50 protein-coding genes, 2 tRNA genes and 2 rRNA genes (2 of these 54 cut by a window edge) are annotated in these 55754 nt (G+C 71.0%); 28 read left to right on the top strand and 26 right to left on the bottom strand.

Annotated elements, in window-relative coordinates; genetic code table 11:
• The 3 genes from HCU73_RS11800 to HCU73_RS11810 form a co-directional block, all read left to right on the top strand.
• Positions 1-1039, top strand: a 23S ribosomal RNA gene (locus HCU73_RS11800); it begins 1790 nt to the left of the window's first position.
• A 78-nt stretch (positions 1040-1117) separates the two neighbouring features.
• A 5S ribosomal RNA gene (gene rrf, locus HCU73_RS11805) occupies positions 1118-1232 on the top strand.
• A gap of 77 nt (positions 1233-1309) precedes the next feature.
• Positions 1310-1386: transfer RNA gene (locus HCU73_RS11810), tRNA-Met, on the top strand.
• A 111-nt stretch (positions 1387-1497) separates the two neighbouring features.
• On the opposite strand, the gene HCU73_RS11815 is transcribed toward HCU73_RS11810, so the two are convergent.
• The 6 genes from HCU73_RS11815 to HCU73_RS11840 all read right to left on the bottom strand — a co-directional run bounded on the left by HCU73_RS11815 (position 1498) and on the right by HCU73_RS11840 (position 6612).
• Positions 1498-2391, bottom strand: coding sequence for a glycosyltransferase family 2 protein (locus HCU73_RS11815; RefSeq protein ID WP_168623651.1), 894 nt, complete (start codon positions 2389-2391; stop codon positions 1498-1500).
• Between the two features lie 14 nt (positions 2392-2405).
• Positions 2406-3722, bottom strand: coding sequence for a sulfatase-like hydrolase/transferase (locus HCU73_RS11820; protein ID WP_168623652.1), 1317 nt, complete (start codon positions 3720-3722; stop codon positions 2406-2408).
• Complete coding sequence (locus HCU73_RS11825) at positions 3719-4618, bottom strand: FkbM family methyltransferase (protein ID WP_168623653.1); 900 nt, start codon at positions 4616-4618, stop codon at positions 3719-3721. The genes HCU73_RS11820 and HCU73_RS11825 overlap by 4 nt, the downstream gene beginning before the upstream one ends.
• Before the next feature lie 159 nt (positions 4619-4777).
• A complete protein-coding gene (locus HCU73_RS11830; RefSeq protein WP_168623654.1) occupies positions 4778-5278 on the bottom strand; it encodes a hypothetical protein in 501 nt (166 codons plus the stop codon).
• Between the two features lie 38 nt (positions 5279-5316).
• Positions 5317-5874: an ActR/PrrA/RegA family redox response regulator transcription factor gene (locus tag HCU73_RS11835; RefSeq protein ID WP_168623655.1), complete on the bottom strand. Its 558-nt coding sequence runs from the start codon at positions 5872-5874 to the stop codon at positions 5317-5319.
• A gap of 96 nt (positions 5875-5970) precedes the next feature.
• On the bottom strand, positions 5971-6612 hold the full coding sequence (locus tag HCU73_RS11840; RefSeq protein WP_210730627.1) for an SCO family protein: 642 nt from the start codon (positions 6610-6612) through the stop codon (positions 5971-5973).
• A 111-nt stretch (positions 6613-6723) separates the two neighbouring features.
• Between HCU73_RS11840 and regB the strand changes: the two genes are divergently transcribed.
• The 9 genes from regB to HCU73_RS11885 all read left to right on the top strand — a co-directional run bounded on the left by regB (position 6724) and on the right by HCU73_RS11885 (position 19984).
• Complete coding sequence (gene regB / locus HCU73_RS11845; protein ID WP_168623657.1) at positions 6724-8130, top strand: sensor histidine kinase RegB; 1407 nt, start codon at positions 6724-6726, stop codon at positions 8128-8130.
• A gap of 94 nt (positions 8131-8224) precedes the next feature.
• Positions 8225-9841 (top strand): PAS-domain containing protein, encoded by a 1617-nt coding sequence (locus tag HCU73_RS11850; RefSeq protein ID WP_168623658.1) that lies wholly within the window; start codon positions 8225-8227, stop codon positions 9839-9841.
• A gap of 34 nt (positions 9842-9875) precedes the next feature.
• The gene (tsaE, locus tag HCU73_RS11855; protein ID WP_239025539.1) at positions 9876-10442 is read left to right on the top strand and encodes a tRNA (adenosine(37)-N6)-threonylcarbamoyltransferase complex ATPase subunit type 1 TsaE; all 567 of its coding nucleotides are present in this window, start codon (positions 9876-9878) and stop codon (positions 10440-10442) included.
• A complete protein-coding gene (locus HCU73_RS11860) occupies positions 10439-11401 on the top strand; it encodes an aminoglycoside phosphotransferase family protein (protein WP_168623660.1) in 963 nt (320 codons plus the stop codon). The genes tsaE and HCU73_RS11860 overlap by 4 nt, the downstream gene beginning before the upstream one ends.
• A complete protein-coding gene (locus HCU73_RS11865) occupies positions 11398-12084 on the top strand; it encodes a nucleotidyltransferase family protein (RefSeq protein ID WP_168623661.1) in 687 nt (228 codons plus the stop codon). The genes HCU73_RS11860 and HCU73_RS11865 overlap by 4 nt, the downstream gene beginning before the upstream one ends.
• Complete coding sequence (locus tag HCU73_RS11870) at positions 12077-15055, top strand: PD-(D/E)XK nuclease family protein (RefSeq protein WP_168623662.1); 2979 nt, start codon at positions 12077-12079, stop codon at positions 15053-15055. Before HCU73_RS11865 ends, HCU73_RS11870 begins: the two co-directional genes overlap by 8 nt.
• Positions 14998-18435 (top strand): double-strand break repair helicase AddA, encoded by a 3438-nt coding sequence (addA, locus tag HCU73_RS11875; protein WP_168623663.1) that lies wholly within the window; start codon positions 14998-15000, stop codon positions 18433-18435. The genes HCU73_RS11870 and addA overlap by 58 nt, the downstream gene beginning before the upstream one ends.
• A gap of 62 nt (positions 18436-18497) precedes the next feature.
• Positions 18498-18818 (top strand): thioredoxin, encoded by a 321-nt coding sequence (gene trxA, locus HCU73_RS11880; protein WP_168623664.1) that lies wholly within the window; start codon positions 18498-18500, stop codon positions 18816-18818.
• Positions 18819-19399: 581 nt separating this feature from the next.
• The gene (locus HCU73_RS11885; protein ID WP_338052092.1) at positions 19400-19984 is read left to right on the top strand and encodes a Hint domain-containing protein; all 585 of its coding nucleotides are present in this window, start codon (positions 19400-19402) and stop codon (positions 19982-19984) included.
• Between the two features lie 51 nt (positions 19985-20035).
• Here the strand turns inward: HCU73_RS11885 and HCU73_RS11890 are convergent, their stop codons facing one another.
• Entirely contained in the window at positions 20036-22303 is a 2268-nt protein-coding gene (locus tag HCU73_RS11890; RefSeq protein WP_168623666.1) for a transglycosylase domain-containing protein, read from the bottom strand.
• 270 nt (positions 22304-22573) lie between these two features.
• Between HCU73_RS11890 and HCU73_RS11895 the strand changes: the two genes are divergently transcribed.
• Both HCU73_RS11895 and HCU73_RS11900 read left to right on the top strand, forming a co-directional pair.
• On the top strand, positions 22574-22912 hold the full coding sequence (locus tag HCU73_RS11895) for a P-II family nitrogen regulator (protein ID WP_168623667.1): 339 nt from the start codon (positions 22574-22576) through the stop codon (positions 22910-22912).
• 32 nt (positions 22913-22944) lie between these two features.
• The gene (locus tag HCU73_RS11900; protein WP_168623668.1) at positions 22945-24276 is read left to right on the top strand and encodes an ammonium transporter; all 1332 of its coding nucleotides are present in this window, start codon (positions 22945-22947) and stop codon (positions 24274-24276) included.
• Positions 24277-24335: 59 nt separating this feature from the next.
• Here HCU73_RS11900 and trhO read toward each other — a convergent pair whose 3' ends face one another.
• A complete protein-coding gene (trhO, locus tag HCU73_RS11905) occupies positions 24336-25256 on the bottom strand; it encodes an oxygen-dependent tRNA uridine(34) hydroxylase TrhO (protein ID WP_168623669.1) in 921 nt (306 codons plus the stop codon).
• A gap of 83 nt (positions 25257-25339) precedes the next feature.
• Here trhO and pncA point away from each other — a divergent pair, with 83 nt between their 5' ends.
• Together pncA and HCU73_RS11915 are read left to right on the top strand one after the other, a co-directional pair.
• A complete protein-coding gene (gene pncA / locus HCU73_RS11910) occupies positions 25340-25945 on the top strand; it encodes a bifunctional nicotinamidase/pyrazinamidase (protein WP_168623670.1) in 606 nt (201 codons plus the stop codon).
• Positions 25938-26690, top strand: coding sequence for a DUF6782 family putative metallopeptidase (locus HCU73_RS11915; protein WP_168623671.1), 753 nt, complete (start codon positions 25938-25940; stop codon positions 26688-26690). Before pncA ends, HCU73_RS11915 begins: the two co-directional genes overlap by 8 nt.
• A 7-nt stretch (positions 26691-26697) precedes the next feature.
• On the opposite strand, the gene HCU73_RS11920 is transcribed toward HCU73_RS11915, so the two are convergent.
• The 3 genes from HCU73_RS11920 to efp form a co-directional block, all read right to left on the bottom strand.
• Complete coding sequence (locus HCU73_RS11920) at positions 26698-27735, bottom strand: YeeE/YedE family protein (RefSeq protein WP_168623672.1); 1038 nt, start codon at positions 27733-27735, stop codon at positions 26698-26700.
• 198 nt (positions 27736-27933) lie between these two features.
• Positions 27934-29142 (bottom strand): THUMP domain-containing class I SAM-dependent RNA methyltransferase, encoded by a 1209-nt coding sequence (locus tag HCU73_RS11925; RefSeq protein WP_168623673.1) that lies wholly within the window; start codon positions 29140-29142, stop codon positions 27934-27936.
• Positions 29143-29152: 10 nt separating this feature from the next.
• Positions 29153-29719: an elongation factor P gene (gene efp / locus HCU73_RS11930; protein ID WP_168623674.1), complete on the bottom strand. Its 567-nt coding sequence runs from the start codon at positions 29717-29719 to the stop codon at positions 29153-29155.
• 88 nt (positions 29720-29807) lie between these two features.
• Between efp and epmA the strand changes: the two genes are divergently transcribed.
• The 3 genes from epmA to HCU73_RS11945 all read left to right on the top strand — a co-directional run bounded on the left by epmA (position 29808) and on the right by HCU73_RS11945 (position 33622).
• A complete protein-coding gene (gene epmA, locus HCU73_RS11935; RefSeq protein ID WP_168623675.1) occupies positions 29808-30815 on the top strand; it encodes an EF-P lysine aminoacylase EpmA in 1008 nt (335 codons plus the stop codon).
• Positions 30816-30870: 55 nt separating this feature from the next.
• Positions 30871-32163, top strand: coding sequence for a nicotinate phosphoribosyltransferase (gene pncB, locus HCU73_RS11940; RefSeq protein WP_168623676.1), 1293 nt, complete (start codon positions 30871-30873; stop codon positions 32161-32163).
• 517 nt (positions 32164-32680) lie between these two features.
• On the top strand, positions 32681-33622 hold the full coding sequence (locus tag HCU73_RS11945; protein ID WP_168623677.1) for a 5'-methylthioadenosine/S-adenosylhomocysteine nucleosidase: 942 nt from the start codon (positions 32681-32683) through the stop codon (positions 33620-33622).
• Between the two features lie 246 nt (positions 33623-33868).
• On the opposite strand, the gene HCU73_RS11950 is transcribed toward HCU73_RS11945, so the two are convergent.
• Both HCU73_RS11950 and HCU73_RS11955 read right to left on the bottom strand, forming a co-directional pair.
• The gene (locus tag HCU73_RS11950; protein WP_168623678.1) at positions 33869-34465 is read right to left on the bottom strand and encodes an HD domain-containing protein; all 597 of its coding nucleotides are present in this window, start codon (positions 34463-34465) and stop codon (positions 33869-33871) included.
• 24 nt (positions 34466-34489) lie between these two features.
• Positions 34490-35197, bottom strand: coding sequence for an FkbM family methyltransferase (locus tag HCU73_RS11955; RefSeq protein WP_168623679.1), 708 nt, complete (start codon positions 35195-35197; stop codon positions 34490-34492).
• A 448-nt stretch (positions 35198-35645) separates the two neighbouring features.
• Here HCU73_RS11955 and ahcY point away from each other — a divergent pair, with 448 nt between their 5' ends.
• The 4 genes from ahcY (at position 35646) to HCU73_RS11975 (ending at position 39168) form a co-directional block, all read left to right on the top strand.
• Entirely contained in the window at positions 35646-37031 is a 1386-nt protein-coding gene (gene ahcY / locus HCU73_RS11960) for an adenosylhomocysteinase (protein WP_168623680.1), read from the top strand.
• Entirely contained in the window at positions 37031-38008 is a 978-nt protein-coding gene (locus HCU73_RS11965; protein ID WP_168623681.1) for a ketopantoate reductase family protein, read from the top strand. The genes ahcY and HCU73_RS11965 overlap by 1 nt, the downstream gene beginning before the upstream one ends.
• 125 nt (positions 38009-38133) lie before the next feature.
• Positions 38134-38706, top strand: a complete 573-nt coding sequence (locus tag HCU73_RS11970) for an HD domain-containing protein (RefSeq protein WP_210730629.1) — start codon at positions 38134-38136, stop codon at positions 38704-38706.
• A gap of 120 nt (positions 38707-38826) precedes the next feature.
• Positions 38827-39168, top strand: coding sequence for a DUF2853 family protein (locus HCU73_RS11975; RefSeq protein WP_168623683.1), 342 nt, complete (start codon positions 38827-38829; stop codon positions 39166-39168).
• Between the two features lie 283 nt (positions 39169-39451).
• Here the strand turns inward: HCU73_RS11975 and HCU73_RS11980 are convergent, their stop codons facing one another.
• The 4 genes from HCU73_RS11980 to tsaD form a co-directional block, all read right to left on the bottom strand.
• Positions 39452-39862 (bottom strand): DUF1761 domain-containing protein, encoded by a 411-nt coding sequence (locus tag HCU73_RS11980; protein WP_168623684.1) that lies wholly within the window; start codon positions 39860-39862, stop codon positions 39452-39454.
• 65 nt (positions 39863-39927) lie between these two features.
• Positions 39928-40341: an EVE domain-containing protein gene (locus tag HCU73_RS11985; protein WP_168623685.1), complete on the bottom strand. Its 414-nt coding sequence runs from the start codon at positions 40339-40341 to the stop codon at positions 39928-39930.
• Positions 40342-40346: 5 nt separating this feature from the next.
• On the bottom strand, positions 40347-41291 hold the full coding sequence (locus HCU73_RS11990) for an NAD(P)H-dependent glycerol-3-phosphate dehydrogenase (RefSeq protein WP_168623686.1): 945 nt from the start codon (positions 41289-41291) through the stop codon (positions 40347-40349).
• A complete protein-coding gene (gene tsaD, locus HCU73_RS11995) occupies positions 41288-42370 on the bottom strand; it encodes a tRNA (adenosine(37)-N6)-threonylcarbamoyltransferase complex transferase subunit TsaD (protein ID WP_168623687.1) in 1083 nt (360 codons plus the stop codon). The genes HCU73_RS11990 and tsaD overlap by 4 nt, the downstream gene beginning before the upstream one ends.
• Before the next feature lie 46 nt (positions 42371-42416).
• Here tsaD and HCU73_RS12000 point away from each other — a divergent pair, with 46 nt between their 5' ends.
• The 4 genes from HCU73_RS12000 (at position 42417) to HCU73_RS12015 (ending at position 46366) form a co-directional block, all read left to right on the top strand.
• Positions 42417-43121 (top strand): uroporphyrinogen-III synthase, encoded by a 705-nt coding sequence (locus HCU73_RS12000; RefSeq protein ID WP_210730604.1) that lies wholly within the window; start codon positions 42417-42419, stop codon positions 43119-43121.
• A 98-nt stretch (positions 43122-43219) separates the two neighbouring features.
• Positions 43220-44704: a COG4223 family protein gene (locus HCU73_RS18630; RefSeq protein ID WP_210730605.1), complete on the top strand. Its 1485-nt coding sequence runs from the start codon at positions 43220-43222 to the stop codon at positions 44702-44704.
• 14 nt (positions 44705-44718) lie between these two features.
• Positions 44719-46182, top strand: a complete 1464-nt coding sequence (locus HCU73_RS12010) for a heme biosynthesis protein HemY (RefSeq protein WP_168623688.1) — start codon at positions 44719-44721, stop codon at positions 46180-46182.
• Between the two features lie 108 nt (positions 46183-46290).
• A tRNA-Thr gene (locus HCU73_RS12015) sits at positions 46291-46366 on the top strand.
• 362 nt (positions 46367-46728) lie between these two features.
• Here HCU73_RS12015 and arfB read toward each other — a convergent pair.
• The 9 genes from arfB to dapA all read right to left on the bottom strand — a co-directional run bounded on the left by arfB (position 46729) and on the right by dapA (position 54007).
• A complete protein-coding gene (gene arfB / locus HCU73_RS12020) occupies positions 46729-47142 on the bottom strand; it encodes an alternative ribosome rescue aminoacyl-tRNA hydrolase ArfB (protein WP_239025558.1) in 414 nt (137 codons plus the stop codon).
• Between the two features lie 314 nt (positions 47143-47456).
• Positions 47457-48080 carry a queuosine precursor transporter gene (locus HCU73_RS12025; protein ID WP_168623690.1) on the bottom strand — a complete coding sequence of 208 codons (624 nt, stop codon included), beginning with the start codon at positions 48078-48080 and terminating at the stop codon, positions 47457-47459.
• Positions 48081-48162: 82 nt separating this feature from the next.
• Positions 48163-49347 (bottom strand): amino acid aminotransferase, encoded by a 1185-nt coding sequence (locus HCU73_RS12030; protein WP_168623691.1) that lies wholly within the window; start codon positions 49345-49347, stop codon positions 48163-48165.
• Between the two features lie 11 nt (positions 49348-49358).
• Positions 49359-49925 carry a GNAT family N-acetyltransferase gene (locus HCU73_RS12035; protein ID WP_168623692.1) on the bottom strand — a complete coding sequence of 189 codons (567 nt, stop codon included), beginning with the start codon at positions 49923-49925 and terminating at the stop codon, positions 49359-49361.
• The gene (gene sseA / locus HCU73_RS12040; protein ID WP_168623693.1) at positions 49922-50773 is read right to left on the bottom strand and encodes a 3-mercaptopyruvate sulfurtransferase; all 852 of its coding nucleotides are present in this window, start codon (positions 50771-50773) and stop codon (positions 49922-49924) included. Before sseA ends, HCU73_RS12035 begins: the two co-directional genes overlap by 4 nt.
• 198 nt (positions 50774-50971) lie before the next feature.
• The gene (smpB, locus tag HCU73_RS12045; RefSeq protein ID WP_168623694.1) at positions 50972-51448 is read right to left on the bottom strand and encodes an SsrA-binding protein SmpB; all 477 of its coding nucleotides are present in this window, start codon (positions 51446-51448) and stop codon (positions 50972-50974) included.
• Positions 51449-51465: 17 nt separating this feature from the next.
• Positions 51466-51954, bottom strand: coding sequence for an SAM-dependent methyltransferase (locus tag HCU73_RS12050; protein WP_168623695.1), 489 nt, complete (start codon positions 51952-51954; stop codon positions 51466-51468).
• The gene (locus HCU73_RS12055; RefSeq protein WP_168623696.1) at positions 51951-53138 is read right to left on the bottom strand and encodes an MFS transporter; all 1188 of its coding nucleotides are present in this window, start codon (positions 53136-53138) and stop codon (positions 51951-51953) included. Before HCU73_RS12055 ends, HCU73_RS12050 begins: the two co-directional genes overlap by 4 nt.
• Positions 53138-54007: a 4-hydroxy-tetrahydrodipicolinate synthase gene (dapA, locus tag HCU73_RS12060; protein WP_168623697.1), complete on the bottom strand. Its 870-nt coding sequence runs from the start codon at positions 54005-54007 to the stop codon at positions 53138-53140. Before dapA ends, HCU73_RS12055 begins: the two co-directional genes overlap by 1 nt.
• A 161-nt stretch (positions 54008-54168) precedes the next feature.
• On the opposite strand from dapA, the gene HCU73_RS12065 reads away from it, so the two are divergent.
• Positions 54169-55754, top strand: partial view of a lytic transglycosylase domain-containing protein gene (locus HCU73_RS12065; protein ID WP_168623698.1) — the 5' portion only. It continues 352 nt past the right edge of the window; 1586 of the gene's 1938 nt are visible here — the first part of the coding sequence; its start codon is at positions 54169-54171; the stop codon falls past the right edge of the window.

The following is a 55754-nucleotide window of genomic DNA, read 5'->3' on the forward strand; positions in this document are numbered from 1 at the left end:
GGTGCCGGAAGGTTAAATGGAGGGGTGCAAGCTCCGAAATGAAGCCCCGGTAAACGGCGGCCGTAACTATAACGGTCCTAAGGTAGCGAAATTCCTTGTCGGGTAAGTTCCGACCTGCACGAATGGCGTAACGACTTCCCCGCTGTCTCCAACATCAACTCAGCGAAATCGAATTGCCTGTCAAGATGCAGGCTTCCCGCGGTTAGACGGAAAGACCCCGTGCACCTTTACTACAGCTTCGCACTGGCATCAGGACTGCAATGTGCAGGATAGGTGGTAGGCTTTGAAGCAGGGACGCCAGTCTCTGTGGAGCCTCCCTTGAGATACCACCCTTTGCATTCTTGATGTCTAACCGCGGCCCGTTATCCGGGTCCGGGACCATGCGTGGCGGGTAGTTTGACTGGGGCGGTCGCCTCCTAAAGAGTAACGGAGGCGCGCGAAGGTTGGCTCAGAGCGGTCGGAAATCGCTCGTTGAGTGCAATGGCAGAAGCCAGCCTGACTGCGAGACTGACAAGTCGAGCAGAGTCGAAAGACGGCCATAGTGATCCGGTGGTCCCAAGTGGGAGGGCCATCGCTCAACGGATAAAAGGTACGCCGGGGATAACAGGCTGATGATGCCCAAGAGTCCATATCGACGGCATCGTTTGGCACCTCGATGTCGGCTCATCTCATCCTGGGGCTGGAGCAGGTCCCAAGGGTATGGCTGTTCGCCATTTAAAGAGGTACGTGAGCTGGGTTTAGAACGTCGTGAGACAGTTCGGTCCCTATCTGCCGTGGGTGTAGGATACTTGAGAGGAGTTGCCCCTAGTACGAGAGGACCGGGGTGAACGTTCCACTGGTGGACCTGTTGTTGCGCCAGCAGCAGTGCAGGGTAGCTATGAACGGAAAGGATAACCGCTGAAGGCATCTAAGCGGGAAGCCCCCCTCAAAACAAGGTATCCCTGAGGGCCGTGAAAGACCATCACGTCGATAGGCCGGAGATGTAAGCGCAGCAATGCGTTCAGTTGACCGGTACTAATTGCCCGATAGGCTTGATTTGATCCAGTGAAAGCCAGGTTTGGCTCGAACGGATCCAGAAGCGTCACTCGCTTGACTTGGACGGATGTTTCTTCCTCGGTTTGGTGGTCATAGCACGAGCAAAACACCCGGCTCCATTCCGAACCCGGCCGTTAAGTGCCGTTGCGCCGATGGTACTGCGTCTTAAGGCGTGGGAGAGTAGGTCACCGCCAAACCTAGCAAGAAACATCCATGTATCTCTCTTTCGATGACATTTACCCTCGGTCACGTTTTGAACTCGCCGAGGACTTGGCGCGGGGTGGAGCAGCCCGGTAGCTCGTCAGGCTCATAACCTGAAGGCCGCAGGTTCAAATCCTGCCCCCGCAACCAAATTCCTGAAACCCGGACCAACGTCCGGGTTTTCTGTTTTTGCCACACGCCAAGCCGCCGGAAAAAACACCAAACTCCTGTGCCAAGCCATCTGCCGCGCACGACCAACCGTCACACCAGCCCGCAGAAGCGGTCCGGGATCCGGTAGATCGTCTTGTTCTCGACCGCACCCCAGATGAACTGGTCCCTGTAGCGTTCCTTCTGGCGCAGCATCGCGGCGCGGATCGCGGGTAGCGCCACGTCCTCGGGGCCGAGCGCATGGGTGCTGCGGACCCGGTGATAGTTCGCAACCGTCTCGGTCCAGCCGTGCTGGCCCTGGTAGTCGGGGTTCGACAGCGCCGCCGCCGACACCAGCTCGGCCTGCACGTCGGACCTCTCGGTCATCCAGCCGAGGTCCGCGCTCTTCAGATGCACCAGAAACAGCGCGTCCGACAGCGTCCGGCGCCCGAGGTTGTTGCGGTGCCCGCCCGGTCCGAACACGACCGGCTCCCGCACCAGGCAGGGCTTGCTGTAGACGCGGCTGGGCAGGAAGTGCCGCCGCCGCGACAGGATCGGCGTGCCCTCCTCGATCGGGAGCGGCTCAAACTCGGGCACATGGATCATGTTGAGCGCGAAGGGCGCCACGCTGCGCGGCGCGCTGGCCGGGTCGGCGTAGCGGTCGTGCAGATGCTCCACGAGACCCGGCGCGACGTCCGGATCCACGATCACGATCTCGTCCACGTCCGCGACGATCACCCAGCTGTAGAATTCCAGCAGGCCGCTTGCGACATGGCTCATCATCTTCCAGCGCCGGCGGTCGAACTTGACCATGCCGGGGTCGCGCGGGACGTTCAGGATGTTGGCCTCAGGCGCGATCCGGCGATGCTCGGGGTCGTTGCCGTGGCTGAAGACATACAGGTGCTCGGGCCCGACCTGCGCGCCGTAGTAGTCGTACCACCGCTTGAGGAAGGGATAGTCGCCGTAGACCATCGTCATCACGGCGAGGGGCTTCCTGATGTCGTCCATCCCGCGCAGGCCCCTCAGGCGTCGATCGGAAACGACAGGCCATGCGCCGCCGCTTCGCCCTGCAACTCCGCCAGCAGGCCGGCATGGGCCGGGTGATCCCGCCCCAGGTCCTTCAGCGTCCAGGGATCGGTCCGCAGGTCGAACAGCTGCGTGCTGCCGTCCTCGTAGCGGATGATGCGGTAGGGGCCGCTGCGGATCGTGGCATTGCCGAACCGATACGAGGCCACGGGCCGCTCGGGCCGCGTGCCGCCCGCGATCAGCGACCGCAGCGACCGGCCGACGCTGTCCTCCATCGGCGGCAGGCCCAGCAGATCCAGCACCGTCGGGCCCACGTCGATCAGGCCGACGGGCTGGTCGATCACCCGCCCCACCGGCGCCTCGGGGTCGTGGATGACGAGCGGCGTGCCCACCGATTGCTCCCACAGCGTCGTCTTGTAGAAGCGCTGGCGCGCGCCCAGCAGGAACCCGTGATCGGACAGGATCACCACGATGGTGTTCCTGGCGTGGCCCGTCTCCTGCAGCGCGTCCCACACCAGCCCGAGGTGATGATCGCCATGGCTGAGCGCGGCGAAGTAGTTGCGCACGTTGTAGCGCCACTCGGTCATGTCGCCGGTTTCGAGCCACGGGGTGAAAGGCATCGTCTCGCGGGTGTAGTCGGTCTCGTCGAACCCGCCGGCCCAGCTCTCGGGCGGCTGGAAGGCGTCTAGGTCGTACATCTCCTTGAAGCGGGCGGGCGTGAAGCGCGGGCCATGCGGGCTGAAGAAGCCCAGCTCGCGATAGAACGGCGCCGCGCCGTCGTAGCCGGTCAGGAACTCGATGGCCGAGCTTGACGACTGCGCGTCGTAATACAGCGCATCGTCCTTCTCGTCGGTGGTGCCCCAGCCGCCGCGGATGCCGTGGTAGCGTTTCCGCTCGACCCCGGGCGGCAGCGACATGTCGTCGGTGAACCGCTTCTGCGCGTCGGAATAAAGCACGTTGTGGATGCGCCGCTTCAGCGGCTTGTAGCCGTGGTGGACCTTGCCCCCCGAGGAGCAGAAATAACCCCCCTCCTTCAGGCGATAGGTCCAGATCTCCCGCGGGTCGATCCGCTCGAACACGTCGTCGGCATTGCTCAGCACGCCCAGCTGGTGCGGCATCCGCCCGGTCATGAAACTGGCGCGCGACGGGCCGCACAGCGGCACCTGGCAATAGGCCGACCGGAACACCGAAGAACAGGCCATGATGCGGTCGAGGTTCGGCGTCTGCAGCACCGCGCCGAAGGCCGAGCGGTAGTTCATGAACGCGATGCAGTCGTCGAAACTGACGAGGAGGACGTTCTTGCCGTCGCTCATGCCGCGCCCTCGGTCCCCGCCGCCTCGGTCACATGGGGCAACCGGTCGAGGTAGGCGTCGACGCCCTCCCGCGGCAGGCCGCTCCGCTCGACCAGCTGGGCGAGGCAGGCGACCGTCACGTCCTGGCTGTCGAACACGGCGTCGGCGAGCAACGCCATGTGCTTCAGCTCCTCGGTCGACAGCTTGCCGAGCTCAAGCAACCCGCGCAGGAACACGACGTCGCCGTCCACCATCTGGCTGCGGAACTTGCGGCGGTGCATCCGTTCGGCCATCGGGCCGCGCAGCGAGAAGCTGTTGATCGACTTGAACTTGTGCAGGAAAAAGCCCATCGGCCGCAGCGCAAGGATCTGCGCGTCGATCAGCGGCTGGTCGACGTAGATCGGGATCGCGGCCGCCTCGGTGATCACTGCCAGCGCCCGCGTCAGCCGCCGCTGCGCCCCCTCGAACACCGCGGTCTCGCCGCCCTGGATGTCGATCTTGAGCAGCTCGAAGTCCGGCAGCTCGGCCAGGTCGTCCAGGCGGCAGGTCGCCATGGTCGTGCGTCCGACGACCTCGGCGATGTCGTGGAACCGGCCCAGCGCGTCGAAGGTGGCGCGGTTCGGCTCGAGGCTGGAACTCATGCCCGAGCTAGCGCAGATACGGAACTCCACCTCCGCCCCCGAGCCCACCGCGACCGGCAGGTAATGCTCGTGCGGACCGGCCGACGCGGACAGCTTCGCATAGGCCTCGGGGTGCGGCTCGAACCCCCAGACCTCGCACAGCCCCGCCTTGAGCAGCGCGGCGTAGGGCGGCGCCGACAGCGGGTTCGCGCCCACGTCGACCACCCGCGTCAGCCGCGCCGGCGCCAGCAGCCTGTACAGGAACCGTGCCCGCTCCGCGTCAAACCCTACTCCCAAACGCCTGCTCCCGGATGATGCGTGCCACAGCGGTCGGGTGACCGGCCGGTAGGGCGTCGCAGCCGACCACGACACGGCCCGACCGACCCGCCGACCGACGACAAGCTTGTCTGAATCCCGAGGAAGATCAAGCGTCCCGGGGCGCGGCGGGGCGGCGGCCTAGCGGAAGAAGCAGGTCGTGCCGGCCCAGAGCAGCCGGATCGACGCGTCGTCCTCGGTCAGCAGGCCGTAGATGTCGCTGCGGGCGAACTCGGTGCCCAGCGACGTCACCTGGAAGCTGACCTGCGGCATCGCCAGCCGCGGCATCCCGGCGCGGAACCCGCCGCCGACGGCGAGGTCGGGGTCGGTGTTCACCCAGCCGACGAAGGCGCCCTCCTGGAAGTTCAGCGTCAGGCCGTCCTCCCAGGACGCGGCCGTCACGGGGCCGGCGCCGCATTCGGTGTTGGTCTCGATCGCCGCGGGCCCCTCGCCCAGCAGGCGCGACACGGTGTCGATCACGCCCACCTGCGCGCGGCCGAAATCGATCCGCAGCTGGCTGACGCTGGGCTGGATGCCCTGCGCGTCGAGCTGGAGCACGGGCGGCTCCGGCTCGCTCGGGGTGGTCACGCAGGCCGACAGGGCAAGGGCCGCGCAGACGGCGGTCACGGCGCGCAGGGTCATGGGTCTCTCCCGACTCGGGGTGGCTTCGCCGGGCCCTCTTAGCGCGGGCTGCGCTTGGCGAGAATACGCTGCAGCGTCCGGCGGTGCATGTTCAGCCGCCGCGCGGTTTCGGACACGTTGCGGTCGCACAGCTCGTAGACGCGCTGGATATGCTCCCACCGCACGCGGTCGGCCGACATCGGGTTTTCCGGCGGCGGCGGCAGGTCCTCGCCGTCGGACAGGAGCGCGGCGGTGATGTCGTTGGCGTCGGCGGGTTTCGACAGGTAGTCGGTCGCGCCGATCTTGACGGCGGCGACCGCGGTGGCGATGGCGCCGTAGCCGGTCAGCACGACGACCCGGCAGTCGGGCCGCTTGGCGCGCAGGGTTTCCACCACGTCGAGGCCGTTGCCGTCCTCCAGCCGCAGGTCGACGACCGCGTAGGCGGGGGGGCGGGCGGTGGCGATGGCCTTGCCGGCGGCGACGGACAGGGCGGCCTCGACCTCGAAGCCGCGCTTTTCCATCGCCCGCTCCAGGCGCCTCAGGAAGGGCTCGTCGTCATCGACGAGCAGAAGGGACTTGTCGGGTCCGATGTCCCTGAGGGCGCGCTCCTGCGACATGCGGCATCTCCTTGCGGTCGTTCAAAGGTTGAACCTGTTTACAGGCATTCCCGTTCGCCGGTCAATTTGTCGCGCAACCGGCGCGTGTCCAGCCCGTCAGCCCGCCGCGTCGAGGAAACATTCGGTGCGTTCGGCCATCTCCTGCGGGGGGGTCTCGCGGTTGAAGAACTCCACGAAACCGTGCCCGGGCAGCACCAGGTAGGTGAAGGCCGAGTGGTCCACGAGGTAGTAGGGATCATCGCCCTCGCGATTGATGCGGTAGTACACCCGGTAGGCGCGCGCGGCGGCGTCGGTCTGCTCGGGCGTGCCGGTCAGGCCCAGCATGGCGGGGTGCACGTTGTCGGTGAAGGCGGCCATCACCTCGGGCGTGTCCCGCGTGGGATCGACCGAGATCATCACCGGCAGCACGTCGTAGCCGTCGCCCGCCAGGATATCGACCGCCTCGGCGTTGCGCACGGTATCCAGCGGGCAGACGTCGGGGCAGAAGGTGTAGCCGAAATAGACCAGCGTCGGCTGCGTGATGACGTCGGCGTCGGTCACCGTCTCGCCGGTCTCGCTGACCAGCGTGAAGGGGCCGCCGATCTGGCCCGCGCCGCCCGCGACGTTGCTCGCCCGGCACTGGCCGAAGGGATCGTCCGAGGCGGCGCGCTGCACCTGCCCCAGCCAGACGGCGACGCCGGCGCCCAGGATCAGCGTGCCGATCAGCGCGGCCGAGGCGAGGGCATAGGTGCGCGTCATCATCTGTGTCTCCCGTCGGTCCTGCGGAGGCTGACCCCTCCGATCGCGTTGATTACCTAAGCCCCGCGCCCTATCAATTCACGATCCGGCCCCTGTGACAGAAAGCCCCCCATGGCCATCGCCACCCCCGATCCGGCCCTCGACCTCGTCAGCCAGGATGCGCGCAGCGACTGGGTGCGCCTGCGCACGCTGCTGGTGCTGCGCTGGCTGGCGATCCTGGGGCAGACCATCACCGTGGTGGTCGCGGCCTTCTACCTCGGGCTGCGGGTGGAGCTGGGGCTGTGCTTCCTCGCCATCGGCGCCAGCGTCATCTCGAACCTGATCGCGATGACGATCTTCCCCGAGAACCAGCGCCTCAGCGACCGCGACGCGATGCTGACGCTCCTGTTCGACCTGTCGCAGCTCAGTTTCCTGCTGTTCCTCACCGGCGGGCTCAACAACCCCTTCGCGCTGCTGATCCTCGCGCCGGTGACGATCTCGGCCACCGCGCTGACGGTGCGATCCACCACCATCCTCGGCGTGCTGGCGGTGGCGATGATCACGCTCTTGGCGCTGTTCCACGTGCCGCTGACCACGGCCGGGGGCGAGGTGCTGCAACTGCCCGACATCTTCATCGCCGGGTTCTGGATCTCGATCACCATCGGCATCGTGTTCCTGTCGGCCTATGCCCGCCGGATCACCTCCGAGACCCATTCCATGAGCCAGGCCCTGCTGGCGACCCAGATGGCGCTGGCCCGTGAGCAGAAGCTGACCGACCTCGGCGGGGTGGTGGCCGCCGCCGCGCACGAGCTGGGCACGCCGCTCGCCACCATCAAGCTGGTGTCGACCGAGCTGGTCGAGGAGCTGTCGGACCATCCCGAGCTGGCCGAGGACGCCCGCCTGATCCGCGACCAGGCCGACCGCTGCCGCGACATCCTGCGCTCGATGGGCCGGGCCGGGAAGGACGACCTGCACATGCGCTCGGCCCCCTTCGGCGCGGTGGTGCGCGAGGCCGCCGAGCCCCACGCCGGGCGCGGCATCGACGTGCAGTACGACTTCGCCGGCGACGAGGGCGAGCCGCAGGGCCAGCCGGTGATCTGGCGCAAGCCCGAGGTGATCCACGGCCTGCGCAACCTCGTGCAGAACGCTGTCGACTTCGCGCAGGCCCGGATCTGGGTCGAGGGCAGCTGGGGCGACGGCGAGATCCGGCTGCGCATCACCGATGACGGGCCGGGCTATCCGCAGGACCTGCTGGGCCGGCTGGGCGACCCGTTCCTCAGCCGCCGCGCCCGCGCCCAGAGCCCCGACCGCCCCGGCTACGAGGGGATGGGCCTCGGCCTGTTCATCGCCAAGACCCTGCTGGAACGGTCGGGCGCGCGCGTCACCTTCTGGAACGCCTCCGACCCGTTCCTTTCGGCCGAGGACAAGAGCGGCAAGTCGGGCGCCATCGTCGAGGTGATCTGGCCGCACCAGGCCATCGGCCTACTGGAGAGCGAGGCGACCGGGCCGCTGGGGGAAAACCAGCCCATCGCCATCTGACGCCCTCCCGTGCGGCAAGAAACAGTTCACTTAACAGACTGTTAACACTTCGCGACGAAGCTGCCTTCCGGGGACAGTTGGTCAGTGCGTCGCGATGCCGGATCTTTACACCGTTGTGTTCTTCGCCGGCGTCAGCCTGTTCAGCGCGGCGCTGGGCCTGGCGCTCAGCGCCCGTCTCGAAACGCGCGCGGGGCGGCGGCGCGGGGCGGGCCCGGTCTTTGCCGACGCGCCGCGCCGCTACGAGTTCCGCGAGGGCTACCTGCTGTCCCCGGTTGACCCCAACGACGCCTTCCTGCCCGACGGCACCGACCGCAGCGCGGCCTTCGAGGCGCTGATCGAGGCGCTGCGGCCGCTCAACCCCGACCTCGCGCCGCGCATGGCCGCGCTGGCCCGGCGGGGCGAGCCGTTCCTGTTGTCCGGCAGCTTCGGCCAGGACGCGCTGACGCTCGCCGGCCGCGCCGAGGGCGACCGCCTGATCGTCACCGTCGGCCCCTCCGCCTCGGCCACCGGCCGCGAGGTGGTGGACGGCGCCGCGCTGGCCGCCCTCCGGGCCGAGGCCGAGGATCTGCGCGCCGCGCTCGACGCGGCGCCCGCCGCGATGTGGCGGCAGGGCCCCGACGGCCGCATCCTTTGGGCCAACGCCCCCTATTTCGCGCTGGTCGACCGCCTCGGCGGCGCCGGCGGGCGGGGCGTGGCGTGGCCGCCGCCTCCGCTCTTCGCCGGCCAGGTCGACCCGCTGCCCGACGCCGGCACCCTGCGCCGCTGCACCCTTTCGTCGCCCGCCGCCGGGGCCGACGCCGCGCTGTCCTTCGAGGTGGCGGGCCTGCGCCAGCCCGGCGGCGACGCGCTCTGCACCGCGCTGCCGGCCGACCGGCTCGTCGCCGCCGAAACCGCGCTGCGGAGCTTCGTGCAGACCCTGTCCAAGACCTTCGCGCAGCTGCCCATCGGGCTTGCCGTGTTCGACCGGCGGCGCGAGCTGATGCTGTTCAACCCCGCCCTTGTCGCCCTGTCGACCCTGCCGCCCGACTTCCTGTCGTCGCGGCCCACGCTGGTCGCCTTTCTCGATGCGCTGCGCGACCGGCAGCGGGCGCCCGAGCCGCGCAACTACCGCGCCTGGCGCGACGAGATCGCGCGGCTGGAGCGGGGCGCCGAGGACGGCACCTACCAGGAGCTCTGGAGCCTGCCCTCCGGCCAGAGCTTCCGCGTGATCGGCCGGCCGCATCCCGACGGCGCGCTGGCGATCATGTTCGAGGACATCACCCCCGAGATGACCCTGACCCGCCGGTTCCGCGGCGACCTCGATCTCTACCGCGCCGCGCTCGACGCGCTGCCCGAGGCGGTGGCCGTGGTCTCGGACGAGGGCCGGCTGGTCTTTGCCAACGCCGCCTGCGCCGCCCTGTGGGACCTGCCCGCGGCCGGCACCGGCGACGCGCCCCCGCTGGCGGCCCTGATCGCCGACTGGGAGGCGCGCTGCCGCCCGACCGGCCTGTGGGACGCGCTGCGCCGCGCCGCCGCCGGGACCGCCCGGCGCGCGGGCTGGTCCGGCGAGGTCTGCCTCAACGCCGGCCGCCGCCTGTCGGCCACGGTGACGCCGCTGCCGGGCGGGGCCCTGTCGCTGGTGCTCCGCGCGCCCGACGAGGCCGGGTTGCCGGCGGTCGCCTTCGCTGAACCGCAGGCGCGGTTCCGAAGCCGCCGCGCCACCGAGGACTAGCTGGCCGCCGTCCCGCGTTGCAGCGGCGCGCCGGATGGCTACACTCCGCCGGGCCATGACCGCCGTACCGCTCCCGACCGACCCCGAGCTTGCCGCCCCGCCGCCCGGCTGGGTGCCCTGCGCGCGCGCCGTCCTGCCCGACCCGGGGGCGACCGAGGCGCTGGCCCGCGCGCTGGCGCCCCGCCTCGCCCCCGGCGACACGCTGCTGCTGCAGGGCCAGCTTGGCGCCGGGAAGAGCCATTTCGCCCGCGCACTGGTGCGCGCCCTGATCGGGCCGGGGGGCGAGACGGCCGAGGTGCCCTCGCCGACCTTCACGCTGGTGCAGGTCTACGACACGCCGGCGGGCGAGGTCTGGCACGCCGACCTCTACCGCCTGTCCGACCCGCAGGAGGCGGTGGAGCTGGGCCTCGACGCCGCGATGGAGGACGCGATCTGCCTGGTGGAGTGGCCCGACCGGATCGCCCCCGACTGGCCCGCCGGCGCCGTCAGCCTGCGGCTTGCCGCCATGCCCGGCGCGCCCGACGCCCGGGCGCTGACGCTCGTCGCGCCGCCCGGCAGCGACCTCGCCACCCGCGTCGCCGCCGCGATGGAGGGGCGATGACCGACCCCGTCGCGGCCCTCCTCGACGCGTCCGGCTGGGCCGGGGCCGCCCGCGCGGCGCTGCCCGGCGACGCCTCGGCGCGCGGCTACCTGCGGCTGGCCCGTGGCGCGGAGACGGCGATCCTGATGCAGGCGCCGGTCGCCACATCGGCCGACCGCGACAGCCTCGCGGCCTTCCTGCGGGTGGGGGCGCATCTGGCGGCGCTGGGCCTGTCCGCGCCCGCCGTGATCGCGGCCGACCCCGCGCAGGGCCTTGTCCTGATGGAGGATTTCGGCGACGCCACGCTGGCGCGGCTGCTTGTCTCCGACCCCGCCACGGCCCGCGCGGGCTACGACGCCACGGCCGAGGCGCTGGACCGGCTGGCGCTGGCCCCCGTGCCCGGCTGGGCCGCGCGCCCCGACGCGGAGGGGCAGGCGGCGATGATCGGCCTGACGCTGGGCTTCCTGCCGCCGGTCCCGATGCTCGCCGACCTGCCCGCCCGTCTGGCCGAGGCGCTGGCGACCCATGCGGGCGGCCCGCCCGTGCTGGCGCTCCGTGACTGCCACGCCGACAACCTCGTCTGGCTGCCCGACCGCGCCGGGCCCACGCGCGTGGGCCTTCTCGACTACCAGGACGCGCTGGCCTTGCCGCTCGGCTACGACCTCGCCTCGCTCCTCGACGACCCGCGCCGCGACGTGCCGGACGCCTGGCGCGCCGACCTGATCGCCCGCTTCGCCACCGCCCACGGCCTCGACCGCGCGGCGTCGCGCCTCGCCACCCTGTCGCTGCTGCGCAACCTGCGCATCCTCGGCATCTTTCACCGCCTCGCCCGCGACGGCAAACCCCGCTACCGCGCCTTCCTGCCGCGAACCGCCGCCCTCGTCGCCCGCGCTGTGGCGGACCCGGCCCTTGTGGCCCTCCGCGCGCCGGTGGACGAACTCCTGCACCTGACAGGCCCCTGGGCCGAGGCCGCGGCATGACGCCCGACGTGATGATCCTCGCCGCGGGCTTCGGCACGCGGATGGGCGCGCTGACCGCCGACCGGCCGAAGCCGCTCCTGACCGTGGGCGGCCGGCCCCTGCTGGACCACGCCATCGCCGCCGCGCGGGCGGGCGGCGGGCGCATCGCCGTCAACGCCCATTACCGGGCCGACCAGATCGCGGCGCACCTAGCCGACAGCCCCGACATCCACCTGTCCATTGAGGCCCCCGCGATCCTCGACTCGGGCGGCGGGATCAAGCGCGCCCTGCCCGCGCTGCGCACCTCGCCCATCGCCACCCTCAACGCCGACGCCGTCTGGTCCGGCCCGCCGCCCCTGCCGGTCCTGGCCGCCGCCTGGGACCCCGCGCGCATGGGGGCGCTGATGCTGCTCGTGCCTCGTGACCGCGCCGTGGGGCGGCAAGGGGCGGGCGACGTGGCCCGCGCCCCCGACGGCCGCCTGGGCTGGGACCGGACCGACACCGGCCTCGTCCACACCGGCGCGCAGCTGATCGACCCGGCGCTGGTGGCCGCGCATCCGGGCGAGGTGTTTTCCCTCCGCGCGATCTGGCAGGCGCTGATCGACGAGGGGCGCCTTTTCGGCGTCCTCTACCCCGGCCGCTGGGCCGACGTGGGCCACCCCGAGGGGCTGGCGCTGGCCGAGGCGATGCTGGCCGATGGCTGACCTTTTTTCCCAAACCGCCACCCCCCGCGTCTACGCCACGCCGCTCGGCGTCGACTTCTGCGCCGCGCTCGTCGCGGGGCTCGACCGCCTGCTCGCCGGCCAGCCGCCCGAGGCCATCGCGCGGGTCGACCTCTACGTCGCCAACGCCCGGATGGAGCGGCGGCTGCGCGCCCTTTACCTCGCCCGCGGGCCGGGGTTCCTGCCGCGGCTGCGGCCCGTACAGGCGCTGGGCGACCAGGCCGACCTCGCCGGTCTGCCCGCCGCCATCCCGCCCCTGCGGCTGCGGCTGGAACTGGTCCAGCTGATCGGCCGGCTGCTGGATGCCCAGCCGAACCTCGCGCCCCGGTCCGCGCTCTACGACCTCGCCGACAGCCTCGCCGACCTGATGGGCGAGATGTTCGAGGAGGGCGTCACGCCGCAAACCATCGCCGGGCTGGACGTGGCCGACCATGCCGAGCACTGGCAAAGGTCGCAGGCCTTCCTCGACCTCGTGACCCATTACATGGGCGACGAGGCCGCCCTGACCCGCGAGGCGCGGCAGGCCCGGATCGTCGCGGCGCTGGCCCGGCAATGGGAAACCGCGCCGCCAGCGCACCCGGTGATCGTGGCGGGCTCCACCGGTTCGCGCGGGGCGACGGCGCAGCTGATGGCCGCCGTCGCGCGCCTGCCGCAGGGCGCGGTGATCCTGCCCGGGATCGACCGCGACCTGCCGCGCGAGATCTGGGAGCGTCTGCTGCAGGACCGCCACGCCGGCCTCGACGGCGAGGACCACCCGCAGTTCCGACTGGCGAAGTTCGCCCATCGCCTCGGCCTCGACCCCCACGCCATCCCCGACTGGCCCGGCGCGTCGCGGCCCCCCGGCACGCGCGGCGCGCTGGTGTCGCTGGCGCTGCGGCCCGCGCCCGTCACCGACCAGTGGCTGGCCGAGGGGCCGCGGCTGACCGGCGTGGCCGAGGCGATGGCGGGCGTGACCCTGCTGGAAGCTCCCGGCCCACAGGTGGAGGCGACCGCCATCGCGCTGCGCCTGCGGCAGGCGGTGGAGGAGGGGCGCCGCGCCGCCGTGATCTCGCCCGACCGGGTGCTGACACGGGCTGTCACCGCCGCCCTGTCGCGCTGGGGCATCCGGCCCGACGACAGCGCGGGCCAGCCCCTGTCGCTCAGCGCGCCGGGCCGGTTCCTGCGTCATGTCGCGGAGCTTGAGGCGAAGGCCGCCGACCCCGAGGCGCTGGCGGTGATCCTGAAGCACCCGCTCTGCCACAGCGGGGCGGAGCGCCGGTCGCACAACCTCCGCACCCGCGACCTCGAGCTGCAGGTTCTCCGCGCCGAGCCCGGCGTGCCGACCCGCGCGCGGCTGGTCGACTGGGCGGAGAAGCGCAAGACCGATCCCGGCGCGACGCTCTGGGTTGGCTGGCTGGCCGACCACCTGCTCGACCCGCCCGACCCCGGCCCGATCCCGATGGAGACCCGCGTCGCCCGCCACCGCGCCCGGGCCGAGGCGCTGGCGGCGGGCCCCGGTGTCGCGGGCAGCGGCGAGCTCTACGAGAAGGAACCGGGCGAGGCCGCCGCCGCGCTGATGGACGACCTCGCCGCCGAGGCGGCGGCGGGCGGCGCCATCACCGCGCTCGACTACCGCGACCTGTTCGAGGCCCTGACCCGCGACCGCGAGGTGCGGCAGGCGCTCTATCCCCATGCCGACATCCTGATCTGGGGCACGCAGGAGGCCCGCGTGCAAGGCGCCGACCTGCTGATCTGCGCGGGTCTGAACGAGGGCGCCTGGCCCGCCGCGCCGGATGCCGACCCCTGGCTCAACCGCGCGCTCAGGGCCGAGGCGGGGCTGCGCCTGCCCGACCGGGTCATCGGGCTGGCCGCGCATGATTTCCAGCAGGCCGTCGCCGCGCCCGAGGTCTGGCTGACGCGGGCGGAACGGGACGCCGAGACCGACACCGTGCCGTCGCGCTGGCTGAACCGGCTGGTGAACCTGATGGCGGGGGCAAGCGCCGACACGCAGGCCGCGCTGGCCGCCATGCGCGCCCGCGGTGCCGACTGGATCGCGCTGGCCGAGCGGCAGCTGGCGCCCGAGGCGGACGTGCCCTTCGAGCCGCGCCCCGCGCCCGCGCCCCCCGCCGCCGCGCGGCCCACGCGCCTGTCCGTCACCCAGATGGAGACGCTGATCCGCGACCCCTACGCGGTCTACGCCTCCCGCGTGCTGCGCCTGAAACGGCTCGACCCCCTCCGCACCGACCCCGACGCCCGCCTGCGCGGCACGCTCCTGCACGAGGTGATGGAGCGCTTCGTCCGCGAGACCCAGGCCGCGCTCCCCGACCGCGCCACGGCGCTGGCCCGGCTGATGGACCTGACCGACGCCGTGCTGGACGAACAGGTCCCCTTTCCGGCCGCCCGCCGCCTGTGGCGGGCCCGGATGGCGCGGGTGGCGGGGTATATCGTGGACAGCGAGGCGGAGCGCCGGGCGCTGGCCGTGCCCGAGCTGTTCGAGGCAAAGGGCACCTGGGAGGTTCCGGGCAGCGGCGTCACCCTCTCCGGCATCGCCGACCGGATCGACCGGCTGCCTGACGGGCGCGTCGCCATCTACGACTACAAGACCGGCAAGCCGCCCACCAAGGACGAGGAGCTGCATTTCAACCGCCAGCTCTGGATCGAGGCGCTGATGGCGCAGGCTGGCGCCTTCGGCCTCGCACCGGGGACGGAGGTGGCGCGCATCGCCTACATCGGGCTGGGGTCCAGCCCCGGCCCGGTGCCCCATGACCCCGACCCCGAGCGGCTGGCGCAGATCGACGCCGATCTCCGCCGCCGGCTGACCCACATGCAGGACGAGGCGCAGGGCTTCCCCTCGCGCCGGTCGGTCAGGACGACCTTCACCGCGGGCGACTTCGACCAGCTGGCCCGCCACGGCGAATGGGACGAGACGCAAGCACCCGTGATCCTGCCCGTCGGGGGGGAGGGCGAGCCGTGAACGACGCCAGCCGCGCGCAGGTCGAGGCCGCCCGGCCCGACACCTCCACCTGGCTGTCCGCCAATGCGGGCTCGGGCAAGACCCGCGTCCTGACCGACCGGGTGGCGCGGCTCCTGCTGCGCGGCGTGCGGCCCGAGCGCATCCTGTGCCTGACCTACACCAAGGCCGCGGCGATGGAGATGCAGAACCGGCTGTTCCAGCGCCTCGGCGAATGGGCGATGAAGCCCGACGCCGACCTGCGCGCCGTGCTGGCCGAGATCGGCGAGGGGGCCATCGACGCCGACGCGCTCCGCCACGCCCGCACGCTGTTCGCCCGTGCCATCGAGGCGCCGGGCGGGCTCAAGATCCAGACCATCCATTCCTTCTGCGCCGCCGTCCTGCGCCGCTTTCCGCTCGAGGCCGGCGTCAGCCCGGGCTTCACCGAGATCGACGAACGCGTGCAGGCGCGCCTGATCGCCGACCTGCTGGATGCGCTGGCCGGGGATGCGGCGGGGCAGGGGGCCATCGACGGGGTCGCGGCGCTGATGGGCGACGACGACGGGCTGATGCGGCTGGCCAAGGCGGCGGCGGGCCGGGCCGAGGCGCTGGAGGACCCGTGGGACTGGCCCGCGATCTGCGACTGGGCGGGGATCGACCCCGGCGCCACCGAGGCCGACATCGCCGCCCGCGTCCTTGTCGGCGGCGAGGCCGCGCTGGCCGCCCGCGTGCTGCCCCACCTCGACCCGGACGGCCGCAGCACCTCCAAACCCCATGCCGCGCTCCGCGACACCGACTGGGCCGCGCCGGGGCTGGCCGATCTGGAGAAGCTGGAGGACGCCTTCCTCACCGGCTCGACCGCGGCCGCGCCCTTCAGCGCCAAGATCGACGCCATCGGCAACAAGGCCGTCCGCACCGCCATCGGCGCCGACATGGACGCGCTGAACGCGCTCATGCTGCGGATCGAGGCCGCCCGCCCCCTGCGCCTCGCCTTCCTCACCGCCCGCCGCGTGCACGCGCTGCACCGCTTCGCCGCGGCCTTCCTGCCCGCCTATGCGCGGGCCAAGGCGCTGCGCGGCTGGCTCGACTTCGACGACCTGATCCGCGCCACCCGCCGCCTGCTGACCGACCGCAGCGTCGCGCAATGGGTGCTGTTCCGGCTGGATGGCGGGATCGACCACATCCTCGTGGACGAGGCGCAGGACACCAGCCCCGCGCAATGGCAGATCGTGGAGCGGCTGGCCGAGGAATTCGCCGCCGGCGAGGGCGCGCGGGCCGACACGCCGCGCACCGTCTTCGTCGTGGGCGACAAGAAACAGTCGATCTACTCCTTCCAGGGCGCCGACCCCGCGGGCTTCGACCGGATGCGCGACCACTTCGCCGCCCGCCACGCCGAGGTCGGCCTGCCCTTCCAGTCGCGCGAGCTGCTGCATTCCTTCCGCTCCTCGCCCGTGATCCTGTCGCTGGTCGATGCGGTCGCCGCCCGCGCGGGCGGCCCCGGCGTCGGTGACGCGGATGGCGTCGAACACCGCGCGTTTCACGGGGACAAGCCCGGCCGCGTCGACCTCTGGCCCGTGGTGCCGCCCGCCGAGAAGCCGCCACCCGTCGCCTGGGACGACCCGCAGGACATCCGCTCCGAGGACCACCCGACCAGCCTGCTCGCCCGCGCGATCGCCGACCGCATCGCCGCGATGCTGGCGGCCGGCGAGCCGATCCCGCACAAGGGCGGCCCCCGGCCCATCACCCCCGGCGACATCCTGATCCTCGTGCAGAGCCGCTCGCCGCTGTTCCGCAAGATCATCGCCGCGCTCAAGGAGGCCCGCCTGCCGGTGGCCGGCGTCGACCGCGCCGCCATCGCCGAGCCGCTGGCGGTCAAGGACCTGATCGCGCTCCTGCGGTTCCTCGCGCTGCCCGAGGATGACCTGTCGCTTGCCTGCGTGCTGCGCTCGCCCATCGCCGGCTGGTCCGAGGACGCGCTGTTCCGCCTCGCGCACGGTCGGGGCGGCCGTTACCTCTGGCCCGCGCTGCAGGACGCGCGCGACCGCCACCCCGAGACGGTGGCGATGCTCGAGGACCTGCGCCGGCAGGCCGATTTCCTGCGGCCCTACGACCTGCTGGAACGGGTGCTGATCCGCCACGACGCCCGCCGCCGGCTGGTCGCGCGGCTGGGCCCCGAGGCCGAGGACGGCATCGACGCGCTGCTGGCGCAGGCGCTGGCCTACGAGGCGATCGAGGTGCCCAGCCTGACCGGCTTCGTCGGCTGGCTCGAGGCCGGCGAGGTGACGGTGAAACGCGACCTCGCCCGGCCGAACGGGCAGATCCGGGTGATGACGGTGCACGGCGCCAAGGGGCTCGAGGCGCCCGTGGTGATCCTGCCCGACACCGGCGTGCGGCAGGGCCGCGGCGGCGGCGGCCCCGACCTCGTGACGCCCGAGGGCGGCCCGCTGGTCTGGGCGCGCAAGGCCGACGCGACCGACCCGGTGCTGGCCGCGCTGGAGGCCCGCGCCACCGCCGGGGCGGAGGAACGCAACCGCCTCCTCTACGTCGCCATGACGCGGGCCGAGAGCTGGCTGATCGTGGCCGCGGCCGGCAAGGTCGCCAACAAGGCCGGGGACCCCGCCGACAGCTGGTACGCCGCCATCCGCGACGGGATGGAGGCGCTGGGCGCGGCGCCCCACCTGATCCCCGAGATCCCGGGCGGCGGCCTGCGCCTGCAGGCGGGCGACTGGACCTGCCTGCCCCCCGCCGCCGCCGCCACCGACCGCTTGCCGCCGCTGCCCGGCTGGGCGCTGACCCCCGCGCCGCCCTCGCGGCGGGAGGACAAGGCCCGCACCCCTTCCGACCTCGGCGGCGCCAAGGTGATCCCGGGCGCGACCGAGGGGCTGGACGAACAGGCCGCGCTGCGGCGCGGGCGCCTCGTCCACCTGCTTCTCGAACACCTGCCCCGGGTGCCCGCCCCCGGCTGGCCCGCGGCCGCGCCCGGCATCCTGTCGCTGGAGCCCGGCGCGGTGGCCGAGGCCGAGCGCGCCGGGCTGCTGGCCGAGGCGACCCGCGTCCTGACCGCGCCCGACCTGCGGTTCCTCTTCGCCGCCGACGCGCTGGCCGAGGTGACGCTGACCGGCACGCTGGGCGGCGCGCCGATGCTGGGCGTGATCGACCGGCTGCTGGTCGGGGAGACCCGGGTGCTCGCCGTCGACTTCAAGACCAACGCCGCCGTGCCGGACCGCGCGGAGGACACGCCCGAGGGCCTGTTGCGCCAGATGGGCGCCTATGCCGCGCTGCTGGCCCCGCTCTACCCCGGCCGCCGGATCGAGACGGCGATCCTCTGGACCCGCACCGCGCGCCTCATGCCGCTGCCACACGATCTCGTGTCGGCGGCGCTGTCACGCGCAAGCGGTGCTTGACCCTGTCAGGGGTGATCCTTACCTTCCGGGTCCGATTTCATGCGCCAGGAGGGCCAGACGCCATGGCAACCGTTTCCGTTTCCGACGCCACCTTCGACGCCGAGGTGCGCAAGTCCGACATCCCCGTGGTCGTGGACTTCTGGGCCGAGTGGTGCGGCCCCTGCAAGCAGATCGGCCCCGCGCTGGAAGAGCTGTCCGAGGAATACGCCGGCCGCGTCAAGATCGTGAAGGTCAACGTGGACGAGAACCCGCAGTCGCCGATGCAGATGGGCGTCCGCGGCATCCCCGCGCTGTTCCTGTTCAAGGACGGCGAGGTGGTGTCGAACAAGATCGGCGCCGCCCCCAAGGCCGCCCTGCAGAAATGGATCGCCGAGGCGATCTGAAGCGGTTTGAGTTTCCAGATCGAAGGCGCCCCCCGGTGGGGCGCCTTTTCATTTTCGACCTGCAGGCGAAATTTGCTTTGCGTTCGGCGTTCCGTCGCCTAGCGTTTTTTCGGCACGGCAAAGCCCGCATTCCGGGAAGCTGCCGGGCCCTGCCCGAGACCTGGTATCTGGACGCCCCGCGGTGGGACTCTCCGGCCCCACGACGATGGCGGATCATCTTCCGGGTCGCCGTCTCCGACTGTGGCTCACCCAATAAGATCATCAGTGCGCCCGATTCAGGGCGGTGAAGGGAGTGACACAGAATGACGACAGCCACCTACCAATACTTGTATCTTTACAGTGGTCTCGTTCCGGGCACCGGAACTCTGAGTGGCAAACAAAACAACACTTATACCGTTACCGAGATGGACCTTCCCGACGATGGACAAACGCCCATCGGCTCGACCATTGCTTGGTCCGTCAACGGCAGCGACCAAACCCCAGGCGTATTGATTGGCGTAACGTCAGAAGGTGAACCTCTGATCCAACAATCCAGCGTTGTCTTCGTTCTATCCAATTCCAGTGTGCTCACCTCGGCCACTGTGTCAGAGAGCGCCTACGCCTACTGCTTCGCCCCCGGCACGTTCATTGGCACGCCATCGGGCGAGACCACGGTCGAAACCCTCCACATCGGCGACCTGGTCACCACTGCCGACGGCCGCGCCGTGCCGGTCAAGTGGATCGGCCACCAGACCGTGGCCAAGCTCTTCGCCGGCGAACGTGCCTGCCCCGTACGCGTCGCCAAGGGTGCGCTGGGCGAGGGCCTGCCGCATACCGATCTCGTGCTGACGGCCGATCACGCGCTGATCCTCGACGGCCTCGCCATCAATGCCGGCGCGCTGGTCAACGGCACCACGATCACGCTGGAGCCGCTCTCGGCGGTCCCCGACCGCGTGACCTACTACCACGTCGAGACCGAGGACCACGACGTGATCCTCGCCAACGGCGCGGCGGCGGAGACCTTCATCGACTACGCCGACCGCCGAGGCTTCGACAACCACGCCGAGTACATCGCCCTGTATGGCGAGGATCGCATCATCACCGAGATGCCGCTGCCCCGTATCAGCACGGCGCGGCTGGTCGCGCCCGCCCTGCGCAAGAGGCTCGCCGGAGAAGCCGCGGCCTGACCTGCACCGCCGAACACGAAAGGCGCGCCCCGGGGGCGCGCCTTTTCCGTGTCAGTTCCGCCCCAGCAGGCCGTTCAGCACCCGCATCAGGATCTGGTCGGCCTCGTCCGGGGCGGGGCCCAGCAGCGTGCCGCGCGGGGGCGGTTCGCCGCCGACGCCGGCCCCCGCGCCGGGCCCGTATTCCACCACCTGCGGCACCGGCCGCCCCTCGAGGGCGGGGTCGATCATCGGCAGGGGGCGCGGCGGGATATCCTCGTGGATGCGCTGCATCGTCTGGCGCCAGATCTCGGCGGGCAGGCCGCCGCCGGTGACGCCGGACAGGGGCGTGTTGTCGTCGTAGCCCATCCACACGCCGGCCACGTAATCGGCGGTGAAGCCGATGAACCACGCGTCGCGCTGGCTGTTCGTCGTGCCGGTCTTGCCCGCCACCGGCCGGTCGGGCAGCTGCGCGCGCTGGCCGGTGCCGCGGGCCACGGCGACCGACATCATGTAGGTCAGCTGCCGCGCCGCCTGTTCCGAGATCACCCGCTCCTGGATGCCGCTGCGCTGCTCGAACAGGGGCGCGCTGTCGCCGAGGATGCGCAGCTCCTGCACGCCGTAGGGCATCACCGCCGAGCCGCCGTTGAGGATGCCGGCATAGGCGCCCGTCATCTCGATCAGGGTCGATTCCGACGCCCCCAGCGCCAGCGCCGGTCCGGCGGCCAGGTCGCTCTCGATGCCGAACTGGGCGGCCACCGTGCGCACCGCGTCGCGGCCCACCTCCTCGGACAGGCGCACGGCGGCGGTGTTCAGCGATTGCCGCAGCGCCTCGGTCAGCGTCACCTCGCCGTAGAACTCGCCGGTGTAGTTCTCGGGCGACCACGGCCCCGAGCCGGGGATGTTGATGGTCAGCGGCGCGTCGAGGACCAGGTCGTCGAAGCGCCAGCCGAGGTCGAGCGCCGCGGCGTAGACGAAGGGCTTGAAGCTCGACCCGGTCTGCCGCATCGCCTGGGTGGCGCGGTTGAACAGGCCCGTCCCCTCGGTGTCGCGCCCCCCGACCATGGCGCGCACCGCGCCGTCGGCCGACATCACGATGATCGCCGCCTGCGCCGCGGACCCCGCGCGCACCTGCGTCTCGAACACCTCGGCCACCGCCGCCTCGGCCGCCGCCTGCATCGCGGGGTCGAAGGTGGTGCGGATGATGACGTCCTCGGTGGTCTCGCGGGTCAGGAAATCGGGGCCCGAGGCCATGATCCAGTCGGCGAAGGCGCCGCCGCGGTCCTGCCGTGCGGCGTCGGACAGGGTGGCGGGGTTGGCCTGCGCGGCGGCGGCCTCGGCCGCGGTCAGGTAGCCCTGCTCCTCCATCAGGCGCAGCACGGTGGCGGCCCGGCGCTGGGCGCGCTCGAGGTTGCGGGTGGGGGCGTAGTAGCTGGGCGCGACGAGGAGGCCGGCCAGCATCGCCGCCTGCTGCGGGTTCAGGTCGGCCGACGAGATGCCGAAGTAGCGCTGCGCCGCCGCCTCGAAGCCGCGCGCGCCGGCGCCGAGGAAGGCGCGGTTCATGTAGACCGACAGGATCTCGTCCTTGGAATAGCGCAGCTCCATCGCCAGGGCGAAGGGCACCTCCTGGATCTTGCGCCACAGCGTGGTGCGGCGGCAGTCCTGCTCGTAGTCGGCCTCGCTCTCCCAGGCCTCGGGGTCGTAGGGCACGCCCAGGCACATCAGCTTGGCCACCTGCTGCGTGATGGTCGAGCCGCCGTGACCCTCCAGCGGCCCGCGCCCCTCGCTCAGGTTGATGCGGATCGCGCCGAGGATGCCGCGGGGGCTGACGCCGAGATGCCGGTAGAAGCGCCGGTCCTCGGTGGCCACGATGGCGTTGACGAGGTGGGGGCTGACCGTGTCGGGGTCGATCGCGCCCCCGAACTGGTCGCCGCGCCAGGCAAAGACGTTGCCGTCGCGGTCGAGCATGGTCACCGACCCGCGGTAACGGGCGTCGACCACCGCCGCGAGGTCGGGCAGCTGCGCGTAGTAGTAGGCCGTGGCCGCGCCCAGCAGCACCATCACCGCGACGGTGCCCCGCCACACGAGGCCCCAGACGATCCGCCCGATCAGCCGGAAGAACGCCGCGATCCAGCCCAGCGGGCCCCGCGGCCGCGGCCGGGGCGTGCTGGTGCGGCGGCTGCGCCGTGGCGGGCGGCCCGAGCCCGAGCCCGAACCGGACCCGCCCGATCCCGTCCCGCGGCTGCGGGCGGGCTGTTTCGACGACGTGCCGCCGGAACGGCGATCAGCCACCAGGCGGGGCGCCGAGGGCGCGCCGCGGCGGCCGGTTCCCGAAGTGCTCATGGAGCGGGTCCTGCCTCATTTTTGGCGAAACATAGGCAAAAACGAGTCGCTTGTGGACCCTCTTCGCCGCGCCGCCGCATCTTTACTTTGCCCAAAATATAAGCGCAGGGGCGAAAATGCGCAAAAATAATGCAAGTTCGCCTCCCGGTTGCGGCCCGGATGCCCGCTTTCATTGCTCCTGCCCGGTTTGACGCCTGTTTTGGGCCCGTGTCGTCCGCCGCGGATCGGGTCGGGCGGACGAACCGGAACAGCAACCGGAAGGGATAAGACGTGAAACTCATCATCGCAGCGATCAAGCCGTTCAAGCTGGAGGAGGTCCGGGAAGCCCTGACCGCCATCGGCGTGCGCGGCATGATGGTGACCGAGATCAAGGGCTTCGGCTCGCAGTCCGGCCACACCGAAATCTACCGCGGCGCGGAGTATGCCGTGAACTTCGTGCCCAAGGTGAAGCTCGAGATCGTGGTCGCGGACGGCATGGCCGACCAGGTGGTCGAGACCATCCAGACCACCGCCAAGACCGACAAGATCGGCGACGGCAAGATCTTCGTCCTGGACGTGGAAAGCGCCGTGCGCGTCCGCACCGGCGAAACCAACGACGACGCGCTCTGAGCGACGGCCGGAACCCCAAGGAGAACCGACTGATGAACTCTCTCAAGTACACCGCCCTGGGCGCCGCCGCGCTGGTCGCGCTGCCGGGCCTGGCCTTCGCGCAGGAGGCGGCCGCCGCGCCGACCTTCGACGAGATCGGCCCCTACATCATGACGACCCTGCTGTTCTGCATGGCGGGTTTCCTCGTCTTCTTCATGGCCTGCGGCTTCGCGATGCTCGAGGGCGGCCTCGTCCGCTCCAAGAACGTCACCATGCAGATGACCAAGAACATCGCGCTCTACTCCTTCGCCGCGATCATGTACTGGCTCATCGGCTTCAACCTGATGTACCCGGGCGACGGCTGGATCGTCGCGGGCTGGGTCGGCCCCTTCTTCAACCAGACCGTGCTTGACCCGGTTGGCGTCGCCGCCGCGGATGCCGCGCTCGACTACGCGTCGGTCGGCTCGGACTTCTTCTTCCAGCTGGTGTTCGTCGCCGCCACCGCCTCGATCGTGTCGGGCGCGCTGGCCGAGCGGATCAAGCTGTGGCCGTTCCTGATCTTCGTCATCGTCCTGACCGGCGTCATGTACCCGATCTCGGGCTCGTGGCAGTGGGGCGGCGGCTGGCTGTCCGAGATGGGCTTCTCCGACTTCGCCGGCTCGACCATCGTGCACTCGGTCGGCGGCTGGGCCGCTCTGGCCGGCGCCATCATCCTCGGCCCCCGTCTGGGCAAGTACAAGGATGGCCGCGTGAACCCGATGCCGGGCTCGAACCTGGCGCTGGCGACCCTCGGCACCTTCATCCTGTGGCTGGGCTGGTTCGGCTTCAACGGCGGCTCGCAGCTGGCCATGGGCACCGTGGGTGACGTCTCCGACGTGTCGCGGATCTTCGCCAACACCAACATGGCCGCCGCGGCCGGCTCCGTCGCCGCGCTGATCCTGACGCAGGTGCTCTACGGCAAGGTCGACCTGACCATGGTGCTGAACGGCGCGCTGGCCGGCCTCGTGTCGATCACCGCCGAGCCGCTGGCCCCGACCCTGTTCGGCGCGCTGTGGATCGGTGCCGTCGGTGGCGTGATCGTGGTCTTCGCGGTTCCGTTCCTCGACAAGCTCAAGATCGACGACGTGGTCGGCGCCATCCCGGTGCACCTGTTCGCCGGCATCTGGGGCACCATCGCGGTCGTGTTCTACAACGACGGCGCGAGCCTCGGCACCCAGCTGGTCGGCATCGCGGCCTACGGCGCCTTCACCTTCGTCGGTGCGCTGATCGTGTGGGTGATCCTCAAGGCGGTCATGGGCATCCGGGTGTCGGAAGAGGCCGAGCTTCAGGGTCTCGACGTGGCCGAGATGGGCATGGAAGCCTACCCCGAGTTCACCAAGGGCTGATCCGTCTCCTCCCGACGGATCCTGGGAAAGGGGCGCCTCCGGGCGCCCCTTTTCACGTCTCAGCCCTCGTCCCGCGGGCCCGCCCCCACGTGCCGTTCGCCCCGCGCCTCGGCCAGCCGCACCTGCCGCTGCCGTTCCCGGAACCGCGCCCGGTCGTCCTCGGAATACTCTCCCGCGCAGCGGTGGCACTGCACGCCCTCCTCGTACTCGGGCCGCGCCTTGTCCGCCTCGTCCAGCGGCCGCCGGCACGCCCGGCAGAGCCTGTAGGGCAGGGGGGTCAGGCCGTGGCCCACCGCCACCCGTTCGTCGAAGACGAAGCAGCCGCCGTCCCACAGGCTCCGCTCCTCCGGCACCTCCTCCAGGTATTTCAGGATGCCGCCCTGCAGGTGGTAGACCTCCGCCACCCCCTGCGCCTTGAGGAAGGCCGTCGATTTTTCGCAGCGGATGCCGCCGGTGCAGAACATCGCGATGCGCTTGTTGTGGAACCGGTCCCTGTTCGCCGCCCACCAGGCCGGGAAATCGCGGAAGCTTTCCGTGCCGGGGTCCACCGCGCCGCGGAAGGTGCCGATGGCGACCTCGTAGTCGTTCCGCGTGTCGATCACCGCCACGTCCGGCGCCGCGATCAGGGCGTTCCAGTCGGCGGGCTTCACATAAGTCCCCACCAGCGCCCGCGGGTCCGTCCCCGGCACACCCATGGTCACGATCTCGCGCTTGAGCCGCACCTTCATGCGGCCGAAGGGCATCGTTGCGGCGGTGCTCTCCTTGGCCTCCAGCCCGGCACAGCCCGGCAACGCCCGCACATGCGCCAGCACCGCGTCCACGCCCGCCCGCGTCCCCGCTATGGTGCCGTTGATCCCCTCGGTCGCCAAGAGCAGCGTCCCCTTCACCCCCCGCGCCTCGCACAGCGCCAGGAGCGGCCCGCGCAGCGCGGCGGGGTCGGGGAAACTGGTGAAGCGGTAGAGCGCGGCGACGGTCAGCATGGCCGCGGCAGATACGCCGTTGCGCGCCGCCGCTCAACCCGTAGGCTGGGGCCGATCCCGACGCAGCCCAGCCGGAGGCCCCCATGCGCGACGCGACCGAAGCCCTCCTCGTCATCGACGTGCAGGTCGATTTCTGCCCCGGCGGCGCGCTGGCCGTGCCCGGCGGCGACGCCATCGTGCCGGGCATCAACGCGCTGATGGCCGGGTTCCCCGCCGTGATCCTGACGCAGGACTGGCACCCGGCCGACCACCTGAGTTTCGCCAGCCAGCACCCCGGCAAGGCGCCCATGGACATGACCGAGATGCCCTACGGCCCGCAGGTCCTCTGGCCCGACCATTGCGTGCAGGGCACGCCCGGCGCCGCCTTCCACCCCGACCTCGACACGACCCGCGCCGACCTGGTCATCCGCAAGGGCTTCCGCCGCGCCATCGACAGCTACTCGGCCTTCTTCGAGAACGACCGCACCACGCCCACGGGGCTGGAGGGCTACCTGAAGACCCGCGGCCTGACCCGCCTCACCCTCGTCGGCCTCGCCACCGATTTCTGCGTGAACTACTCCGCCGTCGACGCCGCCCGCCTCGGCTTCGAGGTGACGGTGCGGCAGGACCTCTGCCGCGCCATCGACTTCGGCGGGTCGCTGGCCGCCGCGCGGGACGGCATGGCCGCCGCCGGCGTTGCGCTTGCCTGACCCTCTCAGGCTCGTGGCCGCCGCCGCGGCCCTCGCGCTGGCCCCGGGGCCCGCGCCCGCCCAGACCTGCGCCGCGCCGCCCTACGCCGGGGTCGACGACCCGGTCCTGTCCGCCGCTCTCGCCACGCTGGCCCGCTACCCGTCCCTCGACGCCGCCCTGCGCCAGGTCGGCCCCGATCTCTGCCGCGTCGACGGGGTGTTCGGCGCGATGGGCTATTTCGAGCCGGCCGCCAACCGCGTCGTCGTCGACGCCGCCCTCGACCCCGGCCTGCAGCGCGCCGTCCTGTTCCACGAGCTGCGCCACGTCGACCAGTTCGCCCGCGGCGTCTGCCCCGACCTGTCGCTTGCCATGCAGGCCTATGCCCGCGCCACCTGGGCGCTCGAGGCCGACGCCGCCACCATCAGCCTGATCATCGCCTGGGACCTGCGCGCCGGCGGCGACCCCGCCCCGTGGGACGCGCTGGCCGCCCTGCCGCGCTATGCCGCGATGACCGACGCCTTCGCCGCGCAGATGGAGGCCGGCGCCGGCCTGCCCGACGCCGGCGCCGCGGCCTTCACAAGCTGGTATGCCAACGCCGAACGGCTGCGCGACTACTACATCGCCGGCTGCAGCACCTACCTCGACGAACAGGACCGGACCCGCCTCCTGCCGCAATACGGCGGCATCGGCGGCGCCTATTTCGCCCGGCTCTGCGTGCTGCCCGACGGCAGCGGCTACCCCTGCGCGGAGCCGCCGCTGGATTGAGCCCGGCTCACTCCGCCGGCACCACCCGCCGGCCCTGGCCTGTCCGCGACAGCACCGCGTCGGCGCCCAGGATGCCCGCCACCACGGCCGCGAAGGCGATGATCGCCGCGACGCCCAGCGTCGGCAGCCCGGCCAGCCCCGCGCCCACGGTGCAGCCACCGGCCAGCACGCCGCCCACGCCCATCAGGGCCGCGCCCGACAGGCTCCGGCCCATCTGCGCGGCGCTGTCGAAGCTCTCCCACCGGAACCGCCGCGACAGCACGGCCGCGACCAGCGCGCCGGCCAGCACGCCGCCGATCAGCCCGGCGCCGAAGCCCGGCGTCGTCACCTGCGCGGCCACGCCCCAGAACAGCGCTTCGGCGAAGGGCCCGGTAAAGGCCAGCCCCTCCAGCGCGATGGGGTCAAATTCATCGTAAAGGACGAAGCCCGTCCCGACCCAGGCCAGCGGCACCAGCGCCCCGATCGCCGCCCCCCCGAGGATCAGCCCCAGCGACGCCCGCGACCGCAGCACCACCAGCAGCGCCGCGCCCGCGATCACCGCGGCCCACAGCACCGGCGCCCCCGGCAGCGCGCCCAGCGGCACCGTCACCGACCCGAGCGCCACGCGGATGGGCGCCAGCGCGCCCTGCAGCGTCGCCTGCGCCGCCACCGCGGCCACCAGGATCGCCACCAGCGCCCGCAGGTTGCCCGAGGCCGACAGCACCGTCAGCCGCGACAGGCAGCCCCGCGCCAGCACCGTGCCCAGCCCGAACATCAGCCCGCCCGCGACGATACCCAGCACCGGCACCGCCTCGACGGTGAACCGGTGCGCCTCGAAAGATACGTAGCCAAGGGACACCGCCGCCTGCGTGCCGATCACCGCCACGGCCAGCGCCATCGCCCAGACGCCCCGGGCGCTCGCCCGCTCGGCCTCGGGCCCGACCAGCGCGCGCCGCAGGCAGAACCGCGTCAGCATCGCCAGCGCGCCGAACCCGACCCCCAGGATCAGACCCAGCCAAAGCGACGCCGCCCGCGGCGTGATCTCAAGGCCCAGCGTCTCGAACATGATGCACCCTCCGGGGCCCCCGTGACCCCAACGCGCGGGAGCTAGGGCAGTCCGCGCCGGGGTGCAAGCCCGGCCGCCGGTCTGCCCGTTCTGCGCAAGTCCACCTGGAAAAACGCCCGTTCCAAAACGCAGTCCGCGCCATGACGAAGCCGGTCCGACCGTCCCGCCGTCGCGACGCTGGTCCCTATTTCGCAGGTCTCACCCGACCCGCCCGCGCCAGAGCCAGACCTTGGTGCCGGAATGGTCCACCGGCCCGACCGGCTCCAGCGACAGCCCGGTCGCCTGCGCCAGCCCGCGGTCGCTCGTCACGATCCCGACCTGCCAGCCGGAAAACCGCTCGGCCAGCACCCGCCCCAGCGCGCCATACAGCCCGAACAGCAGTTTCCGGTCCCCGATCCGCGCCCCGTAGGGCGGGTTGGTCAGCACGATCCCGGGCGCGACCCCCTCTGGCGGCACCAGATCGCTCACCGCCTGCCGCTCGAACCGGCACAGGCCCGCCACGCCGGCCCGCTCCGCATTGCCGCGCGCCCCCCGGATCGCCCCGTCGTCCCGGTCGAACCCGAAAAACCGCGCCCCCTCATCTTTGTTTTCCAAATACTCCGGGGAGCGCGAGGGGCAGGGCCCCTCGCTCCCGCCCGCGCCACCCGAACCACCGCCCCCCAACCGCCGTAGGCCGGGCTTCAGCCCGGCATCCCCGGCATCCCCGGCACCGCCCACCATCGCCTCGAACGCAAACCCCCGCGACCGCCCGGGCACCAGCCCCGCCGCGATCTCGGCCGCCTCCAGCGGGATCGTCCCTGAGCCACACATCGGGTCGACCACGCACTGCGACCCGTCGAACCCCATGTCCCACAGGAAGGCCGCCGCCATCGTCTCGCGCAGCGGCGCCTTGCCGACGAAGGTCTTGTGCCCCCGCCGGTGCAGCGCTTCGCCCGTCGTATCCAGCGACACCGTGCACAGATCATCCTCGATCCGCACCTTCACCGCGACCGCCGCCTCCGCCGCCACCGGGATCCCCGCGGCCTCCAGCGCCCCCGCGATCCGCTCCGCCGCCGCCTTGTGGTGGTAGATCTTCGAGGCCCGGCACACCGCCTCGACCTTCACCGGCACCCCCGGCACCAGCCAGTCGCGCCACGCCACCTTGCGCGCCCGCTTGTCCAGCTGCGCCAGGTGCATCGCCCGGAACGCCGCGACCCGCCACAGCACCCTGACCGCGCAGCGCAGGGTCACGTTCGCCCGCACCGCCTCGGCCAGACCGCCCGCGACCTCGACGCCGCCCGGCACCTCGCGCACGCTGGAAAATCCCGCCCGCGCCGCCTCGGCCGCCAGCGCGCCCTCCAGCCCCGGCACCGCCACCAGAAACAGAACGCCCGGCGCCGTCACCGGGCCGGGCGCGTCATCGGCCATGGGTCAGCCCTCAGTCCTTGGCCCGCTCGACGTAGGAGGCATCCTCGGTGTTCACCACCACGCGGGTGCCCACGCCGATATGCGGCGGCACCATCACGCGCACGCCGTTGTCGGCCATCGCCGGCTTGTAGGACGACGAGGCCGTCTGCCCCTTCACCACCGGCTCGGTCTCCATGATCTCGACCGTCACCTTCTGCGGGATCTCGATGGCGATGGCGACCTCGTTGTGGATCGACAGGTAGACCGACATGCCGTCCTGCAGCCAGACCTTGTTGTCGCCCACCACGTCCTCGGTCACGGCCACCTGCTCGTAGCTCTCGGGCTCCATGAAGTGGTAGCCCTCGCCGTCGGCGTAGAGGAAGGTATAGGCCTTCTCCTCCACATGCGCGCGCTCGACGCCGTCGGTCGTCTTCCAGCGCTCGCTGACCTTGGTGCCGTTGTCGATCCGGCGCATGTCCACCTGGGTCACGGGCGTGCCCTTGCCGGGGTGGAAGTTCTCGGCCTTGAGGATGACGTAGAGAATGCCGTCGATGTCGACGACATTGCCCTTGCGCAGCTGGGACGCGATGACCTTCATGAAAGCCTCCAGAATTGACGTCGCTTGAGGGCGCGCACGCCCCGCGTTAGAGGCAGCCGTTACCGCATCCGCCGCGAAAGGGCCAGCCATGACATGGTGGGATCGTGACACCCACGCCGACCGCCGCCCGGTGCTCATGGCGCGGAACCGCATCGTCGCCGCGATCCAGCGCTGGTTCGCGGATCAGGGCTTTGTCGAGGTCGATCCGGCCTACCTTGTCGTGTCCCCCGGCAACGAGACCCACCTCCACGCCTTCGAGACCGTGGCGCTGGACGAGGCGCTGACGCCGCGCACCCGCTACCTCCACACCTCGCCCGAGTTCGCGATGAAGAAGCTGCTGGCCGCCGGCGAGACCCGCATCTTCACCCTCTCCCGCGTCTGGCGGAACCGCGAGGGCGGGCCGCGCCACGCGGTCGAGTTCACCATGCTCGAATGGTACCGCGCCGACGCGTCCTACGAGACCCTGATGGACGACTGCGCCGCGCTCCTGCGCCTCGCCGCCGAGGCCGCCGGCACCACCGAGCTGCGCCACCGCGACGTGACCTGCGACCCCTTCGCCCCGCCCCGCCGCACCACCTTGCAGGCCGAGGCACTGCGCCACGGTGTCGACCTGCTCGCCACCCTCGACGACCCCGCCGCGCTGGCCGCGCAACTCAGCGCCATCGGCATCCCCCCGGGCGCGGACGACAGCTGGTCCGACCTGTTCTCCCGCCTGCTGACCGCCCGCATCGAGCCGAACCTCGGCCCCGGCCCCGTCATCCTCGACGCCTACCCCGCCCCCGAGGCCGCGCTCGCCCGCCGCTCCCCGGCCGACCCCCGCACCGCCGAACGGTTCGAGCTCTTCGCCTGCGGCGTCGAACTGGCCAACGCCTTCGGGGAACTGATCGATGCCACCGAACAGCGCGCCCGCTTCACCGCCGACATGGACCTGAAGGAACGCCTCTACGGCACCCGCTACCCCCTCGACGAAGACCTCCTCGCGGCGCTGCCCCACATGCCCCCCGCCGCCGGCTGCGCGCTGGGCCTCGACCGGCTGGTCATGCTGGCCACCCACGCGCCCCGCCTGTCCGACGTGCAGTGGACACCCCCCGCCTAGACAAGCGCCGCCCCCCTTGCTCTAACCTCGCGCAACGAAACGCCCGGAGGAGCCGATGGTCGACATCGCCACCCGTGTCTACAACCACAAGTGGAAGATCGACCCGATCGTCCGCTCCCTCATCGACACCGATTTCTACAAGCTCCTGATGTGCCAGTCGGTGTTCCGCAACCGGCCCACCACCACCGTCACCTTCTCGCTCATCAACCGGACCACCCGCGTGCCGCTGGCACGGCTGATCGACGAGGGCGAGCTGCGCGAACAGCTCGACCACATCCGCACCCTGCGGCTGACCCGCGGGGAATCCACCTGGCTCCGCGGCAACACCTTTTACGGCAAGCGCCAGATGTTCCGCCCCGACTTCATGGAGTGGTTCGAGAACCTGCAGCTGCCGCCCTACCACCTCGACCGCGTCGGCGACCAATACGAGCTCACCTTCGAGGGCAAGTGGCCCGAGGTCATGCTGTGGGAAATCCCCGCCCTCGCGGTGCTGATGGAACTCCGCTCCCGCGCCGTGCTGCGCCACATGGGGCGGTTCGAGCTGCAGGTCCTCTATGCCCGCGCCATGACCCGCGTCTGGGAAAAGGTGGAACGCCTGCAACGGATCGACGGCCTCCGCATCGCCGATTTCGGCACCCGCCGCCGCCATTCCTTCCTCTGGCAGGACTGGTGCGTGCAGGCCATGCAGGAGGGGCTGGGCCCCGCCTTCACCGGCACCTCCAACTGCCTCATCGCCAAGAACCGCGACCTCGAGGCCATCGGCACCAACGCCCATGAACTGCCCATGGTCTACGCCGCCCTGGCCGAGACCGACGACGCGCTGGCCCGTGCCCCCTACGACGTGCTGTCGGACTGGCACGAGGAACACTCCGGCAACCTCCGCATCATCCTGCCCGACACCTACGGGACCGAGGGCTTCCTGTCCCGCGCCCCCGACTGGCTGACGCAATGGACCGGCATCCGCATCGACTCGGGCGACCCCTTCGCGGGGGCCGAGACCGCGATCCGCTGGTGGCAGTCCCGCGGCGAGGACCCGCGGGAAAAGCTGGTGATCTTCTCCGACGGGCTGGACGTGGACGTGATCGAGGCGCTGCACGCCCGCTTCTCGGGCCGCGTCCGGGTGGGCTTCGGCTGGGGGACGCTCCTGACCAACGACTTCCGCGGGCTGGTCGCGGACGACGCGCTTGCCCCGTTTTCCCTCGTCTGCAAGGCTGTCGCGGCCGAGGGCCGCCCGACGGTCAAGCTGTCGGACAACCCCGAGAAGGCGATGGGGCCCGCGTCGGAGATCGCTCGGTACAAGCGGGTGTTCGGGGTGGGGGAGCAGGAGAGGTTGGAGGTGGTGGTGTGAGGCTTGCGCGCAACAGGTCTGTTGTCTACTGAATCTGCATTGACATTGGGGATAACTCTTTTTTGACATGCGAATCAGATCATGCTAAATCATTAATAGGCGTTTTTCGGAAATTAAGTGATGGTTTCAGAAGCACCAATCTTTAAGATGCGAGGTGGGCTAGCCCATCGAGCGTCAAAACTCATAAATGGACTCTCTGAAAAATCAAGCTCTGGGTCCCTGCCGTATAATACTAGCTTCATCGTATATCTGCTTGAAGAGCCTTCACGTTCGCGGCTGAATCTGCTCTGCGGACTGGAAACTACACTCATTGAGGTTTGTCGAGAAGACTTTCGTCTTGTTGGCATGAGGAGGGGATGTTTTGAGTTATTCTTCGAACTCAATGATTTTTCGCGGGATCGTGCGATTTCCTGCAGGCAAAGAATTGAGAATTCAGAATACCTAAAGATGCGGCTAAACTACTTCAAGGTGGCTCGCGCGCATTTTTTCGGATGGACATTTAAGAACGGCTTTTGAAGTGATCGACGCCCTCATTGTATGCGCTCGGAACCAAGAAGTTTCCGAAATTTCAAAGGTCCTTCGTCAAACTGGGGAGGCGACGCGCATTAGGGCTGAGCCAAACACTAGTTTCTCCTTTGAGGTTTACCGCATCCCTTCAACCGGGCCAAGGGGGGAGGCAATCGTTGGTATCGTCAATTGCGGCGATATGGGAAATGTTCATTCAGCGATTCGAACTGCATATTTTTACAATCTATTTGTTCCATCTGTTATGGTTTTCTGTGGGATTGCTGGAAGCCTCGAGCCAAAGAAGGCAAGGCTTGGAGACGTTGTCATTCCAACGAAGGTGTACAATTACAAGCATGACAAAATATCGGACCTCAAAGGGGCTGAGCGTGACTCCGCTAGAGAAAAAGGTTTTGATGACTGCATAGAGTTCTTAGCTGATCGAACGATCAGTTTAAGGCCCAAAAGAAAAGACATTGGCATTGATGACTCGGCTTTGCAGCTTCTGACAGCTTTGCCTAGAGACGAAATCTCAGATGAGTTGGAAAGTGAAGACCTTCCACAAGAATTGATGGATGTTGAAGATCTTCGAGTAGAGCGACGCGCCCAGCTCATTAGGGAGGAAGACATTTTCTCATGGGAAATGGTTTTTAACAGCGCCGTGTATAGATCATTCCTCAAGGGAAAGAATGAACTCAATGGAGCGGTTGTCGTTGATATGGAGTCATTTGGGTTTGTATCAGCGGTGCGGGAGCTTAGAAAAGTAAATGGAATTTTGGCAGGATTTGTGGTACGAGGTGTGTCAGACTACGTTGGCTATAAGGAAGAATGTGACGCCATTGATGGAGAACGATTCAGACATATGGCTCTGCGAAATGCGGCTTTGGTAGCAATTAGAATTGTGAGGGGAATAAACTTCGAAGATATAACTGTCCAGAAACAGTCAGGTGGGTAATTCTGCTCATCGCCCCCGATTGACGAAAAAACCACCCTCCAAACTCTTCCACTTCTCCCTGCAACTTCTTGACCTTTATCCGGCGTTCAATTGACCTGCGGATCAGGCTTGTTGGCGGCCGCGGTTTCGGCGCCCTCACCAGCTTTGCCGGCCGCTCTCGAAGGTCTTGCGGTTGCTGGTTCTGTGACCGTGTATCAACCACCAACATCGCCATCGCCCAGTCTTTGGGACACCACGCCCCCCCCCTCACCCGTCACACGCCGCCATCAACGCCGCGTGGCGTGCCGTGTAGGCGTCGCGCGCCGCGACCGGCGGGCGGAGCACCAGTGTCAGGCCCTCGATCACCTCCGGCTCGGGCCGGCCGAAGAAGCGGTCGGCCTCGGCCAAGGCAAAGCCCGCCAGCTGCGTCGCCTCCAGCCAGGCCGAGACCCGGTCGGCGCGCTTGACCAGCGTCTTGATCGGCTTGGGCAGCACCGCGGGCAGGCCGAAGCGCAGGTGGATCGCCGCCGTCAGCCGCTCGTCCAGCGCCCCGTAGCCCGGCCCCACCGCCGCCTTCACCGGCGAGATCATGTCGCCGATCACGTATTCCGGCGCGTCGTGCAGCAGCGCGGCCAGCCGCCATTTCGCCGGCCAGTCCGGTTTCAGCCGGCCGCAGATCTGTTCCACCAGCAGCGAGTGCTCGGCCACCGAATAGGCGTAGTCGCCCCGCGTCTGCCCGTTCCAGCGGGCGACGAAGGCGAGGCCGTGGGCGATGTCCTCGATCTCGATGTCCACGGGCGTCGGGTCGAGCAGGTCGAGCCGGCGCCCCGACAGCATCCGCTGCCAGGCGCGGGGTGTCTTCATGGCCAAGGCGTCACCACCTCGAGATCAGGCTGTCGGGACATAGAAGCTGTTCGCCTCCAGCGCGCCGCCCAGGACGTAACCATGCTCGGGAACCATGGCCTGAAGCTGGTCGAGATACAGCGCCGCCCGCCGCGGGGTCGGCGCCTCGAGCACGATCAGGGGCGCGTTGTCCCGGATCAGGCGCGCCGCTCCGGTCAGGGCCTTCTGCTCGAAGCCTTCGATATCGAGGTGCAGGATCGAGACGCGCCGCTCGGCGGGCACGAGGTCATCGATGCGGGTGACTTCGACATCGACGTAGCCCTCGCCACCGCCCTTGGCGACAAGCCGCGAAGCCGCAGCGGCGGGAAGCTGGCGCGCATGATCGTAGATCTCCAGTGGCAGCACGCCCCTCGAATCCCCGACCGCGACATTGGCCAGCCGCACGTTGTCGAGGCCGTTCAGCGCGATCGTGTGCTGCGCGGCCGCGAAGGACAACGGATGCGGCTCGAAGCTCCACAGCACCGCCCCGTCCGCGAGGCCCGAGGCCAGCGCGGGGAAGAAGTCGCCCACGAAGGCGCCACCCGATACCACGTCGCCTGACCCGGCCTTGCGGCGCAGCAGGTTGAGGGTGCGCGGCTCATAGACCTGCCCCTTGGCGAGGACACCCGGCACGACCTTCTGTGCGAACTCGTCTGGCACGCAATAGAAGCCATGTTCGTTGCAGCAGATCGTGTGGGGAAAGCTCGGCGTCATGGTGGTTCAGGCAGGTACTTGCGGCTGGGGCATCGGCCGCCAATAGACCGCCGGGCTGGCAACGATGCAAGGTTCGACTTGGCTCCACGCTTCAGGCGTGGCTGGCCGAGGGACGGCAGGAGTTTGCCCGAATCGCCCGTCCGGGGGACACTCGCGGCCCATACATCGTGAGAAAGGGAGAGTTCCATGACCAAATCCGGCGAGTCCACCCTCGGCCCGGGCGCCGTGAAGCAGCCCGCCCCGCCGAAGAACCCCGCGCCCTCGAAGGGCGGCAAGAGCTGACCGCGCTGCCCCGGGGCGGCGACCCCGGGGCCTGCCTGCGACAGGGGCGGCGCCGCGTCCGGCGGGGCCGCCTTCGCGTCCCGGATGACCCGCCGGCATTGCCGCATCGCGGCACCAGTGCTAAGTGCCCCGGCAACAGATTTCATGCATCCGAGGACAGACGCCCGTGACCGATTACATCGTGAAGGACATCAAGCTTGCCGAGTACGGCCGCAAGGAGCTGGACATCGCCGAGACGGAGATGCCGGGCCTGATGGCGCTGCGCGAGGAGTACGGCGCGTCGAAGCCGCTCAAGGGCGCGCGGATCGTGGGCTCGCTCCACATGACGATCCAGACCGCCGTCCTGATCGAGACGCTGGCGCATCTGGGCGCCGATGTGCGCTGGGCGTCGTGCAACATCTTCTCGACCCAGGACCATGCCGCGGCCGCCATCGCCAAGGCCGGCATCCCGGTCTTCGCCGTCAAGGGCCAGACGCTGGAGGAGCACTGGGACTACCTCGACCGCTCGTTCCAGTTCCCCGAGGGGCCGAACATGATCCTCGACGACGGCGGCGACGCGACGCTGTATGTCCTGCTCGGTGCCCGCGCCGAGGCCGGGGAGGAGATCATCCCGGTCCCGCAATCCGAGGAAGAGGCCGTCATCAAGGAGCAGATCAAGCGCCGCATGGCCATGAGCCCGGGCTGGTTCACCAAGATGAAGGCGCAGATCAAGGGCGTCTCCGAGGAGACGACCACGGGCGTCCACCGCCTCTACGACCTGCAGAAGTCCGGCGGCCTGCCCTTCCCGGCGATCAACGTGAACGACAGCGTCACCAAGTCGAAGTTCGACAACAAGTACGGCTGCAAGGAATCGCTCGTCGACGGCATCCGCCGCGCGACCGACACGATGATGGCGGGCAAGGTCGCCGTGGTCTGCGGCTACGGCGACGTGGGCAAGGGCTCGGCGGCGTCGCTGCGGGGCGCGGGCGCGCGGGTCAAGGTGACCGAGGCCGACCCGATCTGCGCGCTGCAGGCGGCGATGGACGGCTACGAGGTGGTGCTGCTGGAGGATGTGGTGGATAGCGCCGACATCTTCATCACCACGACCGGCAACCGCGACGTGATCCGCATCGAGCACATGCGCGCGATGAAGGACATGGCGATCGTGGGCAACATCGGCCACTTCGACAACGAGATCCAGGTGGCGGCGCTGCGCAACCACAAGTGGACGAACATCAAGGACCAGGTGGACATGATCGAGATGCCCTCGGGCAACCGGATCATCCTGCTGTCCGAGGGGCGGCTGCTGAACCTCGGCAACGCCACCGGGCACCCGTCCTTCGTGATGTCGGCGTCCTTCACCAACCAGGTGCTGGCGCAGATCGAGCTCTGGACCCGCGGCGAGGCCTACGAGAACAAGGTCTACGTCCTGCCCAAGGTGCTGGACGAGAAGGTCGCGCGCCTGCACCTCGCCAAGATCGGCGTGAAGCTGACCCAGCTGAACAAGGAGCAGGCCGACTACATCGGCGTGCCCATGGAAGGGCCCTTCAAGCCCGAACACTACCGCTACTGATGCGGGTCATCGTCCACGGGGTCGGCGCGATCGGGGGAACCGTCGCCGCCGGCCTCCACCGGGCCGGGGTCGAGGTCGTCGGCATCGCGCGTGGCGGGATGCTGGCCGCGATGCGCGAACGCGGTCTCAGGCTGCGCGCCCCGGGGCTCGACGTGACCGTGCCGGTGCCGGTGGTGGCGCACCCCTCCGAGATCGCCTGGCGCGCGGACGACGCGGTGCTCCTGTGCATGAAGGGGCAGGACACGGCCGCCGCGCTGGAGGACCTGCGCGCGGCCGGCCTGGCCGACCAGCCGATCTTCTGCGCGCAGAACGGTGTCGCCAACGAGCGCGCGGCGCTCCGCATCTTCCCGAACGTCCACGGCGTCACCGTGATGATGCCCGCGGTCTACCTGGTGCCGGGCGAGGTGGCGGTGTTCACCGAGCCGAAGCTTGGGATCTTCGACATCGGCCGCTTTCCCGGCGGCGTCGATGACGACGACCGGCGCATGGCCGCCGCGCTGGAGGCGGGCGGCGTGGCCGCCGTGCTGCGCGAGGACGTGATGGCCTCCAAGCGCGGCAAGCTGCTCCTGAACCTCAACAACGTCCTCAAGGCCGCGCTCGGCCCCGACGCCGACACCGGCGATCTGGGCCGCGCCGCGCGGGCCGAGGCCGAGGCGGTCTACCGTGCCGCCGGCCTGTCCTGGGACGACCCCAACCGCCGCGACCCGGCCCGCGACGCCCTGATCCGGCCGGTCGACGACCTGCCCGGCGTGCCGCGGGCGGGCGGCTCGACGGTGCAGAGCCTGCTGCGCGGGGCCGACCGGGTCGAGACCGATTACCTGAACGGCGAGATCGCGCTCCTGGGCCGGCTGCACGGGGTGCCGGTGCCGGTGAACGCCGCGCTGGCCCGCATCGGCGCACGGCTGGCGCGCGAGGGGCGCAAGCCCGGCAGCACCACGCTGGCCGCGCTGACCGAGGCGGTGGCGGCGGGCGGCTGACCCCGGCGGTCGGTCCGCGACACCGGGGCGTCGCGGCGGGGCGGGACGGGCGCGTCGCGCGCCCGCAGGCTCGTCCCGCACGCCGAGGAGGGACAGCCATGAGCCGGACGGTCAGCTTCACCCAGATGAAGGACGGGACGCGGGAGGAATACGAGCTCCTCCGCGACCTCGAGAAACCCTTTCTCCGGCTCACCGCCGACCGCGTGCTGGAGGAGCTGCGCCGGCAGGAACACGTCACGCTGGAGGGCTACAAGGTCACCCGGCTGGAGCACGGGCTGCAATCGGCCACGCGGGCGGAACGCGACGGGGCCGACATCGACTGGGTTGTCGCGGCGCTGCTGCACGACATCGGCGACGGGCTCGCGCCCCAGAACCACGACCGCATGTCGGCCGAGGTGATCCGCCCCTTCGTGCGCTGGGACGTGGCCTGGGTGGTGGAACACCACGGCATTTTCCAGATGCTCTACTACGCCCACCACTACGGCTGGGACCGCAACGCGCGGGACCGGTTCCGCGACCACCCCTGCTTCGACAGCTGCGCCGCCTTCTGCGAGCGCTGGGACCAGGCGAGCTTCGACCCCGATTACGACAGCCTGCCGCTGTCGCATTTCGAGCCGATGGTGCGCGAGGTCTTCGGCCGCCCCGCCTACGCGCCCGAGGTGATCCGCGAGGGGCACGTGTCGCCGCTGGGCGCCTGAGGGCCGGGAAACCGGGCGAAATTATGTTTTGGCGTCCGCGAGGGGACCGGCTAACCTTTTCGGAACGGTTGGCCGCGGGGCCAGCCGGGACCAGTGTGACCCGAGGGAGGACAAAGAACCATGGGCAAGAGGGACGACCTGATCGCGCACTACGCCGCGGATCTGCGCAACAAGTGCGGGATGGAGCCGGACATGGCTCTGCTGACCAAGGTGACCATCGGCTGCGGGCCGGCGATCTACGATGCGGACGCCTCGACCGTGGCCGGCAGCCAGCCGGGCGAGCTGGAGACCGTCAAGAAGAACTTCCTCGTCAAGAAGCTGGGCCTGAAGGACGGGCCGGAGCTGGACGCCGCCATCGCCAAGGTGATCGAGACCTACGGCAAGTCCGAGCGCAACAAGTACCGCGCCGTGGTCTACTACATGCTGACCAAGCATTTCGGCAAGGAAAGCGTCTACGGCTGAGGCCGGGCGCCACCGCGTTCCGCAAGGGCCCGCCCGCATGGCGGGCCTTTCGCGTCCGGGGCCGGCCGTCCGGCCCGGTCCCGCCGCGGCTGCGCGCGGTTTTCGGAAAAATCGCGTCGAATGCGACGGGCATTCCCTTTGCCGCGCGCGGCGCGATGGGGTACCCCTGACCCATGCCTGACCAGGATGGACGGGCCCGACAGATCGACACGCGGGAGCGAGCGCGCGTGTGGGTGGTGGAGGGTCCCGAGGGGTCGGGGCCCTCCGGTTTTTCCCGCCGACGCTACGCTGCGCCGCCCGCGAACAGGCCCAGCACCAGCCCCATCAGCCCGCAGCCGATCACCGCGTAGCCGCCGTCGATCAGCGTCAGCCGGAAGGGCCGCATCGCGTAGGCGTTGTTGATCATGATCCAGGGCGCGATGAAGAACAGCCCCACGCCCAGCCCCGTGGTCGCCGCCGGCACCGCCCCCGCGATCCCCGCCATCACCAGCAGGTGCCGCAGCATCCCCGCGACCACCAGCATCGCCAGCGCCGACAGGAGGAAGGGCAGGGGGCTGCCCCCGCCCGCGGGCTTGCCGTCCGGCCCGACGGGCACGCCGGCCGCCTCCATCCATGTCCGCGACAAGGTCATGTACCAGACCGCCCCGAATACCCACGACGCGGCCGCCGCCGCGATCACCGCCAGAACGCCCATGGCCATGTCCCTCCCGTCGCCCTGCGGCGCAGTCTAGCACGGCCGCGGCCGCCGGGGCAGGCGGCTCAGAGCCCGCCCATCTCGCGGATCAGGCGCCATTCCGCCTCGGTCACCGGCTGCACCGACAGGCGCGAGTTCTTCACCAGAACCATGTCCGCCAGCCGCGGCTCGGCCTTGATGGCGTCCAGCGTCACCGGCCGGGGCAGGGCCTCCACCGCCTTCAGATCCACGCACTCCCAGCGCGGGTCGTCCGTGGTGCTGTCGGGATGGGCCGTGGCGATCACCTCGACGATGCCGACCACCGCCTTGTCGGTCTGCGAATGGTAGAAGAACCCCCGGTCGCCCACCGCCATCTCGCGCATGAAGTTGCGCGCCTGGTAGTTGCGGACGCCGGTCCATTCCTCGCCCTCGGCCCCCCTGGCGACCTGCTGGTCCCAGGACCAGGCATCGGGTTCGGACTTGAACAGCCAGTAACGCATGGGGGTCACTCCGGTTTCAGGGGGCGATTCAGCAGCGCGTCGGCAATGGTGGCCACGTCCGCCCGCCCGTCGGCCAGCGCCGCCACCGCGTCGGCCAGCGGCGTGTCGAGGTCGCCGCGCGCCGCGATCTCGTGGGCGGTGTGCAGGCCCTCGACGGTCACGCCGGGGCCCAGCGTCTCGCCGCGCGCCAGCGCCATGCCGAAGCGGAAGTTGCGCGATTTCTCGGACCCGCAGGTCAGGACCAGGTCGCCGAGGCCCGACAGCCCGGTCAGCGTCGCCTCCTGCGCCCCGGCGGCGCGGGCGACGCGGGCCATCTCGGCGAAGCCGCGCGCGATCAGCGCGGCGCGCGCGCTGTCGCCATAGCCTGCGCCGATCACCGCGCCGGCGGCGATGGCGACGACGTTCTTGAGCGCGCCGCCCATCTCGGCCCCGATCACGTCGGTGGTGCGGTACAGCCGCAGGTGGTGCGTCGACAGGCGGTCCTGCACCGCCGCGCCGATCCGGTCGTCGGCGCAGGCCAGCGTCAGCGCCGTGGGCAGGCCGGCGGCGATGTCGACGGCAAAGCTGGGACCGGTCAGCTGAGCGGGCGTCGCGCCCGAATGCCGGGCGATCAGGGCGGTGGGGCCAAGGCCCGTGTCGCGGTCGATGCCCTTGGCGCAGGACACCAGCGTTCCGGCCCGCAGCCGGGCCGAGGACAGGAAGGGCCCCAGGCTCTGCGTCGGCAGGGCCAGCAGGGCAAGATCCGCGGTCAGCGCGCCGAGGTCCCCGGTGACGCGCAGGCTGTCGGGAAAGCGGTGGCCGGGCAGGCGGCGGGCGTTCTCGCGCGCGGCCTCCATCGCCTCGGCCCCGTCCCGCGCCCAGAGCGTCACCGCGTGGCCCGCCCGCGCATAGGTCAGCGCCAGCGCCGTCCCGAAGGCGCCCGCGCCCAGGATGTCGATGCGTCCGGTCATGCCTTGGCGCCCTTCTTCCCCGACCCGACCAGCGGTGCGGCGGCGGTGTCGAGCGGCCAGCGCGGCCGCGCCGACAGGGTTAGGTCGTCCACCCGCCCCGCCTCCAGCGCCATCAGCCCGGCAAAGGCGATCATCGCCGCGTTGTCGGTGCACAGCGCCAGCGGCGGCGCGACGAAGGGCAGGCCGGCCTCCGCCGCGACCTGTTCCAGCCGCGCCCGCAGCGTCTTGTTCGCCGCGACGCCGCCCGCGACGGCAAAGCCCGTCAGCCCCGCCTGGCCCGCCAGCGCGCGCGCCGACTTCACCGCCAGCACGTCGGCCACCGCCGCCTGGAACCCGGCACAGAGGTCGGCGCGGTCCTGTTCCGTGATCCCGCCCTGCGCGGCGACCAGCTCGTCGCGGGCGCGCAGCACGGCGGTCTTCAGCCCCGAGAAACTCAGGTCGCAGCCCGGCCGGTCCAGCAGCGGCCGCGGCAGGTCGAACCGGGCGGGGTCGCCGCGCCGTGCCTCGGTCTCCACCGACGGGCCGCCCGGCTGCGGCAGGCCCAGCAGCCGCGCGACCTTGTCGAAGGCCTCGCCCGGCGCGTCGTCGATGGTGCCGCCGAGGCGGTGGAACGCCTCCGGCCCGTCGACCCGCAGGAACTGGCAATGCCCGCCCGAGACCAGCAGCATCAGGTAGGGAAACGCCACCCCGTCGGTCAGCACCGGGGTCAGCGCGTGGCCGGCAAGGTGGTTCACGCCCACCAGCGGCACGCCCAGCCCCATGGCCAGCCCCTTGGCCGCCATCACCCCCGACAGCACGCCGCCGATCAGGCCGGGGCCCGCCGTCACCGCGATGGCGTCGATCCCCGACAGTGGCACGCCCGCCGCCGCCAGCGCCTGTTCCACCACGTGGTCCAGCGTCTCGGCATGGGCGCGGGCCGCGATCTCGGGCACCACGCCGCCGAAGGCCGCGTGCAGATCCGCCTGCCCCGCGACCACGTTCGACAGGATCTCCGCCCGGCCGTCCGCGCCGCGCAGCACCGCCGCGCCGGTGTCGTCGCAGCTCGATTCAAGGCCGAGGAGGGTCAGGGGGGCGGGCATGGGCGCTCGTTGTCAGTCGGACCCATGGCAGGTAACACTCGCCCCGATGCCTGACAATGCCGCGCCCCTCGTGCTGCTGACCCGCCCCCGCGCCGCCTCGGCGCGCTTCGCCGGGGATCTGCGCGCCGCCCTCGGCCCGGTCGAGGTCGCCATCGCGCCGCTGATGGAGATCGTGCCGGTGGTCTCCTCCCTCGACCTCGCGGGGGTGTCGGGCCTGATCTTCACCTCCGCCGCCGGCGTCGAAACCTTCGCCGCGCTGACGACCGACCGCAGTTTGCCCGCCTGGTGCGTCGGCGACCGCACCGCCGAGGCCGCGCGCGCCGCCGGGCTGACCGCGACCTCGGCCGGGGGCGACGCCGACGCGCTGGTGGCCCTGATGGCCGGGGCACGGCCCGAGGGGCGGCTCCTGCACCTCGCGGGCGTTCACACCCGCGGCGACGTGGCGGGCCGGCTGGCCGCGGCCGGGCTCATGGCCGAGGCGCGCGCGATCTACGACCAGCAGGCGGTGGACCCGGGCCCGGACCTCGCCGCCGCGCTCGCCCATGACGGGCCGATCCTCGCGCCGCTGTTCTCGCCGCGCTCGGCGAAACTCTTCGCCCGGGCCGTCGGCGGGGCGCCCGTGACCCCCGTCGCGATGAGCCCCGCGGTGCGCGACGCGCTGCCCGAGACGCTGGCCGCGCGCGCCGTCGTGGCCCGGCACCCCGACGCGCCATCCATGCTGCGCGCCCTTGCTGCGCTGATTTCGCCCTAGCCGCGGCTTGAGGGGCATGCCACGCTGGTCTAGGCTGGCCGGGCGCATCTGTCAGGTGCGCTAGACAGTCCAGACGTGACAGATGAAGGACGGGACAGGTGGCACGGGGAAGCTCGAAAAGCTCAGGCAGCACACGCAATCGCAAGGGTGACGCGGGCCGCGACCAGCCTGAGGCCGACGTGACGGCCGAGACCGTCACCCCCGAAACCGATTCGGTCGCCGCCGCCCCGGACGACGCGCCCGCGCCGAGCGAACAGGCCGACATGCCCGCGACCGATGGCCCCTCCGGCAGCGACACGCCCATGGCCGAACCGGTCGAGATGGCCGCCGGCGCCGACACGCCGGCCGCGGGCGAAGCCGGCGACGACAGCCTTGCCGCCTCCGAGACCTCCGAAACCGCCACCGCGCCCGAGACCGCCGACAGCGCCATCGTGGACGCCGAGACCGTGCCGGTCGAAGACGCCCAACCGGCCGCCGCCGCCCCGGAACCCGCCCGCGCGCCGCGCCCGGCCCGCGGCGGCTTCGTGCCGCTGCTGCTGGGTGGGGTGGTCGCCGCCGGCATCGGCTATGGCGCCGCCTATTTCGACGTCCTGCCGACCCCCGGCGCGTCCGACGACCAGTCCGCCGCCATCGCCGCGGCGCTCGACGCCCAGAGCGCGACACTCGCCAGCCTGCAGGCCCGGGTCGAGGAGCTGGCCGCGGCCGAGCCCGTCGTGCCGGACATGCCGCAGCCGGTCGAGGTCGACCTGTCGCCGGTGCTGGACGAGATCGCGGGCCTGTCTGCGCGGCTCGACGCCGCCGCCGGCAGCCTGACCGCCCTCACCGACCGCGTGACGATCCTCGAGGAGCGCCCGGTCTTCACCGGCAACCTCGACGCCGATTCCGCCGCCGCGCTTGAGGCCGCCGCCGAGCTGGAGGCCGAGCTGGCCGCCCAGCGCGAGGCCGCAGAGGCCCGCGCCGCCGAGCTGGAGGCCGAGGCCGCCGCCGCCGCCGCCGCCGCCGAGCAGGCCGCCGCGGACGCCGCCGCCGCCATCGCCGCCGCCGAGGCCGAGGCGCAGGCCGCCGCCGCCGAGGCCGCCGCGCTGGCCGCCCGCGCCGCCGCCGAGGCCGCGCTGGGGCAGGTGCAGGTGGCGCTCGAAACCGGCGCCCCCTTCGCCGAGCCGCTGGCCGCCGTCGCCGGCGCTGCCGAGGTGCCCGCGGGGCTCGCCGCCGCCGCCGACAGCGGCGTGGCCACCCTCGAGGCGCTGCAGGAAGCCTTCCCGACCCTGGCCCGCGCGGCCCTGCCCGTCGCGCTGCAGGAAACCGCCGGCGAGGGGATGGGCGACCGCCTCGGCGCCTTCGTCATGGGCCAGATCGGCGGCCGCTCGGTCGAGCCGCGCGAGGGCGACGACCCCGACGCGGTGCTCAGCCGCGTCGAGGCCGCGGTGCGCGCGGGCGACCTGCCCACCGCGCTGACCGAGGCCGCGGCCCTGCCCGAGGGGGCGCAGGCCGTGCTGGCGCCCTGGATCGCCGATGTCGAAGCCCGCGCCGCGGCGGAGGAGGGGCTCGCCGCCCTGACCGCCGCATTGGCCACCGGTAACTGAGGGGGGACGCGCCGATGCTCTGGTCGCTTCTGAAGGTCCTGATCTTCATCGCCCTCGTCGCGGGCCTCACCTGGGGTACGGGCCTCCTGCTCGAGATGGGCGATGTCGCCCAGCTCACCGTGGCGGGCCGCGAATTCGTGCTGACGCCGCTCCTCGCCGTGTTGGGGTCGGTCGTGCTGCTGCTGGCGGTCTGGCTCCTGTTCAAGCTGGTGGGCCTGCTGGTCGCCACGCTGCGGTTCCTGAACGGTGACGAAACCGCCATCACCCGCTACTTCAACCGCCGCGCCGAGCGGAAGGGCTACGAGGCGCTGGCCGAGGGCATGATGGCGCTCGCCGCGGGCGAGGGCCGGCTGGCCATCCGCAAGGCCGAGCGCGCCGAGAAATACCTCGGCCGCCCCGAGCTGACCAAGCTGGTGGTCGCCCAGGGCGCCGAGATGGTGGGCGACACCGCGCTGGCGACCGAGACCTTCAAGGCGCTGGTGACCGACGACCGCACCCGCTTCGTCGGCGTGCGCGGCCTGATGAAGCAGAAGCTCGCCGCCGGCGACACCGAGACCGCGATGAAGCTGGCCGAAAAGGCCATGGCGATCCGGCCCCGCAACGAGGAGGTGCAGACCACGCTCCTCCAGCTGCAGGCCCGGCACGAGGACTGGTCGGGCGCGCGGGCGACGCTGGCCGCCGCGCTCAAGGCCGGCAACCTGCCCCGCGACGTGCACAAGCGGCGCGACGCCGTGCTGGCGCTGGCCCATGCCCGCGACGCCATGGCCGAGGGCAAGATCGCCGAGGCCACCCGCGACGCCGAGACCGCGCAGCGGCTGGCCCCGGGCCTCGTCCCCGCCGCCGTGATGGCCGCCCGCATCGCCATCGCCGACGGCAAGCCGAAACAGGCCGACAAGATCCTCAAGGCGGCCTGGGCCACCGACCCGCACCCCGACATCGCCGCCGCCTTCGCCGAGATCGCGCCGAAGGAGACGCCGGCCGAGCGGCTGAAACGCTTCCGCCCGCTGATCGCCAAGCACCCCGGCCACCCCGAGACCCGGCTGCTCGAGGCCGAGCTGCAGATCGCCGCCGAGGATTTCCCCGCCGCCCGCCGCGCGCTGGGGGACCTGGCCGAAACCGCGCCCACCGCGCGCTCGCTGACCATCATGGCGGCGATCGAGCGCGGCGCCGGCTCCGAGGACCGGATCGTCCGCGCCTGGCTCGCCAAGGCCGTCACCGCGCCCCGCGGGATGCAGTGGGTCTGCGGCAGCTGCGGCCATGTCCACGCCGACTGGCGCCCGGTCTGCGGCAACTGCGGCAGCTTCGACAGCCTCAGCTGGCAGGAGGTCGCCCAGAGCGACGCCGCCCTGACCGGCCCCGCGCAGATGCTGCCGCTGATCGTCGGCGCGCTGGAGGACAAGCGCCCCGACCCGCCGGCGGACGAGGCCGAGGTGGTCGAGACGACCGCCGACACCGAGCCCGCCGCGGCCCGAAATTAGGGCTAGGAAACCCCGGCGCGGCTTGCTAATAGCCCGCCGGTGCCGGTGTCGTCCCCAGGGCGTGACCGGCGCGCCGGGCCCGTCCTGCGGGCCCGGGCCGAGAAGGATGCCGGTGTAGCTCAGCTGGTAGAGCACGTCATTCGTAATGATGGGGTCGGGGGTTCGAGTCCCTTCACCGGCACCATCCTTCTCCCCGGACCCGCGCAGGTCTGCTCCCTGACGACCCACGCCCCACCGACGTCGCGCTTGCGCGGCTGTCGCGCGTCCCTGCCGGCACCAAGGGCGATGCCCGGCCGATGGTCAGTTCGTCGGGCGGCCCCAGATCGGCGATGCAGCCGGCGAATGCTGTCGGGCTCTTGTCCCCTTCACGCCTCCACCCAAACCCGCACCAGCACCCTTAGCGCGTGGTTCCAACCCACCCTGGCGTGCAAACTGCCCACCCTACCTCCGTAGGCCGGGCTTAAGCCCGGCCCCCGCCGTCTCACCCCCATCCCGCATCCATCCGGCATGGCACACCCCCGCACCCCCGCCGCCGCAGAAGCCCCCTTACTCCTCCACCTTCCCCCGCAGCGCCTTCACCTCTCCCCGCACCTTCTTGCCCTTGATCCGCCGCTCCACCGACCCGTGGGTGGGCCGCGTCGGTCGGCGCGGTTTCGGCGCGACCGTGGCGGCCAGCACCAGCTCGGCCAGACGCTCCCGCGCGATCTCCCGGTTGCGGGCCTGGCTGCGTGTCTCCTCCACGAAGATCACCACCGCCCCGTCCTTGGTCCACCGCCGCCCCGCCAGCCGCCGGAGCCGCCGCTTCACCGGCTCGGGCAGGTGCGGCGACCGCTCCGCCTCGAAGCGCAGTTCGACCGCCGTGGACACCTTGTTCACGTTCTGCCCGCCGGGGCCCGAAGAGCGCACGAACTGCTCCGTGATCTCCCAGTCCTCGAGCGTGATGGTATCGGTGATGCGCAGTCCCACGGGCGTCCCCCGGCCGGTGTCCAGTCTGTGTACAGGGTGTGTACGCGCTGTGTACCGCATGTGCGGCCCCGCGCGGACACTAAAAAGGGCCGCCCGGCGGGCGACCCTTTTCGAGAAATCAGGAGGCGGGTGTCGGTTAGGAACGTCCCACCTGGAAGGGATCTGGTCCCGAGGATTGCCTCAGGTCCGCACCTCCCAAGCTGTCCCGACGCCATTCTCCAATGCTTCTCTAGACACTGGATCACCTCCTTTCGATTGGGTTGCCGTTAATCGAAGGGTGCCACAGATTTCGTGGTTGTCAAAACTTTTCACGCAACCTGTGCCATCAATTTTCGCGTGATGACCCGGAACGGGATCAGCGCGACCACGGCGAGCGACAGCTTGACCATCCAGTCCGCCACCGCCAGCGACACCCAGAGCGGCGCCGCGGGGCCCACGCCCAGCAGCGGCAGCACCTCGCCGGCCCAGCTGACGTCGTTGCCGGGTTCGAGGAAGGCGAGCGCGCCCGAGAAGGCGATGGTGAAGAACAGCGCGGTGTCGACGGTCGACCCGATTATGCTCGACAAAACAGGCGCTTGCCACCAGCCGCGGTCACGCAGCCGGTCGAAGATGGCGACGTCCAGCAGCTGCGCGGTGAGGAAGGCGAGGCCCGAGCCGAGCGCGATCCGCAGGGTCACGAGCGGGCCGAACTCGCCCATGATCTGCGTGCCGATCAGCGAACAGGCGACGCCGACGAGAAAGCCAACGAAAACAACGCGCCGCGCGGCGGCCACGCCGTAGACGCGGTTCATGATATCGGTGACGAGGAAGGCGAGCGGGTAGGTAAAGGCGCCCCAGGTCAGCCACTGGCCGAACAGGAATTGCACCAGGATGTTGGAGGCGACGACGACGGCCGCCATGGCAAGGATGCCGGGCAGGTAACGGGAGGACATGCTGTGTTCCGTTTTGACAAGGTGGTCGGAGACTTGGCCCGCGCGCATCGCGGACGGGCGGCCTCTACACCCGGGCGGGCCGTCAGGCAAGCACCTCGGCCACCGCCCGTGCCACCCGGGGGATCGCCGCCGCGGTCAGGCCCGCCACGTTCATCCGGCCGTCCCCCACGAGGTAGATGCCGTGCGTCTCCCGAAGCGTCTCCACCTGCGCCGGGCTCGCCCCGATCAAGGAGAACATGCCGCGGTGCGCGCCGAGAAAGCCGAAGCGGTCCGATCCCGTCGCCTCCCGCAGCGCCGCGGCCAGAGCCGCCCGGTTGCCCTCCATCACCCGCCGCATCCCCTCCAGCTCCTCGCGCCACATCGCGCCGAGGGCGTCATCGGACAGGATATCCTGCACCACCCGCGCGCCGTGGTCCGGCGGAAAGGCGAAGTTCTGCCGGTTCATCCCCGCCAGCACCCCCTGCGCCGCCGCCTGCGCCCGGCCCTCGCCGGTGACGATCAGGACGGCCCCCACGCGCTCCCGGTAGAGCCCGAAGTTCTTGGAACAGGACGCCGCGATCAGCACCTCGGGCAGCGCCGCGGCGAGGACGCGCACGCCCTCCGCATCCGCCTCCAGCCCCGCGCCAAAGCCCTGGTAGGCCATGTCGACGAAGGGAATCGCCCCCGTCCGCTGGCACAGACCGGCCACCGCCTCCCAGTCGCCGCGCGTCAGGTCCCCGCCGGTCGGGTTGTGACAGCAGCCATGCAGCAGGATCACGTCGCCCGCCGCCACGCCGGCCAGATCGGCCATCATCCCGTCCCGGTCGATCCCGCCCGTAGCCGCGTCGTAGTAGCGGTAGGTCCGCCGCGCCTGCCCCAGGTGGTCGATGATCGCGGGATGGTTGGGCCAGGTCGGGTCGCTGATCCACACCGTCGCGTCGGGCCTGAGCCGCCGCACCGTCTCCAGCACCTGCCGCACGGCCCCCGTGCCCCCCGGCGTGCCGGCCCCCGCAACCCGCGCCGCCGGCACCGCATCCCCCAGCACCAGCCGCCGCATCGCGTCGAGGAACCCCGGGTCGCCCGTCAGGGCGACATAGCCCTTGGTCTCCTGCCGCTCCCAGATCGCGCGCTCGGCGGCCTTCACCGCGGCCATCACCGGCGTCTTCCCCTCGGGCGAGCGGTAGACGCCGACGCCGAGGTCCACCTTGTCGGCCCGCGGGTCGGCCGCGAACATCCCCATCAGCCGGATGATCTTGTCGGGCTCGGGCGGGGTGACCGTTTCGAACATGGGGGCTCCCTTCAGGGAAACAGCGATGGGTCGCGGTCGTGGACGAGGACGCGCCGCTTTTCCTCGCGCCCGACCGGCGCAAAGCCGAGCCGCTGGTACAGCGCCAGCGCGCGCGGATGGTCCAGTGTGCAGGTGTTGACGGTCATCTTCGCCACGCCGTCCCGCGCCCAGCCGGTCAGGATCGCGGTCTGCAACAGCGCCTTGCCCCAGCCCGCGCCCACCGCCTGCGGCACCAGCCCGAAATAGGCGAGGTCGCAGACCCCCGCCTCGCGCCAGTCCAGCATGAAGAACCCCTGCGGCCAGCCATGCCCCAGCGCCGTCCAGATCACCACGTCCTCGTCGCGGACGAAGGCCTGCAGCGCGGCGGGGTCCTCCTCGGCCTGCACGAAGCGGTCCTGCCACTCGTAGTCGCGGCCGACCGCGTCGTAGAGCGCAAGGAAATACCACACCGGCGGGTCGATCGCGCGCTCGAGCCGGATATGGTCGGGCAGCCGCGGCATCGCCCAGTCGGGCCGCGTCGTCATCTCCAGGTAGGTGACGGTATAGTCGACCGCCGTCCCGGCCGGGACGAAGCTCATCCGGTCTCGACCTGCAGCTGCTCGAACTGGCCCCACTCGGTCCAGGACCCATCGTAGAGCGACACGTCCGCATTCCCCAGCCGCGTCAGCGCCAGCATCACGATGGCCGCCGTCACGCCCGAGCCGCAGGTGGTGATGGTCCGGCGGTTCACGTCGACGCCCGCCGCCTCGAACACGGCGCGCAGCGCGTCGTTGCCCTTCATCGTGCCGTCCGCGTTCAGGAGGCTCGCGTAATGCACGTTCTTCGACCCCGGGATATGGCCCGCGCGCAGCCCCGCCCGCGGCTCCGGCGCCTCGCCCCGGAACCGCGCGGGCGAGCGCGCATCGACGATCTGCCAGTCGCCCAGCTTCGAGGCCGCGGCCACCTGCGTCACGTCCTTCACCAGGTGCGCCTGCCGCTGCACCGTGATGTGCCGGTCGCGGATGATCGGGGCCATGTCCTCCACCGGCCGCCCCTCGGCCAGCCATTTCGGGAACCCGCCGTCCAGCACCGCGACATCGGTCTTGCCCATCAGGCGGAAATTCCACCAGACCCGCGCCGCCGAGAACAGGCCCGACCCGTCATAGACCACCACCTGGTGCCCGTCGCCGACACCCAGCGCGCGCATCCGGCTCATGAACTTCTCGACCGGCGCGGCCATGTGCGGGAGCGCGCTGCGCGCGTCCGAGACCTCGTCGATGTCGAAATAACGCGCGCCGGGGATATGCGCCGCGGCATACTCGGCCTTCCCGTCGCGGCCCGCGTCGGGCAGGTAGTAGGAGCTGTCGAGGATCCGCAGGTCGGGGTCCTCCAGATGCGCGGCCAGCCACTCGGTCGAAACCAGCGTCTTGGGGTCGTCAACAGCCATCGCAAGGCCTCCGGGCGCAGCACCTCTCTCAAGGCACAAGCCCTAGCCGCGCCCGACGCCCCGTGCAAGCCGCGGCTGCCCATCTTTGCTTTCCAAATACTCCGGCCCGCCGCCCGCCACCGGGCGCCGCCGCCTGAATGGCGCTCCCGCACACCCATGCCGCCGAGGAGGGGCCGGCAGGCCCCGACGAGGCGCCGCTCAGCCGTGCTGCTTCAACAGCCGCTGCTTCTGCCGGTTCCAGTCGCGCTCGGCGCTGGTCTCGCGCTTGTCGGCCAGCTTCTTGCCCTTGGCGATGCCCAGCTTCAGCTTCACCAGGCCCTTGTCGTTGAAATACATCACGATCGGCACCAGCGTCATGCCCTGCCGCTGGGTCGCGTTCCACATCCGCGACAACTGCCGCTTGGTCGCCAGCAGCTTGCGCCGCCGCCGCTCCTCGTGGCCCCAGGTCTTGGCCTGCGCGTAGGGCGCGATGTAGCCGTTCACCAGCCACAGCTCGCCCTCCTCCACCGCGGCATAGCTCTCCGCGATGTTGGCCGACCCTTGCCGCAGGCTCTTCACCTCGGACCCCTGCAGCACGATCCCGACCTCCACGTCCTCCTCGATCGCGTAGTCGAAGCGCGCGCGCCGGTTCTCGGCGATCACCTTGTAGTTCTTGTTGTCGCTGTCCTTGGCCATGGGGCCGATATATGCGGTCAGCCCCCGGGCCGCCAGCCCGGCGGCACGTCCACCGTGTCGATCCAGGGCTTGAGGTCCAGCACCGGCGTCCCGTCCCAGGCATCCGTCGCGTCGATCCCGATCACGCCCGCCTCCCGGTCGAGCGACGTGATCACCACCGTCCCCAGCGCGATGGGGTTCGGCCGCACCGGCGAGCGCAGGGCGAACACCCCGCGCAGCCCGCTGCCGTGCAGCGGCGCCTGCAGCACCAGGTCGCGCTCGCCCCGGTCCACCCAGTAGAGCATCTGGATCGCCTGGCCCACCTCCAGCCCGGCAAGGCCCGCGGCGTAGCCCGGCCGCAGCTCGATCCGCGCGCCCTGCCCGGTCTCGCGCGCGGCGCGCAGGTTCTTGGGCGCGGTGCCCTTGGCCCAGGGCGACCGGACATGGCCGATGAAGGTCAGCCCGGCCTCGATCCGGGTGCCGGGGTCGAAGGGCAGGGCGATCTCGCCCGGTCGCCGCCCGGTCATGCGCGTCCTCCGTTCAGCCTGCGGGACAGCACCAGGTTGCCCAAGGCCACCAGCGCGGCAAGCGCCGCCGCGACACCCAGCGCGTCCAGCCCGGCCAGGCCGATCACCGCGCCGCCGATCGCCGCGCCGACCGCCGCGCCGACGTAGATCGCCGCCGCGTTCAGCGCGAGCAGCACGGAGGCCCGCTCGGGCGCGATGCCGATCACCCGCAGCTGTTGCGGCGCCGCGAAGGACCAGCCGAACACCGACCAGACGAACACCAGCGCCAGCAGCGCCGCATCTGGCATCGGCAGGGCCGAGAAGGGCAGCAGCAGCCCGACCTGCGCCACCGCCAGCACCATCAGCGTGCGGTAGGCCCCGATCCGGTCCGACAGGGCGCCGCCGACCAGGTTGCCCACCACCGCGCCAAGCCCGAACACCAGCAGGACCAGCGTCACCCCGTCCCGGCCATAGCCCATGCGCGCCTCGAGCAGCGCGGCGAAATAGGTGAAGACGACGTAGATCGCCCCGAGGAAGGTCGTGGTGAACAGCACCGCCGACATCGGCCGGATGTCGCGCAGCACCGCGCCGAGGTCCGAAAGCCCCACCGGCGCCAGCCGCAGGCCCGCCGGCACCCGGCGCCAGATCAGCCAGGCGCAGGGCAGCGCCAGCGCCGCCACCACGCCGAAGGCGCTGCGCCAGCCGAAGGTGTAGGCCAGCCAGCCGCCCGCCGGCACCCCCAGCACCTGCGCCAGCGTCAGGCCGAAGAACACGGCGGCCAGCGCCCGCGCCCGGCGCTCGGGCGGGCTGGTCGCGGCCACCACGGCGGCGGCCACCGGCGTCGTCAGCCCGGCCCCCAGCGCGGCCAGCCCGCGGGCGGCCAGCAGCACCTCGGCGGTCGGCGCGAGCAGCGCCAGCAGGCTGGCCAGCCCGAAGGTCGCCATCCCCGCCGTCAGCACGCGGCGCCGACCGATCCGACCCGTCGCGGCCACCGCCAGCGGCGACAGCACGGCATAGGACAGCGCGTAGATGGTCATGATCCAGCCCGCGCCCGCGGTCGTCAGGCCAAGGTCGTCGGCCACCGGCACCAGCATCCCGATGACCATGAAGGCGCCCATGCCGATGACGAAGTTCGCGGCCGACAGGACCGGGATCAGCAGCCGGTCGCCCGGCGGGGCCGCCGGTCCGGCGCCCGCGCCCGCCACTAGAGGAGGCCCGCGTGCCGCATCGCCGCCTGGATCTGCGCCTTGGTCGCGTCCGACAGCCCGGTCAGCGGCAGCCGTACCGCGTCGGAACAGCGGCCGAGCACCGACAGCCCGTATTTCGCCCCGCAGACGCCGGGCTCGGCAAAGATCGCCTCGTGCAGCGGCATCAGCCGGTCCTGGTAGTCGAGCGCGGCGCGGTAATCGCCGGCCAGCGTCGCCGCCTGCATCTCGGCGCAGAGCCGCGGCGCGACATTGGCGGTGACGGAAATGCAGCCCACGCCGCCCTGCGCGTTGAAGCCCACGGCGGTCGCGTCCTCGCCCGACAGCTGGATGAAGCCGGTGCCGCAGGTCATGCGCTGCTTGGGCACGCGGGACAGGTCGCCGGTCGCGTCCTTGACGCCGACGATGTTCGGCAGCTTCGCCAGCTCGCCCATCGTCGCCGGGACCATGTCGATCACCGAGCGCGGCGGGATGTTGTAGATGATGATCGGCAGGCCGATCTCGTTCAGCGCCGAGAAATGCGCGATCAGGCCCTTCTGGGTGGGCTTGTTGTAGTAGGGCGTCACCACCAGCGCGGCATCGGCGCCCACGGCCTTGGCGTGCTCGACGAAGCGGATCGCCTCGACCGTGTTGTTCGACCCCGCGCCCGCGATCACCGGCACCCGGCCCGCGGCGGTCTGCACCACGGCCTCGATGACCTGCTCGTGTTCCTCGTGGGTGAGGGTCGGGCTTTCGCCGGTGGTGCCGACCGGCACGAGGCCGGTCGAGCCCTCGGCGATCTGCCACTCCACCAGTTTCTTCAGCGCGTCGAAATCCACGGCGCCGTCCTTGAACGGCGTGACCAGGGCGGGCATCGAGCCTTGGAACATGACACGCTTCCTTTCGTGGGCTTTCAGGGTGGCCGCCCCCGGACAAAGGGGGTCGGCAAAGTCGCGCGGACACTAGCGATGGCGCGCGGGAATGCCAAGTTCGTGTGTTGCGCCGGGGCGATCTCGGCTTATCCTCTGGCCCGAGCAGGAAAGGCGTCCCGATGCGGCAGGTTTTGCTGAGCGTTTTCCTTTTGCTGGCCCCGCTGCGCGCCGGGGCCGACACCGAGGCGCTGGGCCTCGCGCTGGACGCGCTGGCGCAGCGCGACCTCGGGCTTGCCGCACAGGCGGCGGGCCGGATCGACGACCCCGTCGCGCTCGACATCCTCAGCTGGACGCGGCTCCGGCAGGGGCAGGGCGACTGGCAGGAATTCATCGACTTCCTCGACCGCAACCCCGACTGGCCGGGCCTGCCCTACCTGCGCGCGCAGGGCGAGCCGTCCATCCCCGCGGGCGCCGACCCCGCCGCCGTCATCGCCTATTTCGCCGACCAGTCCCCGACCACCGGGACGGGGGCGTTGGCGCTGGCGCTGGCGCTGCAGGCGCGTGGCGACCAGGCCGCCGCCGAGGCCGAGGCGATCCGCGCCTGGACCGGCCTGACCATGACCGGCGACGAGGCGGGGCGCCTGCGCACGGCCTTCGGCGCCGTGCTGAACCAGGGCACGCACCATGTCGACCGGCTCGACCACCTGCTGTGGGAAGGCGCCGAGGAGCGCGCGCGGGCCATGTTCCCGCTGGTGCCCGAGGGCTGGCAGCGGCTGGCCGAGGCGCGGCTGGCGCTGCGGGCGCGGCGGCCCGGGGTGGACGACCTGATCGCCGCGGTGCCGGCCGACCTCGCCGGCCACCCGGGGCTCGCCTACGAGCGGTTCCTGTGGCGGATGCGCTCGGGCTTCTGGGACACGGCGGGCGAGCTGATGGCCGAACGCTCGGCCTCGCGTGCCACGCTGGGCCGGCCGCTGGCCTGGGCCGACCGCCGCGCCGACCTCGCCCGCGACGTGATGCGCGAGGGCGATTTCGAGACCTGCTACGCCTACGCCGCCAATCACCACGTCGACCCCGCCCGCGAGGACAGCAGCTTTTCCGAGAACGAGTGGATCGCGGGCTACTGCGCCTTCCGGCTGGGCCGCCACGCCGACGCGGTCCGGCATTTCGAGACCTTCCGCGGGTCGGTCACCTCGCCGATCTCGATGGGGCGTGCGGGCTACTGGCTCGGCCGCGCCCACGAGGCCGCGGGCTACCGCGCGGCGGCGGCCGAGGCCTATGCGCTGGGCGCGCGCTACCAGTCGAGCTTCTACGGCCAGCTTGCCGCCGAACGCGGCGGGCTGCCGGTCGATCCGGCCTTCCTCGGCACCGAGGTCTACGGCGACTGGCGGCAGGCCGCGTTCACCCGCTCGACCGTGTTCCATGCCGCGCTTCTCTACTACGAGGCCGGGCAGGACTGGCCGGCGGAGCGGTTCCTGACCCACCTGACCGAAAGCCTGACCCGCACCGAGGCCGGGCAGATGGGCGATTTCGCGCTGGAGCTGGGCGACATCCACCTGGCCCTGCGCATCGCCAAGCGGGCGGCGCAGTCGGGGCACGAGATCATGCGCGCCTACTACCCCATCGCGCCCGAGCTGGTCGCGGCGCAGCTGCCCGCGCCGGCCGCGCTGGTGCTGTCGATCGCCCGGCGCGAATCGGAGTTCGACCCGGGCGTCGTCAGCCCGGCGGGCGCCATCGGCCTGATGCAGGTCATGCCCGCCACCGGCCG

The organism is Roseicyclus persicicus (genome assembly GCF_012395815.1).
Classification (GTDB): Bacteria; Pseudomonadota; Alphaproteobacteria; order Rhodobacterales; family Rhodobacteraceae; genus Roseicyclus; species Roseicyclus persicicus.

Bases quoted from the DNA above. Each gene is read 5' to 3' on its own strand.
- HCU73_RS11815 (WP_168623651.1), bottom strand. From the start codon at position 2,391: ATGGACGACATCAGGAAGCCCCTCGCCGTGATGACGATGGTCTACGGC.
- HCU73_RS11820 (WP_168623652.1), bottom strand. From the start codon at position 3,722: ATGAGCGACGGCAAGAACGTCCTCCTCGTCAGTTTCGACGACTGCATC.
- HCU73_RS11830 (WP_168623654.1), bottom strand. From the start codon at position 5,278: ATGACCCTGCGCGCCGTGACCGCCGTCTGCGCGGCCCTTGCCCTGTCG.
- HCU73_RS11835 (WP_168623655.1), bottom strand. From the start codon at position 5,874: ATGTCGCAGGAGCGCGCCCTCAGGGACATCGGACCCGACAAGTCCCTT.
- HCU73_RS11840 (WP_210730627.1), bottom strand. From the start codon at position 6,612: ATGACGCGCACCTATGCCCTCGCCTCGGCCGCGCTGATCGGCACGCTG.
- regB (WP_168623657.1), top strand. From the start codon at position 6,724: ATGGCCATCGCCACCCCCGATCCGGCCCTCGACCTCGTCAGCCAGGAT.
- HCU73_RS11850 (WP_168623658.1), top strand. From the start codon at position 8,225: ATGCCGGATCTTTACACCGTTGTGTTCTTCGCCGGCGTCAGCCTGTTC.
- tsaE (WP_239025539.1), top strand. From the start codon at position 9,876: ATGGCTACACTCCGCCGGGCCATGACCGCCGTACCGCTCCCGACCGAC.
- HCU73_RS11860 (WP_168623660.1), top strand. From the start codon at position 10,439: ATGACCGACCCCGTCGCGGCCCTCCTCGACGCGTCCGGCTGGGCCGGG.
- HCU73_RS11865 (WP_168623661.1), top strand. From the start codon at position 11,398: ATGACGCCCGACGTGATGATCCTCGCCGCGGGCTTCGGCACGCGGATG.
- HCU73_RS11870 (WP_168623662.1), top strand. From the start codon at position 12,077: ATGGCTGACCTTTTTTCCCAAACCGCCACCCCCCGCGTCTACGCCACG.
- addA (WP_168623663.1), top strand. From the start codon at position 14,998: ATGGGACGAGACGCAAGCACCCGTGATCCTGCCCGTCGGGGGGGAGGG.
- trxA (WP_168623664.1), top strand. From the start codon at position 18,498: ATGGCAACCGTTTCCGTTTCCGACGCCACCTTCGACGCCGAGGTGCGC.
- HCU73_RS11890 (WP_168623666.1), bottom strand. From the start codon at position 22,303: ATGAGCACTTCGGGAACCGGCCGCCGCGGCGCGCCCTCGGCGCCCCGC.
- HCU73_RS11900 (WP_168623668.1), top strand. From the start codon at position 22,945: ATGAACTCTCTCAAGTACACCGCCCTGGGCGCCGCCGCGCTGGTCGCG.
- trhO (WP_168623669.1), bottom strand. From the start codon at position 25,256: ATGCTGACCGTCGCCGCGCTCTACCGCTTCACCAGTTTCCCCGACCCC.
- pncA (WP_168623670.1), top strand. From the start codon at position 25,340: ATGCGCGACGCGACCGAAGCCCTCCTCGTCATCGACGTGCAGGTCGAT.
- HCU73_RS11920 (WP_168623672.1), bottom strand. From the start codon at position 27,735: ATGTTCGAGACGCTGGGCCTTGAGATCACGCCGCGGGCGGCGTCGCTT.
- HCU73_RS11925 (WP_168623673.1), bottom strand. From the start codon at position 29,142: ATGGCCGATGACGCGCCCGGCCCGGTGACGGCGCCGGGCGTTCTGTTT.
- efp (WP_168623674.1), bottom strand. From the start codon at position 29,719: ATGAAGGTCATCGCGTCCCAGCTGCGCAAGGGCAATGTCGTCGACATC.
- epmA (WP_168623675.1), top strand. From the start codon at position 29,808: ATGACATGGTGGGATCGTGACACCCACGCCGACCGCCGCCCGGTGCTC.
- pncB (WP_168623676.1), top strand. From the start codon at position 30,871: ATGGTCGACATCGCCACCCGTGTCTACAACCACAAGTGGAAGATCGAC.
- HCU73_RS11950 (WP_168623678.1), bottom strand. From the start codon at position 34,465: ATGAAGACACCCCGCGCCTGGCAGCGGATGCTGTCGGGGCGCCGGCTC.
- HCU73_RS11955 (WP_168623679.1), bottom strand. From the start codon at position 35,197: ATGACGCCGAGCTTTCCCCACACGATCTGCTGCAACGAACATGGCTTC.
- HCU73_RS11965 (WP_168623681.1), top strand. From the start codon at position 37,031: ATGCGGGTCATCGTCCACGGGGTCGGCGCGATCGGGGGAACCGTCGCC.
- HCU73_RS11970 (WP_210730629.1), top strand. From the start codon at position 38,134: ATGAAGGACGGGACGCGGGAGGAATACGAGCTCCTCCGCGACCTCGAG.
- HCU73_RS11975 (WP_168623683.1), top strand. From the start codon at position 38,827: ATGGGCAAGAGGGACGACCTGATCGCGCACTACGCCGCGGATCTGCGC.
- HCU73_RS11980 (WP_168623684.1), bottom strand. From the start codon at position 39,862: ATGGGCGTTCTGGCGGTGATCGCGGCGGCGGCCGCGTCGTGGGTATTC.
- HCU73_RS11985 (WP_168623685.1), bottom strand. From the start codon at position 40,341: ATGCGTTACTGGCTGTTCAAGTCCGAACCCGATGCCTGGTCCTGGGAC.
- HCU73_RS11990 (WP_168623686.1), bottom strand. From the start codon at position 41,291: ATGACCGGACGCATCGACATCCTGGGCGCGGGCGCCTTCGGGACGGCG.
- tsaD (WP_168623687.1), bottom strand. From the start codon at position 42,370: ATGCCCGCCCCCCTGACCCTCCTCGGCCTTGAATCGAGCTGCGACGAC.
- HCU73_RS12000 (WP_210730604.1), top strand. From the start codon at position 42,417: ATGCCTGACAATGCCGCGCCCCTCGTGCTGCTGACCCGCCCCCGCGCC.
- HCU73_RS12010 (WP_168623688.1), top strand. From the start codon at position 44,719: ATGCTCTGGTCGCTTCTGAAGGTCCTGATCTTCATCGCCCTCGTCGCG.
- HCU73_RS12025 (WP_168623690.1), bottom strand. From the start codon at position 48,080: ATGTCCTCCCGTTACCTGCCCGGCATCCTTGCCATGGCGGCCGTCGTC.
- HCU73_RS12030 (WP_168623691.1), bottom strand. From the start codon at position 49,347: ATGTTCGAAACGGTCACCCCGCCCGAGCCCGACAAGATCATCCGGCTG.
- HCU73_RS12035 (WP_168623692.1), bottom strand. From the start codon at position 49,925: ATGAGCTTCGTCCCGGCCGGGACGGCGGTCGACTATACCGTCACCTAC.
- sseA (WP_168623693.1), bottom strand. From the start codon at position 50,773: ATGGCTGTTGACGACCCCAAGACGCTGGTTTCGACCGAGTGGCTGGCC.
- smpB (WP_168623694.1), bottom strand. From the start codon at position 51,448: ATGGCCAAGGACAGCGACAACAAGAACTACAAGGTGATCGCCGAGAAC.
- HCU73_RS12050 (WP_168623695.1), bottom strand. From the start codon at position 51,954: ATGACCGGGCGGCGACCGGGCGAGATCGCCCTGCCCTTCGACCCCGGC.
- dapA (WP_168623697.1), bottom strand. From the start codon at position 54,007: ATGTTCCAAGGCTCGATGCCCGCCCTGGTCACGCCGTTCAAGGACGGC.